Raw genomic sequence first — 57,152 nt, 5'->3', positions numbered from 1 at the left:
TACGGGTCAGTGTTATGCCGACGATGGCGATGTCGGTCGCGGTCGCGATCTCCGTGTCGACTGCCGGCGGATGCGACGACAGGAAGCGTTCCGCTGCGACCTCTCCGGTCTCGCTGGCTGCGATTCGGTTGAGAGCCGTCCGGACGCCGTCGACCTCGTGCCTGGTGGCGAGTCCGGAGATTGCCATGACGGCAAGTACCGCGAGCGTGGAGGCCGCCAGGATGCTCGAATCGACGACACCGAGGACACCGAGCGCGGCGGTGACGACCGCAACCGTGACGGCGATGTAAAGATCGAGATTCCGGCCCTGCCGTAGATCCTGCCCCAGCCGACTTGCCCCGCTGGAGACGGTCGTTGCTTTCGAATGCGAATCGATCCTGGGATCCGGCGAGGTCGGCATGCATCGACTTTGACACATGGCGACCAAGCCGCGACGTGGGACAGCTTGAGGGCTGGGGTCAGTGCCCTCGCACGCAGAACTCGTTGCCGTCGGGATCGGCCAGCATGACGGCGCCGTCCGCACCGTCCTCGAGCCGGGTGGCACCGAGGGAGATCAGCCGGTCGACCTCCGCCTGCTGGTCGCCACCGGCCGCGAGGTCGAAGCGCTGCCGGTTCCGCGCCTCTTTCGGAGCCACCGGCGGGCCTCCCCACGCGACCTTCGTGCCGCCGTGCGGCAACTGGATCGCGGTCTCCTGGTCCTGGTCCCACACCAGCGGCCAGCCCAGCGCCTCGCTCCAGAAGAGGCCGACGTCCCGGGTGCCGTCGCAGGCGAGTTCCCCGAGCAGTCCGCAGCCGGCGAGAAAGGAGTTGCCCGGCTCGATCACACAGAACTCGTTGCCCTCGGGGTCGGCCAGGACGATGTGTTCCTCCTCGGGGCGCTGTCCGACGTCGAGATGGCTGGCGCCGAGCTTCAGCGCCGTCGCCACCGTCTGCTGCTGGTCGGCATCGCTGGCGCTGGTCAGGTGAAGGTGGATGCGGTTCAGCCCCACCTTCTCCGCACGGCTCGGGACGAACCGGAGGCTGACCTGGGTCTCCTCGCCAGGCAGGAGCGCACCACCGGCGTCCTCGACGACCTCCCGGGCGAGCATGCCGGCCCAGAACTGCGCCAGCCGGGTCGCGTCGTGCGCGTCGAAGGTCACCGTCAGCGGTTGCGACAACATCACCGAACAGTAGATCCCGGGTCGGCAAGGCAACAACGCATTAAGCCAGACCCGGACATATCGCGGCGGGTGCAGGACTGCTGCTTACACGACCTCGCCATCCTGGATCACGGAGAGATCGTCAACCAACCCGTCCCGTCCGCTTGGTGAGGTCGATGAACGCCTGCCAGCCCGCAGGCCCGAAGGACAGTGTGCCGCCGTCGCGGTCCTTGGTGTCGCGCACCAGGACGACACCGAGCAGGTTGTCGGCGACCTCCACACACGCGCCGCCGTTGGTGGACGAGCGGGTCGACTTCCGCCACCGTGCGCCAGTCACGTCCATGACTTGGTCACTTCCTTCAAGAGATCGAGACTCTGTGCGCGGGGCAACGCTTCGCCGTGTACGGCATCCCACGACACCCCAAGGTTAGCAACGTCCTCGTTTCGGGTGACGACCTGCGCAGTGAGCTGATTGTCCACATAGCCGACCCGGTTGCAGTCGGGAAGATCCGCGACGATGAACGCACCAGCTAGACCCGAGTACAGGCCAGTGGCGGTCGGTATGAGGTGTAGATCGACATTTGGACGCTCGGCCAGGTCCAGCAGGTGCTCCAACTGGGCGACGACCACCTGTCGGGTGCCGCAGAGCCGACGGATCACCATCTCGTCCAACACGACGAAGAGTTGCGGCGGATCATCGCGGTCAAGAACAGCCTGCCTTTCCATCCGGGACGCAACCTGCTGTTCGATCGCGCCTAACGAGAGTCGGTTAAGCGAGAACAGCGCGCGAGCGTACGCCTCGGTTTGGAAGAGTCCTGGCACGAAAGCCGGCTCGTACCAGCGGAGAGTGCGTGCCTCGCGCTCGTACTCCAGCCACTCGCGGAGCCAGACGGGCGCGGCGTCGTCCTTGACCAGCTCGTTCCAGAGTGTTTCGAAGTAGCCGCCGGTCTCCAGGGCGTTGTCCACGAGTCGCAGGTGCTTCAGCGTGACCGGAGTCGCGCCGGTCTCGATGGCTGATATCTGCGAGTCCGAGCAGTAACACTGCCCGCCCAACATCTCCTGCGTCACGCTGGCTGCCTTGCGTCGCCGCCGCAATTCCCGGAGCAGGTACTCCGAAGGTGAGATACCCACGCGTTCCACGCCTCCCCAAGGTCATTCCGCCGATTTCAGCGCACCCAGAGGATCCGTCCATCGCTCCGGATTGCGGCTAATCCACTATCGACCGTAAGCATGCCACAGCAGAGTGTCACCAGCGGGACCGCTCAGGACCGGCCAGACCGCCAGGGCGGAACCGAGGGGGTCACTCGACTTCCCCCGTAGTGGAGTGACCCCCATCCATGCGTAGGCGACCGAGCAGCAGGAGGGCGTGATGGGAAATACCGATCGGCGCGAGGGACCACCGCTCGTCGTACGGCACCGTCGTTACTGGCGCCGTTGGTGGCTCTACTGCCGGTGCGGGCTGTGGTGGCGCTCCTGTCCCGACCGCGGCCGCTCGGTGCTCACGCACCGTGTACTACCGAGGCCCGACGCCCCGCCCCAACTCGCGAGAACGGGCGGTCCCGCTCCGCGTCCCCAGCCGCGCGCCACCAACCGGAGCACCCGCTTCGGCCGGAACGCCCAGACCCTGGTCGACGCCGAACCCGCGCATACGGTGCGAAGCCAGCGGCTGCGCAGCGGGCGGGCCGAGGTGACGGGCCGGTGAACGCGCCCGCGACGCGATCCGAGCCGCACACACCGCTCCGACCGCTCTGGTTGTGCCGGACCGACGGACAGCCCTGGCCGTGCGGGTCCGCCCGGCTCGCTCTGACTCGCGAGTACGCCGGCCAGCACGCCGCGCTGACCGTCCACCTCGGCGGTTCGTTGGCCGAGGCGTTCCGGGACCTGCACGCGCTCAACCCCGGCACGGCCCCCGAGGCGCGCAGTCTGAGCGAACGCTTCCTCGGCTGGGTCCGCACCTCGCCCTGACCCGACCCGATCACCGGCGGGAGGGCTCCGGCGACGCTGGCGGCAACCGGCCGGATCCTGGAGCCCTCCCGTCACGTTCCGGATTCCGCTGCATATTCCGGCTACGCCCCAAGTGGGTGTTGGCGCTGTGCCGCCACGACTGCCCAGGAACCGACAGCGGCCGGGGCGAACGGGGCCGCACACTCCGGAGCACATCGGACCACGCCAACTGGAGGCCAGATGCGACTCCGTCCCCGCATGCTCGCCATCACTCTCGTCGCCGCGCTGGCGGCCACCGTCCTGGCCCCGCCCGGCCCGAGCCAGGCCGCTGCCGCCGACCGGTACGGCTTCGCGTACGTCGACAACCCGATCATGCCGGTCTGGACCGTCCTCGACCCCACCCGGCAGTGGGGTAGCTGGAAGACCGCCTTCCCCGCCCTGTCCGCCGAGGGGATACGGCTGGCCCCTGGTCGCTACAACATCAGGTTCCCGCAGGTCGGTGCCGGCGCACGCGGCAACGTGCACGTCACCCCGGTCAACCGGACCGGGCACTACTGCGAGATCGTCCGCTGGGGCCAGTCCGGTGCGGACGAGATCGTCGACGTCCAGTGCCACCGGCCGGGTGGCGGGCGGGACGACACGCCGTTCACCGTGCTGTGGACGTACAGCTCAGGGCTGGTCCCGGTGGTGGACGGCAGCCATGCCTGGCTCCAGTGGGGCGGGGCGGCGGTCGTTCAGTCGTACAACTCGACCGGTGGCGGCGTGAGTGTGCTGGCTGGCGGCCTCGGGCTGTACCAGGTCCGGCTCGGTGGGGTCGGCGTGGCCGGCGCGCTCGCCGGCAACCTCCAGGTGACGGCGGTGCAGCCGAACGCCGGTCCGCGCCGGTGCAAGGTGATCCGCTGGGGCAACAGCGGGGTCGACATCATCGCGTACGTCACCTGCTGGGACCAGGCCGGGGCGCCGGTCGCCAGCGAGTTCACCCTGTCCTACCACCGCGAGCGGGCGGTGTTCGGCTCGTTCGGCCCGCCGAAGTACACCGGTTACTTCTTCTCGGCCAGCGCCGGCCAGACGAACTGGAACTACCCGGCCGGCGGGTTCGGGTTCAACTCCTCGACCCCGCTCGTTCCGGCCGGCCGTTACCTGGTCACGTACCCGTTCCTGGGCGAGAAGGAAACGCACGCCCAGGTCACCGCCTACGGCCCGGGGTCGGAGTACTGCCACCTGACTCAGCCGTGGAAGCTCTCCGCCACCGCCGCCGAGGTCGACACGCTCTGCTTCGACAACACCGGCAGCCCGATACCGCACGGCTTCCTCTCCACCTTCACCTCGCGGATCTGAGCCCCTGTCCGTCAGGTGGTGAGCGGGGCCAGCTCGCGCCACTGGGGCAGCGGCATGCCTGGGCCGGCGCCGACGACATGGAGGCAGACATGGTCGGCGCCGGCCTGGTGGTGTGCCTGGACGCGCGCACCGATCGTTTCCAGGTCTCCCCAGGCCACGATGCTGTCGACGAGCCGGTCGCTGCCTCCGTAGGTCAGCTCCTCCTCGGCGAATCCCTGGCGGCGCAGGCTTCGGGCGTAGTGGTCCATGCCGAGGAACGGGCGGAGGAGCCCGAGTGCCGCCAGCAGTCGCTCCCCCGGAGGTACCGGTGCGGGCGCCTGGTCGAGTGTGTCGAGGTAGCTGCCCATTTCTGCCAGGGGCCGGTACGGCTGTCCCGCGTGCTGCGCGGCTGCGGGATCGCTGACGCCGAGGCCCAGCAGGTGCCGGTGGCCGTGAGCGTCCTGGAGGCGCGCGTGCCCGGCCGCGATCTCGGCGGCCTGGTGTCGCCAGATGCTCGCGACTCCGACGGCCACCTTTGCCGTGCGCGTCGCCCGCAACAGCCGCTCCGAGTCACCGAGGATGTCGCCGCCGCCGAGACCCGGTATCCACAGGGTCCCCCAGCCCAGTTCGTCCAGTTCGGCCGCGGCGTCGCCGATCTCGTACGGATCGGCCATCCGCAGCTCGATACTCCAGATGCCTGTCGATCCCAGCTGCATTGCTCAGGTCCTGTCTGTGCGGTGTCGCCGGCATTCGCAGAACGCGGCGCGGTACGCGGACGCTGTCCTGGTTCCTGCCAGGCCGGCAGGCAGGTGCCAGGAACCAGGAACGAGGAAGCAGGACAGCTTGGCGTCGGTGGCCGGAGGTGGCGGTCAGATCTGGTTGCGACCGCCGTCGACGAAGAGCTCGGTACCGGTGATGAAACTGCTCTGGTCCGAGGCGAGGAAGAGAACGGCGCTCGCCACCTCGTCGGGCCGGCCGATACGTCCCATCGGGATCGTGCCGGCCAGGTACGACTTGAGCTGGTCGGCCTGCTCCTGGTCCGGCACGAGACCGTCGATACCCGGAGTGTCGATCGTGCCGGGGCTGATGGCGTTGACCCGGATCGAACGGCCCCTGAGTTCGGCGGCCCAGGTACGGGCGAAGGAGCGTACGGCCGCCTTGGAGGCCGCGTACACGCCGAACGCCTCGTTGCCGAGGGTGCCCGCGTTGGAGGACTGCAGGATGACGGAGGCACCGTCGTTCAGCAGCGGCAGTGCCTTCTGGACCGTGAACAGCAGCCCCTTGGTGTTGCGGCCGAACGTCTCGTCGAAGTGCTTCGCGGTGACCTGCTCAAGAGTGGAGAACTCGCCGCCGCCCGCGTTCGCGAACAGCACGTCGATGCGCCGGTTCTGCTTGGCCACCGTCTCGTAGAGCCGGTCCAGGTCGGCCAGCTCGGTGACGTCGCCGCGTACGCCGGTCGCACTGTGGCCGATCCTGGCCACTGCGGCGTCGAGTGCGTCCTGGCGGCGGCCGGTGACGTAGACGTGTGCGCCCTCCGCCGCGAAGCGCTCTGCGGTGGCCAGGCCGATTCCGCTGGTGCCTCCGGTCACGATGGCTGTTCTGCCGTCGAGCTGTCCCATGGCAATGCTCCCTTTGTCCTGGTGTTTTTTATCGTGTGCTAAAAAACTATCCCCGGCAGGGGCGCATCGCAAATGCTTGGTCGCCGACGTGGCTGTGACGGTGCTTACCACCGGTTGCCGCCCGTGGGCGGCCTGAATCAGGCGGAAAGGAGCGGAGGCGACGTGGCGCCAGAGCCTCGCCCACGGCTACGGCGGTGGTGGTGTTCGCGGGAAGCGCCGGTCCCCGGAGGTGGAGGCATTCCGGCCAGGGCCAGGGGTGGAGATCCCTGATTTCCGATCAGGCGTCCGCCCGCTGCGGCCAGACGGTCATGGCCGTGTCCACGATCCCGTGCAGTTGCTGCCGGCTCGCTCCGCCGGCGGCCTGGACCGCGATGCCCTGGTAGATGGTGGCGAAGTAGCGGGCGAGCCCCTCGGGGTCGGTACCGGCCGGCAGTTCCCCGTCGCTACGGGCCCGCCGCAGCCGCTCGCGCAGCGCCGTCTCGCCGGCCGCCCGGCGTGCCGCCAACTCCTCGCGGACGGCCTCCGTGCCCGGCGAGCACGCCAGGGCACCCTGCACCGTGATGCATCCGCGCGGGCGGTCAGGATCCGTCGTGGCATCGGCGGCGCCGTGCAGGAGGGTTTCCACCGCCGCCCGTGCCGTCGGCTGGTCGAACGCCTCACGGATGTACCGGGCGGGTCCGTCGGCGTAGCGGTCGAGCACCTTGCTGAACAGCTGCTCCTTGTTCCCGAAGGCGTTGTAGAGACTGGGCGCGTTGTTGATGCCCATCGCCTTGGTGAGATCGGAGATTCCCGTGCCCTCGTAGCCCTGGCGCCAGAACACCTCCAGCGCCCGATCCAGAGCCGTGTCGCTGTCGAAGCTGCGCGGTCGTCCTCCTGCCATGATCGCCTCCGAACCCGATACCAAATTGTAGTCACTACTAAAATACAACGCCGTCGACCACCCGACGAGCCCGAACGCCATGCTTCCACCGAGCACACATTGCTGTCTCGCTAGACAATAGTGTGTGTCACACAGTAAAGTACGACGCATGGTTAGCGACGACATCCTGCGGACGCACCTCCAGGAACTGCGACGAGGCACCGTCGTTGTGGCGAGCCTCGTTGCGCTACGACGACCCGACTACGGATACGCGCTGCTCCAACGCCTCGCGAAGCACGGCTTTGCGGTGGATGCCAACACCCTCTACCCGCTGCTGCGTCGGCTCGAGGAACAGGGCCTGTTGACGAGCGAGTGGAACACCGAAGAAAGCCGGCCGCGCAAGTTCTACCGCACCAGCGACGAGGGTGAGTCGATCCTGCGACAACTCCTCGACGACCTCGCCGCCATCCAGATTTCCGTGACCGGGCTGACCGAAGGAATGGACCGATGAACTCCCTGACCGACCGCTACCTCGCCGCCACCCTGCCCTCGGTCCCCTCCGCCCGCCGCGAGGAGATCGCCGTCGAACTCCGGGGCTCGATCGAGGACATGATCGAAGACCGGACGGGGAACGGGCAGGACCCCGGCACCGCCGAACGGGAGGTGCTCACCGAACTCGGCAACCCGGAGCGGCTCGCCGCCCGGTACGCCGACCGCCGGTTGCAGCTCATCGGCCCCACCTACTACCTGGTGTGGCTGCGGCTGCTGCGGCTCCTGCTCTCCTTCGTCCCGGCGATCGTCGGCACCGTGGACGCCGTGTCCAGCGCGGCCACCGGGGAGGTCGGGGTGGGCGGCGCGATCGGATCCGGGATCGGCACCGCGATCGAGGTGGCCGTCCACATAGCCTTCTGGCTCACCCTGACCTTCGCCATTCTCGAACGCACCACACCCGTCCAGGGTCTGGGCGACTGGAACGTCGACCAACTTCCCCGCGTCCCGGTCGACCGTGAGATGTCCCTGGCGAGCACCGCCACGGCGGTCGCCTGGCTCCTCTTCGGCATCGCGTACCTTCCCCTCCAGCACTTCCAGTCGTGGATCGAGAGCGACAGCGGCGCCAACATCCCGATCATCGACCCGGCGCTGTGGTCGTCCTGGCTCCCGGTCCTTCTCGCCGTACTGGTCGGCAGCGTGGTCTTCGAGATCGTGAAGTACCGCGTCGGGCGCTGGACCTGGCCGCTGATCGGAGTCAACGTGGCGCTGCACCTGGCGTTCGCGGTGCCGGTCGCCTGGCTGATCCTCTCCGACCGGCTGCTCAGCCCGGAGTTCGTCCAACGGTTCGAATGGCTCCGCGAGGGCGACAACCTCGGAACGGTCGCCAACGTCACCGCCGTGGTCCTGGCCGTGGTCGTGATCTGGGACGTGCTCGACAGCGTCAGGGCGATCCGCCGCCGCCACGCCTGACCGCGCCCGACAGACCGGCTCCCCGGCCCGGCACGCTTCGCGCGTGCCGGGCCTCGGCGCGCCCGGGATCGCTCAACGCCGGGCGCGCAACTGCGCCACGATCGACTCGTCGGTGATCCGGGCGTCGTCGGCCAGCAGGAACGCCTTGCTGAGGATCAATCCGAGCCGGTCCTCCTCGAAGGGCAGGAAGACCTCACCGGGCGGCTTCCGCCGGGCCGGAACAATGCAGAGGTACGTATCGTCCGGCTCCATCAGAATGTTCGCGCTACCCAGATGGATCTTGTACGTCCGCAGCTCGCCCCGGACCACGAGATACCGATCGGTAAGCGTGCACCGGTCCGCGATCTTCGTACGGGGCAGGATCCGCTCCAGCGCGGTACGCCGTACCTGGGCCGTCGTCCCGAGTTCACGGCGGCTCTCGGCACGCCAGTAGTCGCCGTGCTCCGTCCGTCGATCCGTCCAGTACGGGTCGGCGGCGATCGAGGTCACCGAGACGAAGAGGTCCACGTCCCGCATCGCCTCGCTGAACACCACCGGCGGCACCTCGGTCAACGACCCGGTCCGCCAGGCTCCCTCGGTGGACCGCTCGAACCACACCCGGCCGGTACTCGCACACTCCACGTCCTCCTCGCGGAGGTAGTCGTGGTGAAGACCGATCCGCCACGCCCCCGAGGCCAACACCCGGTACGCCGTCGCAGCGTCACCGCCGTCCCACGGCCCGAGCATCTGCGTCGTCCAGCCACGCGACCGCAGCAGCGGATACAACTGACGGTAGTGCACGATGTGCGCGGCGAACCGGAGCGAGTAGGTCCCGGTCTCCTCCTCGGCCGGCGTCAGCAGGTACACCTCGCGGAACGCCTGGCGTACCGGCTGGCGCAGCCGCCGCTCGGTCAGCAGGTCCCGCCAGGCGCGGACCTCGTCGACCCCGGACCGGATCGGATGCCACAGTCGAAGCGCGGCATCCGGCTCGGGCCGGGCCACCGACCCGCCAAACGCGTCCACGAACCGCTCGTCGGCGGCGTCCCCGTCCGGAAGGACCGCCCGCCACTCCCCTCCGGGGTGCCGGACCTCCCAGATCAGTCGCCGAACAACCTGCCAGCCCAGACCGTTGCCCGCCAACTCGGCACGCCACTGCCCGTACGGCTGCGCCGATGCCGCCGGGTATCCCGCCTCCAGGGTCCGGGCCAGCGCGGTGACCTGGTCCCGAGCCTGCTTGACCCGACCGCGCAACTCCCCCAGTTCGTCGGGCTGGTCCCGCCGCACCACCGCCGGCACTGTCGGCGACAGTGTCCCGTCCGCGCGCCGCCACCGCAGAACGACCTCGTCCGACACGACCAGCACCGCCCGGTGGCCGCCGACCTCGACCACAACCGTCCCGTCGGGTCCGAACCCGAGGTCGGGCAGCCGCAGCACCGTGTCCGTCCGCTCCGCGAGCGCCCGCTCGATCCGCTTGCACATCCTGTCGAGCTGCCTCGGTACCCCCTTGTGCCGCACCACACCCCGGACGGCGAGCAGCGTGGCCAGCGCCTCCGGGGTGGGAAAGTCCCCGGCCGCCCGGGCCGCCTCGTAGAGCAGTGCCTGCGACGGCAGCGTCCTGGCGCTGGTCGGGGCGACCGCGACGCCGAGCAGCAGCGAGCGCAGCAATTCCGGCAGCCATGCCTCGTCGTGTCGCAACGCGACCCGGACGGCCCGGCCCAGCACCTCGACCTCGTCCGGGGCAAACGCCTTGTCGGCGACGTACGGCAGCTCGCCGGCCTGGATCGACGCCACCCGGGCCCGCGCGGCGTCGAGCGCCCGGCGGGCGAAGGCGACATACTCCTCGATCGCCGCCAGCCGCTGCCACGCGTCCGGAAGCTGCGGCATCGACGGGTACGGCCGGTCCCGGCAGACCTCGGCCACCAGCGCCTGGGCCGGCGCCCCGAGCTTCGTCAACAGCTCCAGTTCGTCCCGCGCGATCGGAGCGAGCGACCTGCGGAACATCGCGTTCAGCATCACCCGGGTGGGACCGCCGGCCAGCCCGGCCAACGCCATCATCGCGTACGGCTGCTCCGAGCGCCCCCGCGCGACCATTGCCCGGACGATGGCCACCGCCGACCGCGTCGCAGTCGCCGGCCACTGCCCGTCGCACCGGAGCAGGGCGCCGACGGCCAGCAGAGGATTGCCCTGGGGATGATCCGCCTGGAAGTCCTTCGCCAGCGCCGCCAGCAGTGCGGCGCACGACTCGGGGGGGAAGCGTGGCTGTCGTTCCTGGATCGCGCCGGTCAGCGCCCAACGGAGCTGCCGGCCGGGATGAACGACCGTCAGTTCACGGGCGGGTAGTTCATGCGCGACCGCCAGCAGCACCCCGAGTTCCCGATCGTCGATCCGGGACAGGTCGACGACGTGTCGAACGGCCGGATCGGACTCGTCCGCCGCACCGGTCAACAGGCGCAGCAACTCGGTCGCGTACGGCGACAGCGGAACCGACATCACCGTCGTCGGCCGCGCCTCGGTCACCTCGGCGGTCACGTCCGTCATGGCGCCGGAGTGTAGAGCCGCCGTCCGACACCGCCGTCGCGGCGGCCGCCGCCGTCAACGCCCGGGGTACGCCGTCAATGCCCGAAGCCGCCCTCAACGGCCACGGCCGCCGTCAACGCCCGAGTACGAAGTAGCCCATGCCCAGGACGCCCCGGTAGACACCGACGTACTCGCGGAGCTGGGTATCGAGTGCGTCCCGCAGGTCGTCGGCGCGGGAGTCGTCGGGATGATCCAGCAACCACTCCTGCCGGGCGGCCCGGAAGGTGCTCTCGAAGTCGTCCCACTCCCGCTGGTCGGCGGTGGAGAAGTGCAGGACCCGCCAGCCCGCGAGCCGGATCTGCTCGACCAGTTCCGGCAGGGACATCGTCTGGTCACCGAAGATCTCCACGGCTTCGGCCGACGGGGGCCGCTGCCAGTAGGCGTCACCGAAGAGGAGTCGCCCACCCGGCCGGACGAGGTCGCCGAGGATCTCGAGGGCGGGCACCGTTCCGCCGAGAACGTGCGACGAGCCGAGGCAGAAGACCCGGTCGGCCGGCTCCTGCCAGGCGGTCGCCTCCTCCCGAACGAAGGTGACGTCGGGCAGCGACCGTTCGGCGGCGGCCCGCCGGCCCCGCTCCAGGGCGTCGGTGTCCGTGTCGACCCCGACCGCGGTGGCCCCGTCGCTGCCGGCGACCGCCCGGAGCAGCAACTCGCCCCAGCCACAGCCGAGATCCAGCAGAGACGCCCCGGGCCGGACGTCGAGCCGTCGCAGCAGCAGTTCGGCATGCTCCTCCGACAACGGGGTGTTCCAGCGCATCCGGTCGTACCGGACGGCGGCGGGATCGACTGTTTCTGGCACCGTCCGAGTGTGCCAGTCGGTGATCGTCCGGCACATCCGATTACGTCCGTCCTCACAGCAGGCCGGCCAGCTTGTAGAGGACCAGCGAACCCGCCACCGCGACATTCAGGCTCAGCCCGGTACCGACCATCGGGATCTCCACCGCCGCGTCGAGGGTGTCGAGCGCCTCCGCCGGAATACCGGTGGCCTCGTGCCCGAGCACCACGATGGTCCGGTGCCGGGCCGGTGGCAGGTCGGCGAGTCGGACCGCCTCCTCGGCCAGTTCGACGCCGAGGATCTGCGCGCCGGCCGACCGTTCGGCGGCCAGCCAGCTCAGCGGGTTACCGACCCGGTGCACGCAGCTCGGCCGACGCAACGTGTTGCCGCGTGCCACGGCCTCGTCGACCCAGCGCCACGGTGGTACGGCCAGACACGCGCCGACGGCGTCGCAGGTCCGCAACAGGGTGCCGAGGTTGGCGCCGTGCATCGGCCACAGTGGCGCCGCGACGAGGTGACCCCAGCAGCGGTGGGCCCGTGGACGACGCGCGGCCGTCAACTCGCGGCGGGGGCGGACCCGGATCGCCGGGCTCACCGGAGGACGGCGGCTCCGCCGCTGAAGATGTCAGTCATTCGAGATGTGCTTCGCGGCGCACACGGGCCATCGACGGGAAACCGTTCGGTTCAGTCTACCCGTCCGCCGAACGCTACCGGTCGTGGTCGGCGCGAGGCTTGCCGGTCGCAGCCGGCCCCCGGTAGCGTCCAACGTTCGACGGCGACATCAGGAGGCTGATCGTGAGCATTGCTTCCCTCGGCACGGTGCAGGTCTCCGCTTCGACGCGGAAGTCCACCGCTCGCTGACGTCGCGCCCGGTCCTGGTGACCGGGCATCCGTCCTGGTGACCGACCAGGCCGGCGCTCTCCGTCCACCCCGGGCTTCCGCCTCGGAGCGATCCAACGGCCGCCGATCCCGACGGCCCGACTTCCGGCGCCTACATCCCCGCGCCACCTCATCGCTTCCGAGGAGACTTCCTTGTTCCCGTACGTCGACTCCGCGTGCCCGAGCACGCGGAGAGAGTGTTCCTACCCTGCCGACCGGCGGTGGTACCGATGACCACCGCCGCCACGCCGAACCAGTCCATCCCCGAGGAATCCCCGTCCGACCGCCCGACCCCCGACCGCCCGGTGCCCCGGCTCGGTCGGGAGTTCGGCAGGCTCTGGGCCGCCAGCGCCATCTCGAACATCGGCGACGGAGTCACGGCGGTGGCCGGACCGCTCCTGGTCGCCTCGCTGACCGACGACCCGGCCCTGATCGCCGGGGCCGCGTTCGTGGCACAACTGCCCTGGCTGCTGTTCTCGCTCCCCGGCGGCGCATTGGTGGACCGGCTCGACCGCCGGCGGTTGATGATCGCCGTCGACCTCGGCCGGGCCGTCGTGCTCGGCACCCTCGCCGGCCTCGCACTGGCCGACGTCGTCACCGTACCGACGGTGTACGTGGCGTTCTTCCTGCTCGGCATCGGCGAGACGACAGCCGACCTCGCCGCCGTGTCGGTGCTGCCCAGCATCGTGCCCGAGCAACGCCTGGAGCAGGCGTACGGCTGGTTGCAGGCGACCTTCGTGGTGGGCAACCAGTTCGTCGCGAAACCCTTCGGCGCCTATCTCTTCGTGGTGGCGGTGGCGTCGCCGTTCGGGCTCAACGCGGTCACCTTCGTGGTCGCCGCACTGCTGCTCACCGCGTTGCGCCGGCGGCCCGTACCGACCGGGAGGCCGATCGGCGACCGGCACGCGGGGCGGAGCCTGGCCGGGGAGATCGTCGTCGGCCTCCGGGCCATGTGGGAGTCGGCCGTGCTGCGGATGCTGGCCGTCTGCCTCTGCCTGATGAACCTGGTGTTCTGCGCCGCGTTCGCGGTCTTCGTCCTCTACTGCCGGAAGCGGCTCGGGCTGGACGAGATCGGTTTCGGCGTACTGCTGACCAGTTCCGCCGTCGGCGGACTGCTCGGCGCCTGGCTCAGTCCCCGGCTGCGGAGGAGATTCGGGACCCCGGCACTGCTGCGGGCGGGCCTCGTCGTCGAACTCGGCACCCACGCGGTGCTGGCGGCGACCCATGAGCCGTGGCTGGCCGGCGCGATCATGGCACTGTTCGGCGCGCACACGATGGTCTGGGGCGCGCTGGTGATGTCGTTGCGGGCCCGGCTCGTACCGGACGAGCTGCGCGGCCGGGTGAACAGCGTCTACTCGCTGCTCGACCTCGGCGGTGCCACCATTGGCACGCTGCTCGGCGGAATCCTGGCGGCCGGAACCGGCAGTCTCACGGTGCCGTTCTGGGCGGCGGCGCTGGCGACGACGCTGCTGCTGCTGGTCTTCTGGCGGCGGCTCGGCGCGACCGGCGGCTTCGATGGTGTTGGGGCGGCGTGGGCTACATCGCGACCGGCCCCGGCGTCGTGAACGACTCCGCCGGCATCGGGATCTGCAGGAAGGTCGAACCGCGCAGGTCCAGCCAGGCGCTGTCCGGGGTACGGACCAGCCGGAGCATGACCTCGGTACAGGACGGACAGCGGGCGACCACCCCGGGTGCGTTCGAGTAGACCCGCAACGCGGCCACCGGCCCGGTCTGTCCACACGAGGCACACCGGCCGGTGGCCGTGGTCAGGTCCACGGCGAACACCTCCTGCAACGGACCGGCCAGCATGTTGCCGTCCACGTAATCCATCCTCGGCTGCTCCGGATGCAACTGCTCGGTCACGTCGTCTCCTCGCTGCGCTCGTCGTCGCCGTCAGGCCCCGGTCGGACCGAACCGCTCGGTCTTGATCCGGCGGGGCTCGTGACCGAGCGCGACCAGGATGTCGGACACGGCCTCCACGAACCCGGTCGGTCCGCAGACGAAGTTCGTCGGTTCGAGCTGCGGCGGCCAGCCGTGGCTGTTGACGTCGGCGACGCCGATCCGGTGTGCCTGGGCGGGCGAGATCTCCGGCACCTCCCGGGTGTAGACGTAGGCGACGTCGAGCCCCTGGTCCTCCCGGACCCGGCGGCGCAACTCGTCGGCGAAGTAGATGTCGCGCTCGGTCCGGACCGAGTAGATCAGCCGGAACGGCACCCGGCTCCCGGCCGCCCGCCGAGCCCGGATCATCGCCATCAGCGGCGCGATCCCCGAGCCGCCGCCGACCAGCAGCACCGGTGCGGGGTCGGTCATCCGCCAGACGAAATAGCCGCCGAGCGGACCTTTGACCTCGATCTGGTCGCCGATCGACAGGCCCTCGATCAGGTACGGCGAGACCTCTCCGTCGGGCACCCGCTGGACGGTCACCTCGATCCGCTCGCCGTCGGCGGGAGCGGACACCGAGTAGCTGCGGGCCGCCTGGTAGCCGTCCTCGGCGGTCAGCCGCAGGTCGACGTGCTGGCCGGGCAGGTGGCCCGGCCAGTCGGGAACCTCCAGCACCAACGTGCAGGCGGTGGCGGTCTCCTCCCGGCGGTCGACCAGGCGGGCGACCCACCAGCCGGCCCGCTTGGTCAGTCGCCCTGGTATCGCTGTTCGCGCCATGGGTCACCGTAGTCGTGATAGCCGGCGGTTTCCCAGAAACCGGGCTCGTCGGTCAGGCCGAGACGGATGCCGCGAACCCACTTGGCGGACTTCCAGAAGTAGAGGTGCGGCACCAGCAGCCGGGCCGGCCCGCCGTGCTCGGCGGGCAGGTCGGCGCCGTCGTACTGGTGGACGATCCAGGCCTGCCCGTCCCGCAGGTCGTCCAGCGGCAGGTTCGTGGTGTAGCCGCCGTAGGAGTGCACGAGGGCGTAGTCGGCGGCCGTGTCGACGCCGTCCAACAGGGTGTCCACCGAGACGCCCCGCCAGTTCGTGCCCAGCTTCGACCAGTGGGTCACGCAGTGGATGTCCACCGTCGGAGTCTCCGTGGGCAGCGCCCACATCTCGTCCCAGGACCAGCGGGACTCGGCACCCGTCTCGGTGCTGAGCACGAACTCCCAGTCCGTCAGTGACACCCGTGGGGTGGGACCGGCGGACAGCACCGGAAAGTCCTCGGTGAGGTACTGCCCGGGTGGCAGGTTCGGCTCAGCCGGTCGACGCCGACCCTGGAAGCCTGGAGACACGATGCCCACCCGCTAGTCCTACCACCTCATCAGGGCTGGCAGCGCGACAACCTCGAATCCTACGGAGCGATGTCGCCCAGGATCTCGGCCGGCAGACCGGTCCAGCGGGCGTACGCGCTGTCGAGGAAGTACGGCTGGCCGGGATCCCAGGTGTGGCCGGCCGCCCGCCGGTGGTAGACGTAGCCGAGCGGATGGGTCCGGTAGATCATCCCGCCGTCCCGCCGTACCCGGTCGAGCAGTCCGAAGTCGACCGATCTGGGTACCGGACGCCAGCCGCCGGCCGACTCGAGGTCCCCCTTGGCGATCAGCATCGTGCCGCCGGCCACCACCTCACCGTCGGTCTCGGCCGCGCCCGACGGCCGCCGGATGGTGATGCCCAGCGTCTCCAGGTACACGAACTCGGAGCCCTTGCCCACCAGGGTCGCACCCGAGTAGTGCCGGGCCAGCACCAGGTCCCAGACGTGTTCCGTGGCGTAGCTGTCGTCGTCGTCGAACTTGGTGACCAGGCTCCCCCGGGCCCGCCCGGTCGCGGCACCCAGCGCCTCACCGAAACTGGCGGCGCCCGGCACCTGGACGATCTCGTACGGCCGGCCGCACCGGGCCAGCGTGGCGCGTACCGGCTCGGGCAGTTCGACCCCGTGCAGGCAGAGGACGATCTCCAGCTCGGGGTACGTCTGTTCGGTGATCATCCGTAGTGCCGCAGGCAGCCGCTCGGGGCGCCGGGTGGTCAGCAGCACGCTCACCGACGGGAAGACGGGGAGCTGGGGAAAGACGCCCGAGGTGAGCCCGGGCAGCGCGAACGCGGTGGCGTGCCCGCGCAGCGCCGCCCGTCGCTGTCGTACGCTGCGCGCCTCCCGGGCCAGCGGCTCGGTCTCGGTCACCGCGCTGGCCAGCAGCGTCCGCAGCTCCGGAACGATCAGGTCGGCCACCCGGTCCGGCAGGCTCGGGGCGGACACCAGCGCCCCGGTCATCGCCAGCTGGACCAGCAGCGCCGCCACCTCCACCGGCCCGGTGTCGGGAACGTCCGGGCAGTCGACCACGCCGACCTGGCGCAGCATGGCGAGGACTCCAGCGGTCACCCCGGGCCCGTCGAGCGGCTGCTGTCCCGTCCGGGCACCACCCCGGCGCCACCCCGGCGCCGGACCGAACTCCAGCCGTACCCGGGGGGCGTCCGGCCGGTAGCAGCCGGCCCGGCGGCCACGCGGATTGATCCGGCACGCGTCCACCAGCACGGCCGGGCCATCCGCCAGGCACGGCCCGTGCCGGCCCGTCTCCCAACCCACCGCGTACGCCGCCGCACCGGACGCCGATCCCGACGTGCCCACCGCCCGGAGTACCACGTCGTGGGCCCGGATCTCCGGGCTGTCCCGGAGCACACCCCGCGCCACCGAGGCGGCCGGCTGGGTCGGCAGGTATGCCGGAAGAATGTCCTGGCCGGTCAGGTTCGGACCGGCGGGCACCGGAAGCGGCCGGCTCGGCCCCAACACGCGCAGCACCGCGGCGAGGACGTCACGGAGCTGCGCCGGCCGGGAGAGCCGGACGGTGACCGTGGCGACGCCCCGCCCCCGACCTGGCAACGCCACCCGGTGCCCCCGAAGATGCGCCAGCGGCCCGATGCCGCCGGACCAGCCCAGCCGGGGCGCCCGCCAGTACGCCAGCACGATGCTCGCCGAACTCGTCGGTGCCAGCGACACGGGCAGGGTCGACAGGTCCCGCAGCCGGTCCATCGACCCGGCGACGACCAGTATCCGCCGTGTCCCAGGGATCCGGAGCACCCGCAGTCCGACCAGTCGGCCGAGCCGCTCGGCGCGGGTCGGCGGTGGGGCGCCGACCAGTCGCCAGTACCCGGGCCGCGCCGGCCGCCCGTCCGGAGCGGCACGAAGACCGGCACCGGCACCGGCAGGGTCGACGGCATCACGACCGGTGCCGCTGTGGCCCACCTCGCCCGTACGCATAGCGGTCGACCCGTTCTCTCCCGCCACGACCAGCGGCGTCTCCGCTGACGATAAGCCCTGCCGGCCGCCCTGGTCGGCAAGCGCGCGGACGACGCGCGCCAACCCCGCCGGCACCGGAGATCACCGGCTCGACCGGCGGACGGTGCTGTCCTATCGTGCACGGATGACCGCTCCCCGACCGGCGGCCCCGGGCGGCCCGCTGCACGGCGTCCGGATCGTCGAGCTCGCCGGCATCGGACCGGGCCCGTTCGCGGCGATGGTCCTCGCCGACCTGGGCGCCGACGTCGTCCGGGTCGACCGGGTCGCCGAGGTCCGGCCGGAACGGTTCGGCACCCCCCATCCTGATCTGCTGAACCGGGGACGACGATCGCTGGCCGTCGACCTCAAGACACCCGCCGGCCGGGAGGTGGTGCGCGACCTCGTCCGCGACGCCGACGTACTCGTCGAGGGATTCCGGCCCGGTGTCACGGAGCGCCTCGGCCTGGGACCGGCGGACTGCCTGGCGGTGAACCCCCGGCTGGTGTACGGCCGGATGACCGGCTGGGGCCAGGACGGCCCGAACGCCCCGTACGCCGGGCACGACATCGACTACCTGGCGCTGACCGGCGTACTGCACGGCATCGGTCGGGCCGGCGAACCACCGGTGCCGCCGATGAACCTGGTCGGTGACTTCGGCGGTGGCGGAATGCTGCTGGCACTCGGTGTGGTCTGCGCGCTGTTCGACGTCCGGGGCGGCGGGACCGGGCAGGTGGTGGACGCCGCCATGGTGGACGGGGTCGCGCTGCTCTCCACAATGATCCACTCCCTGCGTGGGATGGGGATGTGGCAGGACGCCCGAGGGGTCAACATGTTCGACGGCGGTGCCCCGTTCTACGACGCCTACGAGTGTGCGGACGGGAGGTACCTGGCGGTGGGCGCCATCGAACCGCAGTTCTACGCCGAACTGGTCCGCCGGACCGGATTTCCGCTGGCCCCCGACGAGGCGCTGGACCGGACCGACCCGGCGAACTGGCCCGCGCTGCGGCAGGCGTGGGCGCGGCTGTTCCGGACCCGGAGTCGGGACGACTGGGCCGACCTGTTGGAGCACACCGACGCCTGCGCGGTTCCGGTGCTCGACTGGCGGGAGGCACCCCGGCACCCGCACCTCTCCGCCCGGGGTGTGTTCGTCGCACCCGCCGGGGTCGAGCAGCCGGCGCCGGCGCCCCGGTTCAGCCGTACCCCCGGGGCGATCAGCCGACCGCCGCCGCATCCCGGCGAGCACACCGACGAACTGCTGGCCGAACTCGGCCTCGACGCCGACCGGATCAGGCGACTCCGTACCGAGGGTGTCGTCGCCTGACCCGGATCAGGCGACTCCGTACCGAGGGTGCCGTCGCCTGACCCGGGTCCGCGCCGTCAGACCTGGTTCGACCCCGTGTTTCAGGCTGGACTGTGGGCGTCGGTCGTAGGTGTTGCTGGTGTCGGAGCCGTCGGTTCGGTGAACCAACCGGCGTAGGTCAGCAGCAGGCCGATCACCGCCAGGGCGCCGAAGAAGATCCGGGCCACGGTCGTCGCGGTGGGCGAGAGCATGGTGGAGTCGACACCCGACTTGACCGCCCCGGGGTCGACGATGAGAAGGAACCCGCGTACGGCGACGAACCAGCCGAACAGGGACACGGTGACCGCGAGTGGGCCGCGCCAACTGCGGTGTCCGCCGACGATGACCAGTCCCCCGCCGAGCATCAGTGCGCCGAGCAGCCAGACCAGGACGGGTTGAGCGAACAGGTCGTTGATGTATCCGACCAGGTCGGGCAGGCGGATCGCGTAGACGATCGTGAAGGTGGCGACGTAGGGCCCGATGACGCGGGCGAACGCCCGGGTGCGCAACTGCGCCTCGACGCTGGCGGTGGACATGTTGGCTACTCCTTGTCTCCCGGTCTGGCGGGCTGCTGGCCCTGCGGGACCAACTGTTGTCGGTAGCCGTCGGGCCGGTACCCGGCCTGGTGGAGCACGGCACGTAGGAACCTCTCGGTGTCCTCGACCGTGCAGTTGTCCGGCTGGATGGCCAGGTGCTGCCACCCCGCGCCGGTGAGCAGGTCCAGCAGCACGTCCGAGTCGGTGTCCGGGGGAAACTGCCCGCGGTCGCGGGCCCGTTCGAACACGTTGCGGCGGGCCTGGTCCCGCTGCTGGCCGAGCATTCTCTGGTAAGCACGAGCGATTTCGGGAAAGTCCTCGATCGCGCCGTAGAGGCGGCGCAGGAGGCGCCGCAGACGCGGGCTGGCAAGGATGGATGCCCAACCGGTCAGCAAGTGCTCGACGTCGCGGATCTCCTGCGTTGGCGGGGGATCACCGTAGGCGGCCTCGATCGTGGCGATCAGCAGCTGGGCCTTATCCGGAAAACGCCGGTACACGGTGGCCCGAGTGACTCCGGCACGCCGGGCCACCTGTTCGATGCTGGTCGCCACCGCGCCACGCTCGATCAGCAGTTCCAGTGCGGCGTCCAGGATGGCGGCGTCGGCTTCCCTGCTCCGCGGCCGGCCAGGAGCGCGATCATCGATGCCCACAGCAATTACAATACAGCAGTGTTCTGTATTGTATAGCTCGGGACGCTTCCACGTTCCGTCGGCCCAGGCTAGGACGAGGAACGATGGGCGAGCCGCGCCGGAGCATCGTCGGCGTGCAGCCAGCGCAGCAGGTCCGGCGGTCCCAGCCCGGCCACCCGGCGTCGGTAGTGTGCGACCTCGTCCGCGCTGAGCGCCTCCCGGCCCGCACCCGAACTGCCCCGTCGGAAGAACGCCGACCGGTCCTTGAGTACGCCGGACCGGTCCGGCACCAACCGGGTCACCCTGGCCCGCATCCGCGCGAACGTGGCCGCCTCGACCAGGTCGGGCCAGCGCCGCTCCGGCACCTCGATCCCGAGCCGCTCCGCGATCCGGCGCATCTCGCCCGGCAGATCGGTCGCCAGGTCGCCGTAGTGCACGAGCAGCACGTTCGGCTCGGCGCGTCGGGCCCAGGCGTCGGAGAGGTGCCACAGGACCCCCGGCAGCGAGTCGAGTGCGTCGGCCGGTTCGACGTCCCGGTCGATCCAGGACAGCAGCCAGTCGCGCAGTGGGGGTCGGGGCCGTACGGGGCCGTCGGGCGTGGTTCGGCCGGTCAGGTGCCGGATCAGTTCCCGGTCGAGGTTGTCGACCTGGTGGTAGAGCGACACCGCCATGTCCAGCGGGTCCCGGGCGACCACGATGTAGTCGACCCGTGTGTCGAGCGGGACTCCGTCGAGCGGGGTGTGCGTCTTGATGAACCGGCGGTGCGGCTGCGCGGCCAGCCGGGCGAACAGTTCGTCCCGGGGTTCGACGAGCCAGTCGAGCCACGGCGACAGTTCGGCCAGCGGTGCCGGCAGGTCCGGGTCCTGGAAGACCAGCAGGGCGCAGATCATCTGCATCCAGGTGGTGCCGCTCTTGGACCGGGTGCTGATCACCATGTCCCCCGGGCGGTAGGGGAACCCGGTCCAGCGGCCGCTGTCCTCGTCGTCTGACCGGTAACGGACGGGAACCTCAGGCATCCGGACGAGGCTAGTCCCGCCGTCGCGGAACGGCGACGCGATATTCCGCGACGCGATATTCCGCGAGCCGGGCCGGAGCCGTCCACGACGAGGGGGCCCGCCGAGCCAGGGTCGGCGGATCCAGGACCTGACGGATCCAGGACCTGACGGATCCGGGGCCCGGCGCAGGCGTGGGTGTCCGCACAACGGGTATCCGGCCGGCCGGTGAATCAGACAACCGGCGAGGAGCGGGATCTCATGGTGACCAACGCGGACGTACTGCGGTACCTGGAGTCGATGGACTTCCCGGCGCCCAAGGAGGACATCGTCCGGGAGGCCGAACGTGCTGGAGCGCCGCGCGAGGTGCTACAGGCGCTGCGTGGAATGCCGCCGGTGGACTATCACAACACCGAGGAGGTGGCCCGGTCGGCCGCGACCGACCTGGCCCCGGACGCCAGTCCCGCCGAACTCGCCGCGAAGGCGCGCGACCGTACCCACCAGCGGGTCGCCCGGCACATGCGTCAACTCTGATCGCAACCGCGCAGATGCGGCTCGGCAGACCGGCGCACTCCCAGGACGGGGAGCCGCCCAGGGCCCGGCGCGAGCCGGCCAGAGCCTCGGTCCAGGCGGCGGTCTTCACGGCCGTCGGGCTGTGCGTCGGCATTCCGACGACGCTGCTGCACTCCTGGGTCATGGGACCGCTGATCGGCTGGGACGCCGCGGCGGTCACCTACCTGGTCTGGGCCTGGTCGGTGCTGTGGCCCCGGACCTGGCAGGAAACCGCGACGCTGGCCGTCCGGGAGGACCCGAGCCGGGCCGTCCGGGACGCGGTGCTGCTGACCGCCGGCCTGGCCAGCCTGCTGGCCATCGGCGTCCTACTCGCCACCGACGGGTCGGTACGGGGTCTCGAGCGGGACGCACACATCGGACTGGGCATCGTCAGCGTGCTGCTGTCCTGGACGGTGGTGCACACGGTCTTCACCGCCCGGTACGCCGTGCTGTACTACACCGGCGAGGACGGTGGTGCGGTGTTCCACGAGTCGGAGCCGCCCAGGTACACCGACTTCGCGTACCTGTCGTTCACGGTCGGGATGACCTTCCAGGTCTCCGACACCTCGCTCACCTCGAAACCGATGCGGGCGGCGGTGCTGCGGCACGCGCTGCTGTCGTACCTCTTCGGCACGGTCATCATCGCGGCGACCATCAACCTGTTGGCAGGGCTGGCCAAGTAACCCCACTGCCGGACGGGACCGAGGCACCGGACGAGGCGCCCCATTCGCGGTTGGACGCGAACCGGGCGCCACGTCCGACATTGCCCCGACGACGTCGACGTGTCCGAACCGGACACGGACCTCGCCGGGCAGCGGCTGCCAGCCCGAACCGGGCGAGCAGGTGCCGCTGACCTATCTTACGATCTGGGATCGTCCAACCGGCCAGGATCCGGGAAACTGTGCGGGAAAACACGCTGTTTCGCCCCTCAACGAGCGATTTCGTCGTATGTGTTCTCCAGCTCGACCCTGGCCAGGGCGCCCACCAACCAGGCCAGTTTCTCGGATCCGCCACCGCCGGCGAGTACCGCCAGGTCGGCCGCCGTCCGTCCGAGACTGAGCTTCCGCGCGGCGATCAGGGCACCCCGGTCGGCGACCGGCGGGGTCTCCGACCACAACGCCTGGACCTCACGCAGAAACAGCTCGACCACCTCGACGTCCACTCCGGGCAGTTCGCGGAGCAGGGTCCGCTCACGGGCGGGCGCATACCGCGCCGCGGCCCGCAGCCGTCGCAGATCTCCCTGGTAGCGCTCGACGAGCACGCCGGCAAGACTCCCCAACGTGGCGGCGAGCCGGTCCGCGTCGCCGCGCCGGCCGTGGTCGCGGAGCACTCCGGCCCGCGCCTGGAGTCGGGACCGGGCCATCCGGGCCGGGCTTCCCCAACCCTGGTTCCGCAGCGCCAGCACCGGCTGCACCGCCCCGCGGACGTCCGGGCTCCGGCGCAACAGGATCGACAGGCAGAGCACCTGGAAGAGGCTCGCAGGATTGTTGGTCACCTGGAGTCCGTACTCCTCGGCGAAGCCCCGGCTCCGCCCCACCAGAGCGCGGACGAGCCGCTTACGGTCCTCGACGCTCGTCGTCGCAGTGGTCGCCATGACCGCGACTACCCGCGACGGTTCGGACCAAAGCTGCGGGGCTCCGGAGGTTTCACCTGACCGGCACTCATCCGACGGTGCGACCGTGCCGATCGCGACTCTTCAGCCGGGTCGTCGGCATCTCCGGCGCCGGCAGCGGATCCGCGTCGTCGCCCCGCACCCGCCCGAACCGGGGGCCGCCGGCCATCCAGTCCGCGCGGGCCTCGGCGATCTCCTCGTGCGACCTTCCGACGAAGTTCCACCACATCACCAGCGCGGAGTCGAACGGCTCGCCGCCGAGCAGCATCAGCCGGGTCGGACCGGCGGCCCGGACCGTCAGTTCCCGACGGCCGGGCCCGAGGTAGAGCAGCGAGCCCGGGGTCAGCGCGACGTCGGCGACCTCGGCCGCGCCGGACATCACCAGCACGCCGTGTTCGAACGCGCCGGTCAGGGGCAGCCGGGCCGTTCCGCCGTCCGGCAGCCAGAGCTGCGCGCCGAGCAGCGGGGAGTGCACCACCGCCGGAGACCGGACGCCGCCGAACTCCCCGACCAGCACGGTCACCGACAGATTCGACTCGCTCAACACCGGCAGGTCCGGGTGGTGGGCGAATCCGGGCGGGTCCGCGCGGGCGGCGTCGGGCAACGCCACCCACAACTGCAGCCCGTGCAGGGTCGGCGGATGGTCGACGGGCGAGTATTCGGAGTGCGCGATGCCGTGCCCGGACGTCATCACGTTCAGCTGACCGGGCCGGATGAGCTGGTCGTTACCCAGGCTGTCCAGGTGCCGGATCTCGCCGTGCACCAACCAGGTGACGGTCTGCAGCCCGGTGTGCGGATGAGGCCCGATGCCCATCCCGGGGCGGTTGGCGACGTCGTCCGGACCGAAATGGTCGACGAAACACCAGGCGCCCACGGTACGGAGCTGTCGCTGCGGCAGCAGGCGGCGCACGGTGGTGTAGCGGCCCAGCGGTACGTCATGGCCCGGCAGCAGCACGTTGGTCGGCTCGGCGACCGCCGCCGCCGTACCCGGTCGCAGGGTCTCCCCCGGCATCGACTCCGCAGTACTCACTCCGCCGAGCCTACGCCGCCGACCCGGTCGCCTGGCCAGACCCGGTGAGGGCACCACCGATCCGTCCGGAGCAGGTGCCGGCCGTCCGGCGGGGCTCGGCCGATCGGCCCCGGCAGTTGACCTCGACCGCAGTTCAGGTTGTTGACTTGCCCCCGGGGTGCCACCGAGTGGAAGGGACCGAGATGCGCGCGGTGTGGTTGACGGAGTTCGGCGGGCCGGAGGTGCTCCTCGCGACCGATCGGCCCGATCCGGTGGCCGGGCCGGGGCAGGTCGTGGTCGCCGTCGAGTTCGCCAACATCACGTTCGTGGAAACCCAGCTCCGCGCCGGCAAGGGCCCCGGAGGTTTCAGACCGGAGCTGCCGGTGATCCCGGGCAACGGCGTGGGCGGCCTCGTCGCCTCGGTCGGCCCCGGCGTGGATCCGGCGCTGCTGGGGCGGCGGGTGGTCAGCGGCACCGGGGGTTCGGGAGGCTATGCCGAGCGCGCGGTGGTGAAGACCGAGGATCTGATCGAGGTACCGGACGGGCTGCCGCTGGACAGCGCGGTCGCGTTGCTGGCCGACGGCCGTACCGCGACCCTGTTGATTCGGACGGCTCGGATCCGCGCCGGAGAACGGATCCTGGTCGAGGCGGCGGCGGGTGGCGTGGGAAGTCTGCTGGTCCAGCTCGGTGCGGCGGCCGGCGCCACGGTCGTCGCGGCGACGGGTGGCGGACGGAAGAGCGAGCTGGCCCGTGAACTGGGTGCCGACCTGGCGGTCGACTACGGGGACCCGGACTGGACGGACCGGGTACGCGACGCCGTCGGCGCGGTCGACGTCGTCTTCGACGGTGTCGGCGGCACGGTGGGGCGGGCGGCGTTCGAGTTGCTCGACCGGAACGGCCGGATGGTCAGTTTCGGTCTGGCCAGTGGCACGTGGACGGACATCCCGGACGAGGTCGCGAGGCAACGGGGGGCGACCCTCGTCCGGGTTCCCCGGTCCGATCCGGACGAACTGCGGACGTTGACCCGGACGGCGCTGGCCGAGGCCCGGGCCGGGCGGTTGCGCCCGGTGATCGGGCAGCGGTTTCCGCTGGAGCGGGCGGCCGAGGCGCACGCGGCGATCGAATCGCGGGCCACGGTGGGCAAGACACTGCTGACGATCTGACCTTCCTCTGACGACACCTGACGCGCCTGCCGGACGGGTGAACCGTCCGGCAGGCGCGTTGTCCAGGGACCCGGTCGGCGGCGACATCGCCGGCCGGTCCGGAGGTGAAGGTCAGCCGACCGGGGTCAACCGCCGCGTCCGCCCGGTACGACGGCTTCGGCTCCGCCACACCACGGCCACCAGTACGAGCAGCGCACCGGCGATCAGCAGCATGGTGCCGACCGCGATCTGTGACCCGGTCTCGCTACCGGTGACCGGTAGCGGTGGCTGTGCCCGGACGATGGTCACGGTGGTGCTCGCCACCCGGCCGGTGGTGAGGCCGGTTCCGGTGATGTCCAGCGTGCCGGTCCGGGTGAACCGGACCCGGACCGAGAACTCGCCGGTCACGTTGGCCCGTACGGTGAGAGTGGTCGGATTGGTGTGCACCAGTGGCGCCTGGCGCGCGACCGGCAGCATCGCGCCGACCCCGCCGGTGTCCGCCGCCGGCTGGGCACCCAGGGCCAGCGGCCCGAGCACGAAGTCGAGCCGGACGAGTTCGTTGCCGCCGTAGCCCGAGCCGAACACGGTGAACGTCTCTCCCACCTCCACCGTGGGGTCGCTGACGGTCAGCGCCGGCGGTACCGGCGGGTAGGGCGGTTGGGGCAGTGGTTGGGCCGCCGCGGGCATCCCCGCGATGGCGAACGCGCCCACCGTGGCGAGCGTCGCCACGGCCGAGCCGATGATGCGGGATAGCCGCATGATGGTTCCTCTCTACTGTTCGCATGCCGTTCACTTCGGATCGGATGACGTTCTTCTGTTGCGGCGATCTACTGATCGCACGCGGGTGCGGGACTGATCCGGGTGGTCCAGGGCGTCGGGCCGGGGGTCAGCCACAACTCCGCCGCGCCGCTGGCTTTCTCCTGGGTGAGCAGGCTGACCTCCAGCACGCGGGTACGTCCGGGCTTGATGTCGACGGCGAGTACGCCGACTCGGCGCCCCCGCTCCATACCGCCGCCCACCGGTGCCGGTTTGCCGTCCAGCCGGGCACCGAGCGGTGATCCGCGCAGCGGGCTGAACACGTAGACCAGGACCCTCATCGTGTAGGGATCGCCGGACATCGCCAGGCCCCGGACCGACTCACTGAGCCCGGAGGAGGGCGTGGTCGAACGCAGGGTGAGGCGCAGATGCAGTTCGCGCCGGCCATCGGACCGGCAGTCGCCAACGGTCAGGTCGGCGGCGCCGTTCAGGTAGTAGCCGAGTTTCGCGCCGCTGCCGTCGTTGAGAAAGACGCCGACGTTGTTCACCGTCTCCCGGTCCGGCAGCACGCCGGCAAGCCGGGTGTCGACGAGTTCCCGCTGCTCGGCCGGGTGGGCGCTCCAGAACAGGATCCGGCGCTCGGCGACGGCCGTGCCGAGGGCCTCCGCCACGGCCCGCGGATTGACCGAGCGGTTCAGCAGCGCGTCGAAGACCGCCTTGGCCGACGCGGCGAAGTAGTCGTCCTGCGCGGCCGGCGCGTCGATTCGGCGGTAGGTGTCCGACAGCAGGGTCCGGACCACCGTGGGTGCGGTGAGGGTCGGATGCCCCGGCACCGGTACCGGACCGACGGCCCGGAGCAGGTAGGACAGTGCGACCGGATCGGTGGCGAGCACGCCGTCGACGGTGCCGCCGCCGGCCCGCCGGTACATCTCCCGGAACAGCCTGGCCGCGGTCGGGAAGTGCGGGGTGAGGTTCACGTCCGCGGGGTAGATCCCGAGCAGGTCGGTGTAGAGCGCCCGCTGTTCCCGGGTCAGCGGCAGCACCGGCCGCGCGAAGCTCCTCAGTTCGCTGGCCGCCCCCTGCTTGACGATCTTCACCTGGCCGCGGTTGGCCTGGATGACGGCGTAGGCGCCGAAGATTCCACCGGTCGCCCGGGGCTCGGCGAGGTTCTGGAAGACCGCCAGGTAGGTCCTGGTGCCGCTGCCGCCGAGCAGCACCGGAAGCAGGGCGCCGCTGCGCCGGACGGCGGAGGTGAGTGTGACCAGCCGATCCAGTTCGGTACGCAGCAGCCGTACCGCCTCCTGGACCGAGGGTTGGAGCCCGTCGGTCGGTACGGTGCCGATCTGCTCCCGGACCTGCTGCGCGGCGGTGTCCGCCTTTGTGACGGCGGGCATCGCGGCCCGCAGCGCGGCCAGGTCGAGCCGGCCGGTGCTGGGCAGCAGCGTGCCCAGGTCGAGTTCCACCAGCGGTGGGAACGCCCGGCGGGCAAGTTCGTCGACGCCGACCGCCAGGGCCCGGACGGCGGACAGGGTCGAGCCGCCGTACGGTGTGTTTCCGGCCGCCCGCCAGCCGAGATCGCCGGTACGGGACCGGGCGGCGGCCGTCTGCTGTTGCAGGGCGGCGAGGGTCCGGCGGGCCTGGACGGTCTCGCCGTCGAGCACCTGCTGGCTCAGCTCGCGGGCCAGGCTCGCGGCGTTGTCCAGGTTTCCCCTCGCCTGCCAACCGCGCAGCCCGAGCCAGCCGCCCACCAGGCCGAGCAGGCAGACGACCACGAGTGTGGTGAGCAGTGCCCGACGCAGGTTGCGTCGGAACGCTCGACGGCGGGCAGTCCGCCCTCGCGCCGGGGAAACATCCCCCACTTCCACCACCGCTCTCGACTAATTAGAGTGAATCAGACAGAATGTCGTTTGTGTCCCATATCTCTATAGCACGCCTAACACCGTCCTGTAGGCATTTCAACGCCTCTTATAGCTCTTTCACTTATTTCTAGTGAGAAACACTCATAAAACGGCCGAACGGCGCCCGACGGCCGGAATGGCCGCCGGGCATCCGATTACCGCCGGCGCCGGGTCGCCGCCGCCTCGGCCAACATCTGCTCGATCTGGTCGACCCCGGTCCGCAGGGACATCTGGGTCAGGTAGCTGTCCCTCGCCCGCTGCGCCATCTCCGCCCGCGCCGTATTGGGAATCACCGCGGCCAGGGCGAACCGGTCCGCCAGGGCCTGCCAGTCCTCGGCCGGGCAGGAGAGGCCGGCACGGGCCCGTTCCACCAGGTCTACCGTGTCGCCTCCGGCTGATGCGACGACCGGCGCTCCGGCCGACAACGCGGCCTGCAACTTGGCCGGCACGGCCCCGTGCAATGCCGGCAGATCCCGCAACAGCACTAGCTGGTACTCGGCGGCGGCGTACAGGTCGGCCATCTCGGCGGGCGGATGCCAGCCGAGGAACCGGATGTTGGTCGCGCCGAGTTCCTCGGCCAGCTGCCGACTCTGCCGCTCCTCCGGCCCGGACCCGACCAGCACCAGGTCCAGGTCCACCTTTCCGTTGACCGCCGCCGCGGCCCGGACGGCCGTGTCGACCCGCTGGAACGGGCCCATCGTGCCGGCGTGCATGACGGTGGTGTGACCACGGTGGCCGATCGCCCGACGGGCCGCCGGAGTGGTCCCGATCGGCCGGAACAGCCGCTCGTCGGTCCAGTTGAGCACCACCCGCACCCTGTCCGGATCGGCCCCCCGCTCGACCACCACGTCGCGCATCGACGGCGCGATCACCGCGATTCCGGCCGCCGACCGGTAGATGCCGCGCATGGTGCGGCTGAGCAGCCCGTGCATCATCCCGCCGGGCTCTGCCCGGCCCTGCGTGGCAGGCTCCGTCACCGCCTCCGGCCAGATGTCCTGGACGTGCACCACGGCGGGGATCCTGCGCAGCAGCCGGAGCAGCGCCGCAGCCGCGTAGGCGCCGGCCGGCGGGAAGTAGACGTAGAGTGCGTCGACCCCGGCCAGGTAGCCGGGCGCGGCCAGGGCACTGGTCATCGCGTACGAGAGCTGTCGGGCGGCTCGCCGCGCCGAACTGCCGTCATGGCTGGCGTACATCGGCACCCGCCGAATGGTGACCCCGCCCTCCTCGGTCTGGTCCCGCCAGCGTTGCCGGTAGCCCGGATAGATCCGCCCGGTCGGATAGTTCGGAAATCCGGTGAGTACCCGGACCTCGTGCCCACGGGCCGCCAACTCCTCAGCCAGACAGCCCGGTATGAAGGCCGGCTCCGGCGGAAACCAGTACGAGATAACCCCGATCTTCATGTCCCATCCCCCGATCACCCGACAGCCGGCACCGCGTCATCGCGACACCCGACTGAGTTCCGCGGTGTCCTCCGGTATCCGGACACCGTCGCTGTGCGGGGGGAGCCGCGTGGGGTCGGTGATCTCGACCTGCTCGTCGTGCACCGTCGGAGGCCTCTTGACCGGCACACCCTTCCGGTACGCCCGGTACTGCTCGACGTCGATCTTGTTTTCCTTCGACATGTTCAGCACACAGCCCAGCACCCGGGCCGCCACCGCGTGCAACGCCTGGGCGGCGGCGGCGGTCTGCGCGCTCGGAGTCTTGCCCTGCCGGGTGACCAACAGGGCGCCGTCGGCCTGCACCGCGACCACCACTCCGTCGGTGAACGCCAGCAGCGGCGGGGTGTCGATGATGACGATGTCGGTCAGTTCACGCAGCGAGAGCAGCAGGTCGGCCATGGCCTTCGAACCGAGCAGTTCACTCGGATTCGGCGGGACCGAGCCGCCGGGGAGCACCAGCAGCGACCGGTCGCCCCAGGGTTGCAGCACGTCCTCCACCGCGACCTCGCCGATCAGCACGTCGGTCAGGCCGGCTCCGGTGCCGAGGCCGAGGTAGGTCGCCACCCGTGGGTGCCGCAGGTCGGCGTCGACGAGCAGCACCTGCCAGCCCGCCTCCGCCAGCGTGATCGCCAGGTTGCAGGCCAGGGTGGACTTGCCCTCCGCCTGGACGGCACTGGTGACCGCGATGACCCGGGCCGGCTCCTGGGCGTCCACGAACCTGAGATTCGTCCGCAGTTTGCGCATCGCCTCGGCCCGGGCCGTCTGCCCGGCGGCGCCGACGATCAACGGGGTCGACCGGGCCTGGCTGTCGTAGGGAATGGTGCCGAGCAGCGGCGCCGAGGTCGCCTCCTGGAGCGCCTTGCCGTCCCGGAACGTGGTGTCGGTCAGCCCGCGCAGCACGGACAGCCCGACCCCGACGAGAAGCCCGAACACTCCGGCGAGAACGAGATTGCGGACCGGCCGGGGCGAGACCGGTTCGGCGTCGACCCGTGGACCGCCGACCACCTCGATCTTGATCGGGGCGTCCTTGGCGCCCGGCGGCGTCTCGATGGTGTGCACAAGCTTGACGAAGTGCGCGGCGACCGCCTCGGTGAGCCGCAGCGCCCGGGCCTGGTCGGAGTCCGTGACGGTGGCGGAGAGCAGGATGGTGTCCGCCTCCACCCGCGCGGTGATCCGGGACCGCACCTCGTCCGCGGTCAGCCCCACCTGCTCCTCCCCCGCGATCGTCTGCGCCAACCGGTCGCTGGTCAGCAGGTCGACGTACGACTTGACCCGCTGCTGGAGGAACAGACCGCCCTGGTACGCGTCGGACATTCCCTGGCCGGGTGAGGTGACGAAGAAGGTCACCGAGGAGGCGTACTGGGGTGTCGCCCGGACGGTGACGAATCCGGTGATCCCCAGCGCGACCATGATGGTCGCGAGTACCACCCACCAGCGTTGGCGCAGCGCGCGCAGGTAGTTGTGCAGATCCATCAGGCCAGGCCTCCCGTCTCAGCACCAAACCGCTCCGGAGGTGCCAAAGACCTCTAGTGATCACAAAAAATGCAACAGTATGAAAAGTTCACACTTGTCGCTCGACAGTTCCTACCGAATGTAGATGATTGAGCGCCCTCAGTAGTCGCAGTCCGCGCAACACGGCGCGTCAAGTACCGAAGGTGGTGACCGGGTCGATAACTCCACGCCCGGCAACCCGTCGTGGACCCGGGTAGGGTGATCAGCAGGTGCGCCGGGAAGTCTGGTCGGCAGGTCGATTCACACTGCCCAGATCGAGGTGACCTCCCGGATGACCGATCGCCAGCGCCCGGTCCACCCACCCGGTGCCGTACGCCGGTTCTTCCAGCGCGGCTCCTGGCCGGAGGCCAGCTTCGTCGCCGACGTGCTGCGTACCGAGACGGTCGGGGGCGTGCTGCTGCTGCTCGGCGCGGTGATCGCACTCGGCTGGGCCAACTCGCCGTGGTCCGACAGCTATCTCGCCCTGGGCCGGTACGTCCCGTGGAGCGGCGGCGACGTCGTGCACCTCGACCTCAGCCTCGGTGGATGGGCGGGGGACGGGCTACTGGCGATCTTCTTCTTCGTCGTCGGCCTGGAACTCAAGCGTGAATTCGTCGTCGGGGACCTGCGTGATCCGCGCCGAGCCGTCGTACCCGTACTGGCCGCTCTGGGCGGCATGGCGCTGCCCGCGCTGATCTACGTCGCGGTGATCGCGGCCACCGGAAGCGGGGCGTACGCCGGCTGGGCGATCCCGATGGCCACCGACATCGCGTTCGCGCTCGCCGTGCTCGCCGTCATCGGCTCACACCTGCCGCACGGGTTGCGGGCCTTCCTGCTCACCCTGGCGGTGGTCGACGATCTGATCGCGATCCTGGTGATCGCACTCTTCTACACCGACCACCTCAGCCCGGCGCCACTGCTCGGCGCGCTGGCCACGATCGGTGTCTTCGGGGTGCTGGTGCAGCGACGCTGGACCAGGTGGTGGATTCTCCTGCCGCTCGGCGTGCTGAGCTGGATCCTGATGCACGCCTCCGGGGTGCACGCGACCGTCGCCGGAGTGCTGCTCGGCTTCACCGTTCCGGTGCTGACCCGTCCGGGCGAGCGCCGACGGCTGGCCGAGCACTTCGAGCACCGCTGGCGCCCGGTGTCGGCCGGGGCGGCGGTGCCGATCTTCGCGTTCTTCGCCGCCGGGGTCGCGCTACGCGACGCCGACCCCGGTGGTCTGATCCGCGAACCGATCGTGCTCGGCGTGGCGGCCGGATTGATCGTCGGCAAGACGCTCGGCATCTTCGGCGCCACCTACCTGCTGTCCCGATTCACCCGGGCCGAGTTGGACGAGGGCATCGGCTGGTCCGACCTGTTCGGCGTCGCGCTACTCGCCGGAATCGGATTCACCGTCTCACTGCTGATCGGCGAACTCGCCTTCGGCAGCGAGGGCGAGGAGCACGTGCTCGTCAAGGCCGCCGTACTGGCCGGATCGCTGATCTCGGCCGTACTGGCGTCGCTCGTGCTGACCCTGCGGAACGCGAAGCACCGGCGGCTGCACGAGGCGGAGAGCCGGGACGAGGACGCGGACGGGGTGCCGGACGTCTACCAGCGGCCGGAACCCGACGGCCGGCACCCCGGGGAGGCCGACTGAACCGTCCGGGGCGCCGGTCCCACCCCGCCTACGTCGGTCGGCCCGGCGCCGGGTCGTCGTCCGCGTTCTCGTAGTGGTCCGAGTCGGCGAGCGCCTCCTGGAACTCGCGGGACAGGTCCGAACCCGGCACCGCGGTCTCCTCCGCCTCCTCCGCGACCACGTCCCGCTTGTGCGGCGGCTCCGGCTCGGGGGCGGTCCCCTCGCCGGCGAATCCGTACTCGTTCGGCTCATCGTGCCTGGTCATGCAGTGATCCTCCGTTCCAGCCACGAGCCAGGTCCGCCGACCCGTCGGCCACCGAAACGGCTACCCACGATCCGCCGTGCCACACCGGATCGGGTCAGGTCAGTTGCCGGATCCCGTCCAGCAGCAGCCACAGGCCGCAGATCGCGAACAGCACGCTCGCGCCGTACCGGATGGCCCTGTCCGGCAGTCGGCGACCGAGCGCCCGGCCGACACCGATGGCCAGCGCGTCGGCGGCGACCATGCCGAGGGTGGAGCCCAGCCAGGTGCCGAACCAGTCGTGCTGGGTGGCCAGGGTGACCGTCGCGAGCATCGTCTTGTCGCCGAGTTCGGCCAGGAAGAAGGCGATCGAGACGGCGATGATCGCGGACCGGGTGGTCCGCTCCGCCTTGCGTCGTTCCTCGTCGGTGAGCTTGTCCCCGCGCAGGGTCCAGGCCCCGAAGCCCAGGAACGCCAGCCCGGCGACCAGGGCGATCCAGCCGGTGGGCAGCGCCGCACCCAGTCCCACCCCGAGGGCCACCGAGGCCAGGTGCACCACCGCGGTGGCCACGGTGATGCCGATGATCACCGGTAACGCCCTGAACCGGGTGGCGAAGGTCAACGCCATCAACTGCGACTTGTCACCCAGTTCCGCGACGAAGATGACGCCGAAGCTGATCGCCAAGGCAGTGTTGTTGAGATCCTCCATGACACCCTTTCCCGGTCGTACCGGGCCTGGGGCATGGCAACCTCGACCCGGCATTTCTGCCTGAGTCGAAGGTCTCGCCCGCCTCACCTGAGGTGAGGCCACGTGGCCGGGCGCGGAACGCGCCAGTGTGTCGACCACGACGTTGGGAGCTACTCCCCTTCGCTGAAGACGACCCTACCTGATCAAGGATCGGCAGGCCGGAACATCCCCCGGCCTGCGAGGGAGATCACGGGCGGCGCCGCAGGGCCCGACCGCCCGACCGGAAATCCCGGAGCGGGGGCGTCCTCAGACGGCCTGGGCGAGAGTCACCGCGAAGAGGCCGTCGTCGTCGGTCCACCGGCCCTGGACGGCGAAACCCGCGTCGGTCAGCTCGCGGTCGACGTCCGCCGGCCGGAACTTCGCCGATATCTCGGTCCGCAACTCCTCCCCCTCGGCGAAGACGAGATCGAGATCGAGCACCCGTACCCGCATCGGCCGTCCGGCCCGCAGCCGCATCTCGATCCACCGCTGGTCGGCGTCCCACGTCGCCACGTGATCGAACGCCGCAACGTCGAAGTTCGCGTCCAGTTCCCGGTTGAGCACCCGCAACACGTTCCGGTTGAACTCGGCGGTCACCCCGGCTGCGTCGTCGTAGGCCGGGATCAGCACCGTGGGATCCTTCACCAGGTCGGTGCCGAGCAGCAGCCAGTCGCCCCGCTCCAGCGCCGCCCGCATCGCCGCCAGGAAATTGGACCGCTCCGCCGGCAGGAGGTTGCCGATCGTGCCACCGAGGAACGCCACCAGCCGTCGACCACCGGTGGGAAGCCGGTCCAGGTGCCGGGTGAAGTCGCCGACGATGCCCCGTACCCGCAGGCCCGGATAGCCGGCGGCGATCTCGGCGGTCGACTGGCGCAGCGCGCTGACCGAGACGTCCAACGGGACGAAGGTACCCAGGGTGCCGTGCGCGGTCAGCGCGTCGAGCAGCAGACGGGTCTTCTCCGACGAGCCGGAACCCAGCTCGATCAGGGTCTTCGCGTCGGTGAGCCGGGCGATCTCGGCGGCGCGCTCCGCCAGCACGGCCCGCTCGGCCCGGGTCGGGTAGTACTCGGGCAGTCGGGTGATCTGTTCGAACAGCTCACTGCCCCGGGCGTCGTAGAACCACTTCGGCGGCAGCCATCTGGGTACGGCGGTGAGCCCGGCCCGGACGTCCGCCCGCAACGCCCGAGCCAGGTCTGATTCCTCCAGATAGATCTCCAACGGATCCGCGGTCACGCGTACTCTCCCTCCGGTCGACACCCGCCGCCGCTGCGGCCCCTGATCAGTACTGGACGCGGTGCGCTCAGGGCGCCGGTCCCGCCGTCGGTCCGGCGCCCCGGTCTCCCGTCCCCGGCGCGGCGGCACCGTCGATCGGGCGCAACTCGAGGAGGCCGACGCTGCCCAGTACGAGAGTTCCGTCCGGAACGGGCTGCCAGCCGGGCTCCTCGTCCAGCGGTTCGGAGCAGACCAGCACCGACCTCTCGGTGGCCCGCGCCGACAGCGCATGCCCGACCGTCGTGGCCACCAGCAACTGCCCGTTGGTGAGCAGCAGGTTCAGTCGCGACCCGGGCGCGGCGGCGGTGACCTCCCGGACGGTCTCGGCGACCGCCTCCGGCGCAGCGGCCCCGGCCCGCAGCCGGTGCCGCACCAGCGCCCAGAGCAGTCCCGCGTCGGTCGACGCGTCCAGCGTGAGCAGGTCCCGGGTGGGCAGCCGGCCAGCCAGTTCCACGACCGAGTCCGGCCAGCCGCGGATCACGCCGTTCAGGCTGAACAGCCAGGGCCCCTCGGCAAACGGTGCCGATGCCGTCTCGACCACCGGCATGCCGACGGTCGCCGAGCGCACCGCCGCCAGGACCGCGCCGGAGACCGTCGACGCGGCCAGCGCCGGCAGGGTGAGATCGGTCCAGATCGGACCCGCCCGGCGGTAGCGCACCGGTTCGGCGGTGGTGCCGACGTACCAGCCGACACCGAAACCGTCGGCGTTGACCGTGCCCCCGCCGCGCATGTCGCGGGGCGCCCAGGACTGCCGGGCCAGTGAGTGCGGCGGGTCGAAGAGCAGCGCGCCGAGTGGTACGGGTGGGCCGAGGTAGGCCAGATGACGACACATCAGTCCTCCGGCGCCCTCTCGCGGTCGCCGTCCGCAGGCGCAGACGCGCGGTGGGCGGGCCGGCTCACCCGACCTCGTCCGGCCGGGCGTACCGCGCGCAGCGGAAGCCGCTGAAGATCTGCCGACGGATCGGCAGGTCCCAGTTCCGGAAGGTGCCTCGGCAGGCCACCGGGTCGGTACCGAAGGACCCGCCGCGCAGCACCCGGTGGTCCGGGCCGAAGAAGACCTCGGAGTACTCCCGGTACGGGAACGCCGCGAACCCGGGATAGCCCTGGAACGGGCTCGACGTCCACTCCCAGACGTCGCCGATCAACTGGTGCACGCCGAGCGGCGAGGCACCCGCCGGATATGCCCCGACCGGTGCCGGCGCCAGGTGCCGTTGGCCGAGGTTGGCGTGCTCCGGCGTCGGTTCCTGGTCACCCCAGGGGTACCGGCGGGACCGGCCACTTACCGGGTCCCAACGAGCCGCCTTCTCCCACTCGGCCTCGGTGGGCAGCCGCTTCCCGGCCCACGCCGCGTACGCCTCCGCCTCGTGGTAGCCGACGTGCACCACCGGCTCGTCCGGCACCAGCGGGGTGAACCGACCGAACCGCCGGTAGCCCCAGTCGGCGCCGTCCCGCAGCCAGTGCATCGGTGCCGAGAGCCGGGCGGAGGACCGGTGCCGCCACCCCGGCCCGCTCCACCAGCGCGGCTGCGCATAGCCGCCGTCGACGACGAAGGCCAGGTACTCGGCGTTGGTCACCGGCGCCGCGTCCAGCACATATGCCGGCAGGTCCACCAGATGTCCAGGTCGCTCGTTGTCCAGGGACCACGGATCGGTCGAGGTGCCCATCACGAACGGCCCCGCCGGGACCAGCACCTCACCGTTCACCGGTACGACGGCGGCCGGCGGCGGGGGCGCGGAGAGCACCGGCGGCCCGGCCCGGAGCTGGTGGGTGGCGAGCATCGTCTCGTCGTGCTGCTGCTCGTGCTGGGCGATCATGCCGAACGCGAACCCGTCGGCGACCAGCCGGGGCCCGTCGAACCGGATGCCGTCGAGCAGGTCGAACACCTTGTCCCGGACCGTCGCCACGTACGACCGGGCCTCCCCGGGGGCCAGCAGCGGCAGGGCCGGCCGGTCCTTGCGGGGGTGCTTGAACGCGTCGTACAGGTCGTCGATGTCGCGCCGTACGGGATCCCGGCCGCCGACGTCCCGGACCAGCCACAACTCCTCCTGGTTGCCGACGTGGGCGAGGTCCCAGACCAGTGGGGACATGATCGGCGAGTGCTGTCGTACCAGATCGTCGTCGTCGACGGCCTCGGTGAGCAGGATGCTGCGGTCGCGGGCCCGGCCGAGCACCGCGGCGATCCGGTCCCGCAACACCTCCGTCGGCTGGCTTCCCTGGCTCAGGTGGGTCATGACGGTCCTCCCCGCGCGGCGGCGAGCCGCCGCGCCACTATCCGGGTGATGTCCTCGCGGGTCGACGGCGGCAGTTCGGTGTGGTCCAGAGCCCGGAGCGCCAGGTCCAGCACGGTCTCGGCGGCCCGGGCCAGCATCGGGTCACGCAGGCCGTGCCGGGCCGCCTCGGCCCACCGTCCGACGACCGGTTCGCACGCCTGGAGGGCCGCCGACCGGGTCCGTTCGTTGCCGAGCAGGGCACTGAGGACCCCGGCGGGGGCGATCCACTCCCCCGCCGGTTGGGCGTCGAGGTAGCGGATCTCCAGATAGCCCCGGGGACGTACCGGCGGAAACAGGGTGCTCAGGTGGTAGTCGAGATCGTCGGTGCTCGGGCGTTGGGGCAGTGCTCCGGCGATCCAGTCCCGGAAGGTGATCCCCGGTGGGACGCTCCAGTCGGCGCCGTCCCGGCGTACGCAGAGCAGTGGTGCCGCCAGTGCGTAGCCGACCCAGGAGGCGACCGGGTCGACCGGGTCCGGGTCCGGCCCCCAGACCGGGCGGGTCCGGGCCGGATCGATCCGCTGCCAGGCGGCCATCCGGGCGGACGCCCGGCCGGTGTCCCGACCCGCGTGCCACCGGGCGGTGGCGAAGACGGCGAGCAGCGCGGGCCCGACCGCGTGTGCGGTGGCCCAGCGCTCCGGGTAGTCGTCGGCGGTGCCGGCGTCCAGGCAGACCTGGAGCCCGGCCGTGCTGTACATCATCGTCCGGCCGGCCGGCCCGAGCCGGTCGAAGGCGCAGCGCATCGCGCGGTATCTGGGGGTGTCCACCACCGGGGCCGGCGCGCGGTACGGATCGATGCCGGTCTCGCCGAGCACGAGGCCGGCGGTGCCGAGCAGGCTGTCGAGGTGGGCGATGTCCGAAGTGGTACTGGAGTGCAGTTCGCCGAGCGAGCGACGCGGGGCGGTGGAGATCTCCACCTGACCACCGGGCTCGACGCTGACCGTGCCGAAACTGGGCAACGGTGCGGCGGGACTGTCCGGGTCGATACTGGGAGGGGCGTGGGGTCCGAGGGCGTTCCGGAGCCGCTCCGGCTCGATCGGCCGGCTCGGCGAGGCTGCGTCGTGAACGGTCCATTCCAGTTCTACGCCGTACAGCGCGGGTGGTCCGGTCTTGAAGCAGATCTTCGCGATGTATCCCTCGGCGTCATCCACGGCGGTCAGAATTGTGCCGCTGTCCAGGTTTGACGACATCACCTGGGATGCCTCCCTCCGTCACGATCGTCGTTCCTTACCCCGTTTCCCGGTGCACAATCTTCACCAGCCTCCGGAGAACCATCGGTTACATAACTTGCCTGACATATTACTGACTTGGTATGTTCGGCGCCGTGGCCACCCCGTTCGAGGTACTCGCCGAGCCGACCCGACGCCGGATCCTGGACCTGCTCCGAGAGCGCCCACGCTCGGTCGGCGAACTGACCGACGAGTTGGGGCTGACCCAACCGGGCACCTCGAAGCACCTGCGGGTACTGCGCGACGCCGGACTCGTCCGGGTCCGCCCGGACGCGCAACGTCGCTGGTACGAACTCTGTCCCGAACCACTCGCCGAACTCGACGCCTGGCTCGCACCGTATCGGTGGATGTGGGCCGGCCGGCTCGACCTGCTTGAACAACATCTGAACACCATGCCAAACGGGTCCGACAGTTCCGCCGCGCGCGACAACCCGTCCGACCACCCGGAACCGGGGCAACCCGACGGCAGGAAAACGGAGGACCGATGACGAACGAGAGCCTGGACAGTGTGGACGGGCGCCAGCGGCTGCGCATCGAGCGGCGACTGGCACATCCGCCGGAGAAGGTCTGGCCGGCCGTCACGGAGCCCGAGCACCTGAGCCGATGGTTCCCGGCCGAGGTACGCCTGGAGCCACGCCCGGGCGGACAGATCACCTTCAGTTTCGGTCCGGACGGCGCCGAGACCACCGGCTCGATCAGCGCGTACGACCCGCCCCGGCTGTTCGCCTTCGACTGGGACGGTGACCTGTTCCGGATCGAGTTGCGCGCCGACGGCCCGGGATGCCTGCTGGTGTTCAGCCACACCTTCGACGACCGGCCCGCGGCGGCGAGCTACGCCTCCGGCTGGCGCAACTGCCTCGACGAACTCGACCGGCTGGTGGACGGTCGACCGGCCGGGGTGCCGGAGCGCCCCTCGGGCCGGCTGCACGAGTCGTACGTCGAGGCGTTCGGACTGGCCGACGGCGTCGCCGAAGCCACTCCGGACGGCTGGCAGGTGCGCTTCGAGCGGCAGCTGACCCAGCCGGTCGAGGCCGTCTGGGCCGCGCTCACCGACGCGGCTCACCATCCGGCGGCCACGATCGGCGCGACGCCACCGCCCGGCTTCACCACGGCCGAGTTCCCGGCCGGCGTGATCACCGAACTCGACGCACCGTCCCTGCTGGAGTACGCCTGGCAGCCCAGCGGACAACCGGCCGGACGGATCCGCTGGGAACTGTCCGCCGGGACCGGACACGGCGCCCGCCTCCGCCTCGTCCAGACCGGACCGACCGGTACGGCGCAAGCGCAGGCGAAGGCGCTCACCGCCTGGCGGGACCGGATCGAGCCACTCGCCCGGCGACTCGCCGAGGAGGCGGACCGGAACGCCGACTGAGCATCTCCTCGACTTGACACAACGCCTGCGAATATGTGCACTTGTGACACTCCGCACAAGCCGGCGATGGTGCCCGCAGCAGGCGACCGGGCCGGCCCGCCACCACACGGGGAGGCACGATGGCACCACACGCAGACCCAGGCAGCCCAGATCTCCGGCTCGACCGTCGCCGACTCCTCGGCCTCGGCCTCGCCGCCGGGGCCGCTCCGTTCCTCGCCGCCTGCGGCGGGGCCTCGACCACCGGGTCGGACACCGAAGGTGCGATCACCTTCATCTCCACCCAGTTCACTCCGGTGGAGGAGCGGCAACGGTTCGAGCAGATCCTCCGCGACCGGGTGAAGTCCGGCGCGGTCGCCTACAACACGGTCGAGCCGAACGTCTTCTCCTCCACCATCACCTCCCAGGTGGCGGCGGGCCGGGTCCAGGTGAGCCTCGCCGGTGGTCTGCACGGGGACTTCGCCCCGCACGCCGACAAGTTCGAGAACCTCGACGACCTGGCCACGAAGCTCGCCGACCGCCAGTTTCCGCCGGAGATCGCGAACCTCGGCAAGCTGGCCGGCGGCGCCACGACGTACCTGCCGTGGATGCAGGCGTCGTACGTGCTCGCGGTCAACAAGCGGGCCCTGGAGTGGCTGCCCAGCGGGGCCGACGTGCAGAGCCTCACCTACGACCAACTGTTGGCCTGGATCACCGCCGCCCGGCGGGGCAACGGCAACAAGCCGGTCTTCGGCCTGCCCTGCGGCCCGAAGGGCCTCTACCACCGGTTCTTCCAGGGCTACCTGCTGCCGAGCTTCACCGGCGGTCAGATGACGACGTTCCGGGGCCCGGAGGCGGCCACCGCCTGGCAGTACATGAAGGAGCTGTGGGCACAGACCGCCCCGGCGTCGACCAACTTCGACAACATGCAGGAGCCGCTGCAACGCGGTGAGGTGCTGATCGCCTGGGACCACGTCGCCCGGCTGGTCAACGCCCCGGCCGACAAGCCGGACGACTGGGTGATGGCGCCTGCGCCGCGCGGCCCGAAGGGTCTGGGCTACATGCTGGTCGTCGCCGGCCTGGCGATCCCGCGCGGCGCGCCGGAGGTGGACCGGGCGCGTGCGGTGATCGAGGCGCTGACCACCCCGGACGTGCAGCTCGAGGTGCTGCGCCGGAACGCGTTCTTCCCGGTCGTCAACGCCCAGCTTCCGGCCGACCTGCCGCCCGCCGTCGCACTGGAGGCCGAGGCGGTACGCCGGCAGCAGAGCGCCGAGGGTGCCGTCCTCGCGCTGCCGCCGGTCGGGTTGGGCGCCAAGGACGGCGAGGTGTCGCAGATCTTCAAGAACTGCTTCAAGGAGATCTGCCTGGACGGCCGACCCGTGCAGCAGGTCCTGGACCGCCAGGCCCAGCAGTTGAACGCCATCCTGGACGAGGCGAAGGTGCCGTGCTGGCGCCCGGACCCGGTCGCGGCGGGGCAGACGTGTCGGGTGCAGTGACGACGGCGCCCGACCCGGCCCCGTCGGAACCCTCGTCGTCGGCGGCCGTCCCGCCCCGGGCGACCCGCCGGCGACGGCGGTCCCGGGTGCCGACCGCCGCCCTGCTGGTCGCACCCTCGGTCGTGTTCCTGGCCGCACTGTTCCTCTGGCCGATCGCGGTCGGCGTCGGGCAGGCGTTCACCGGCGCCGACGGGCCCACGCTGGCCCACCTGCGCCGGATGGTCGACGATCCGTACTTCTGGACCGCCACCCGGAACACCGCCCTGCTGATCGTCGTGCTCATCCCGCTCCAGTTCGCGTTCGCGCTGACCATGGCGCTGCTGCTGCGGGAGCGTCCCCGGCTGTCGTCGTTCTACTTCTACGTCTGGTGCGTACCGCTGGCGATCAGTGACCTCGCGGCCGGCCTGGTCTGGCTGTCGATCTTCGCCGACCGGGGGTACCTCAACTCGGCGCTGTCCCGGTTCGGGCTCGGAGACGGCTTCGCCTGGCTGTCGTACGACAACCAGACCAGCATGTTCGTCGCGGTGCTACTGGCCGAGCTGTGGCGGGCGACCTCGCTGGTCCTGGTGATCGTGGTCGCGGGACTGCAGAACATCCCGCGCGACTACGACGAGGCGGCGGCGGTCTTCGGCGCGACGTACTGGCAGCGGCTGCGGCACGTCATCCTGCCCCAGTTGCGGCCGAGCCTGCAGGTCGCGCTCATCCTCCGGACGATCCTCGGACTCCAGACCTTCGCCGTCGCCCAGGCGCTCACCGGCCGGAGCTTCCCGCTGCTGGTCGGCGAGACCTACCAGTGGTACGTCACGCTCCAGAACGAACACGTCTCGGCGGCGATCGCACTGGTCATTCTCCTGATGTCGCTCGGCACCGCCGTCGTCTACCTGCGGGTGCTACGCGATCCGGCCACCGGCGGGATCCGGTGAGCCGCCGGAGCGCCGCCCGGCGCCGCACCGTCGGAATCCATCTCGCCTGCGTCGCCGTCACCCTCTTCATGGGCGTACCGATCTACCTGATCGCGCTGGCCGCGCTCTCCAGCCGCGAATCACTGAACCGCTTCCCGCTCTCCCTGCTGCCCGTTGACCTGTCGACCGAGACGATGCGGGTCTTCCTGGACAGCACGGGAGTGATCGGCGGTTTCCAGAACTCCGTCGAGGTCGGCCTGCTCAGCCTGATCCTGTCGCTGGCCCTCGGCGTACCGGCCGGATACGCCGTCGCCCGGTACGCGTTCCGGGGGCGGGAACCGTACCAACTCTTCCTGCTGCTCACCCGGGCCCTGCCGATCGTCGTGCTCTCGGTGCCACTGGCCCGGGTCTTCCTGGCCAGCGGGCTCTACGACACGACGTACGCGGTGGCGCTGCTGCACACCGCGCTGGCCCTGCCCACCACCGTGCTGATCACGTCGGCGATCTTCGTCGCGGTGCCGGTCGAGCACGAGGAGGCGGCGATGATCTTCGGGGCCAGCGCGCCGCAGGCCTTCGCCCGGGTCGTACTGCCGCAGGCACTGCCCGGGATCGCCGCTGCCGCCATCTTCACCTTCGTCACCTCCTGGAACGAGGTGCTGGGTGCGGCGGTGCTCACCCTCAACCGCCGTACCCTGCCGGCCCAGGTGCTCTCGACCCTCGCCGACTCACCACTGGCCTTCCGGTTCGCCGGCGGCTTCGCGCTCGTCGTACCGGCCCTGGTCTTCATCGCGTTCATGCGCCGGTACCTGTTGAACATGTGGGGAACCACGATCCGCTGACCTCGCCGGACCGACCGGCGGACCGGCGAGGACCGCGGCGCTCACCGGCAGGGAATCGGCGGCACCGAGGAAGTGGCACCGAGGAAAGGGACGGACGTTGGCCGAGATCGTGCTGCGAAATCTGGCGAAGACCTATCCGGGGACCAGGACGCCCGCCACCGACGACATCAGCCTGGACGTACGCGACGGCGAGTTCCTGGTGCTCGTCGGCCCCAGTGGCTGCGGCAAGACGACCCTGCTCCGGATGATCGCCGGGTTGGAGTCGCCGGACGAGGGCACCGTGCACATCGGTGGCCGGGACGTGACCGACCTGCCGGCGCGGCAGCGCGGGCTCTCCATGGTCTTCCAGTCGTACGCCATCTTTCCGCACCTGCGGGTCCGGCAGAACATCGCGTTCGGGCTGACCATGCGGAAGACCCCGAAGGCGGAGGTCGACCGGCGGGTCGGCGAGGCGGCCGAGTTGCTGCACCTGACCGAGTACCTCGACCGGTATCCGGCCCAGCTCTCCGGGGGCCAGCGCCAGCGGGTCGCGGTGGCCCGGGCCATCGTGGTGGACGCCGACGTGCTGCTGATGGACGAGCCGCTGTCCAACCTGGACGCGCTGCTCCGGATGGAGTTCCGTACCGAGCTGAAGCGGATCGTCGGCAAGCTCGGCACCACCACCGTCTACGTGACGCACGACCAGGCCGAGGCGCTCTCCCTCGGCGACCGGGTCGCGGTGCTCCGGGAGGGCCGGATCGCCCAGGTCGGGCCGCCGCTGGAGGTGTACGACGCTCCCGCCGACGAGTTCGTGGGCGGGTTCCTCGGCGCTCCGCCGATGAACTTCCTGCCGGCGCGGCTGGACCGCTCGGCGGACCGGCCCGGGTTGCGGTTCGGCGACCAGCGGATCACCGCCCCGGTGGCGCTGGCCGACCATCCGTCCGAGGAACTGACCGTCGGCGTCCGGGCCGAGAACATCGAGGTCTTCGACGCCGACGGTCCGGATCGGCTCGCCGCCCGGGTGGAGGTGGTCGAGCCGACCGGAGCCGCCATCCTGCTCACGGTGGATCTGGAAGGTCGGCAGCTCAAGGTGCAGACCCCGCCGAGCTTCCGGATCGGCCCCGGCAGCCCGGTCTGGCTCGCCGTCGACCCGGGCCGGATGCGCTTCTACCGGTCCGGCGACTCGACCGCGATCCAACTGACGGAGTAGCCGCACCGCACCGTCGGGGCCCGCCCGCGATCCGGCCGCCGGCCGGGCGGGCGAGACCCCGTTCGGTACGCGGGCGACGCCGGTCGGTAAGGTCGCGCGCGTACCTGTCGGGAAGTCTCGCGGAAGACACCGCCGCGATTGGGTACGAGATCCACCCGCTGGGTACGGTGAGCACGTGCTGGAATCCGGAGTCGTGCTGGGCGGGCGGTACCGTCTCGATGACCGTGTCGCCACCGGTGGAATGGGTGACGTGTGGCGCGGCACCGACGTGGTGCTCGGTCGCCGCGTCGCGGTGAAGGTGCTGTTGCCGGCTCTGCTGGCCGACCCCGATTTCATCGCCAGATTCCGCGCCGAGGCCCGGATGCTGGCCACCCTGCACCATCCCGGCATCGTCCAGGTCTACGACTTCGGTGAGGACGAACTGCCGTCCGGCCGGACCGACTACCTGGTCATGGAGTACGCCGACGGCGAGCCGCTGTCGGCGCGGATCCGCGAGGCGGGCCGACTCGGCGTCGCGGAGACCCTCCGGGTGGTGGCGCAGGTCGCGCACGCCCTGCACGCCGCGCACCGGGGCGGGATCGTGCACCGGGACGTCAAGCCGAGCAACCTGCTGATCCAGACCGACGGCCGGGTGCGGCTGCTCGACTTCGGAGTTGCCCGCTCGGTCAACATCACCAGCATCACCAGCGCCAACGCGGTGCCGGGAACGGCCCTCTACATGGCTCCCGAGCAGGCCGCCGGCCGACCCGTCTCGGCGGCCACCGACATCTACGCGCTGGGTACGGTCGCGTACCAGTGCATCGTGGGGGAGCCGCCGTTCACCGGGGACAACCCGTTGCAGGTGGCGGTGAAGCACCTGCACGAGGAGGCGCCACCGCTGCCCGACGACGTACCCGCGTCGGTCGCGGCGCTGATCGAGCGGACGCTGTCCAAGGATCCGGCCGACCGTTACCCGGATGCCGCCGCGCTGGCGGCGGCGGCCCGGGCGGCCGCGCGCGATCCGGAGGTCGCCGCCGCGGACGCGGCGGACGACGCCGGAGAGGGCGGCCCCCGGAACGCGGCGGTCGTGGGCGTCCCCCGGGTGCGTTCGGCCCGCCGGGGATCGGGGGCCGGCACCCTCGCCGACAATCCCGTCGTGCCGTCGGACGAACGGTCCCGCGAGCCCGGCATCGGCGTCCTGACCCTGGCCGGGATCGCCGCCGTCATCGGGCTGGGCGCGGCCGCCGTGACTCTGCTGATCGCCTTCCGGGCGGACGACCGGTCACCGGCGACGGGCGCGACGCCGTCGCCGACGGTCAGCGTGAGCGCGACCGTCGAATCGACCGCGCCGGAGGTGACGGCGACCGTCCCGAGTGGTGGCGGAGACGCTCCGCCGACCCGGCCGAGGGGTACTCCCCGACCGACGCCGTCCGTGACGGCGAGTCCGGAGCCGGAGCCGGACGCCGAGCCGTCGGCCGAGCCCACCCGCACGGTGGAGCCCACCAACCCGGCACCGACGACTCCCGCGGGCGGACCCGACGACCCGCCGAGCGGCGGACCCGCCGATCCGGACGGGCGCTGACCAGCCCGGCACTTCCCGCTTCGACATTCACCCTTGGTAGTGTTTCCAGCACGCACAGTTCTTCCTGATGGAAGGACCACGAAATACTTGCCTTTATCCTTGTTTTCAAGGTGATCAACGATAAATCGCCCTAAGGTGTGCACCACGTCGATTCTGTACGTTGGGAGCCCGCATGAGCAGGGAAAAGCTGGTTGTCGTTGGTCAGGGGTACGTCGGTCTCCCGCTCGCGGTCTCGGCGGTGGAGGCTGGCCTCGATGTCGTCGGGCTCGACCTCGACACGACCCGGATCAAGCGACTCGGCATCGGGGAGTCCTTTGTCGAGGACATCTCCGACCTGCGGCTCGGTCAGGCACTGGCGACCGGGCGGTACCTGCCGACCAGCGACTACGCCGACGCCAGCGACTTCGACGTCTGTGTGATCAGCGTGCCGACCCCGCTGCGGGACGGCGTGCCGGACCTCAGCTACGTCGAGCAGGCCGGCACCGCACTGGCGCCGCACCTGCGGCCCGGCGCCACGGTGATCCTGGAGTCGACGACCTATCCCGGCACCACCGAGGAACTGCTGCTGCCGCTGCTGGAGCAGGGCAGCGGGCTGCGCAGCCCGGGCGACTTCCACCTCGGCTACAGCCCCGAACGGATCGACCCCGGCAATCCCACCTGGCGCCTGGACAACACTCCGAAGGTGGTTTCCGGAATGGACCCGGCGGCGCTGGCCCGGGTCGACGCCTTCTACCGCCAGATCGTGCAGCGGACCGTGCCGGTCGACTCGACCCGGGTCGCCGAACTCACCAAGCTGATCGAGAACACCTTCCGCCAGGTCAACATCGCGCTGGTCAACGAGCTGGCGGTGTTCAGCCACCAACTGGGCATCGACATCTGGCAGGCCATCGACGCGGCGGCCACCAAGCCGTTCGGCTTCATGTCGTTCACACCCGGACCGGGGACCGGTGGGCACTGCCTGCCGATCGACCCCTGCTACCTCTCCTGGCAGGTCAAGCGGCGGCTGGGCCGACAGTTCCGGTTCATCGAGCTGGCCAGCGACATCAACCACACCATGCCCGAGTACGTGGCCCAGCGGGTGATGGCCGGTCTCAACACCCGAGGTCGGCCGTTGAACGGCGCCACCGTGCTGATGATCGGCCTGGCGTACAAGAAGAACACCGGGGACCTCCGGGACTCGCCCGCGGTCGACCTGGCCAATCGTCTGCACGCCCTCGGCGCGCGGGTCAGGGCGGTCGAGCCACACGCCGACCCGCAGCAGATCCCGGCCTGGGTGGCGGTCGTGGAGCCGACCGAGGCCGAGGTCCGGACGGCCGACGCGGTCGTCGTGGTCACCGACCACGACGGCGTCGACTACGAGTCGGTCACCCGCACCGCCTCCTACGTCTTCGACAGCCGCAACCGGTGCACCGGCCCGAACGTCGAACAACTCTGAGCCGGCGGCCCCGAACCCCGGACGGCGGCGTCGAGTCAACGGGCCCGGGCGAACGCGGCCACCGGATCGACGTGCTCGGTCGGCCAGCAGCCCCGGGCCATGGCCAGCCGGTGGTAGAGGTCGCGGGTGGCCGCCACCAGCCGGGGCGTACCGAACGCCTCCCGGGTTTCGGCCAGCGCCGCCCGACCCATCGTGGTACGCAGGTAGTCGTCGCCGAGCAGCCGTAGCACCGCCCGGGACAGTCCCTCCGCGTCCCGGCGATCGCACAGCAGTCCGGTCCGACCGTGCCGGACCACCTCGGCGGTGCCGCCGACGTCGGTGGCGACGACGGGCCGACCGGCCTGCCCGGCCTCGATCAGTGCCAGTGGAATTCCCTCCTGGTCCGAGGTCAGCAGGACCAGGTCCGCCGCCGCGTAGACCGTCTCCACGTCCAGCCGCCAGGGCAGGAACATGATGCCGAGCCCCTCGGCCAGTGCCTGGGCCGTCGTCTCGGCCAGCCGGTCACCGTCACCGCAGACCACGAACCGGACATCGGGCATGCTGCGCCGGACCGTCCGGGCCACCGCCAGGATCCGGTCGAGCCGCTTGACCGCGGTGACCGGGCCGACGTACGCCACCACCGGGCCGGCTCCGGTCAGCCCGAGCGCCCGCCGGGCCCGCTCCCGGTCCGGTACGGGCGACAGGCTCGCCCCCGGCGGCATCACGGTGTACTGGTGCGGTCGTCCGATCCGGGCGGCGAGCAGGTCGTCCCGGACCTGGGCGCCCACCGCGATCAGGGCATGGCTGGTCCACGCCAGGGTCGCCTCGGCGCCCCCGACGAGCCGGGCGAGCCCTCGCGACGGCAGCGGGCCGGGCAGCGGATGACCGTGGAAACTGTGCACCCGGATCGGCACCCGGCAGGTCGCGGCCGCCAGCCGGCCCAGCACACCGCCGCGCAGGTCGTGCGTGTGCACGAGGTCCGGCTGGAACTGGCGGATCGCCGCGACCAGGGCGGTCAGGGCCCGGAGGTTTTCCACCGGCCGGGCCGAGCGCCGGAGTGCCGGCAGCACCCGGACCGGCACGTCGGCGGCACCCAGCCGCCGGTAGTCCAGCTCACCCGCCTCGACCGGCCCGGCGTAGAGACGCTGCTCGAACCGGTCCGGGTCCAGGCCGCGCATCAACGCGCTGACCTGTGGCGCAGCCTCACCGATGGTCATCCGGGAGATGATCCGCAGGACCCGAAGCGGTCGCATGGTCGAGCCTTTCGCGAGTCGCGGCACGCCGAGGACCGGCCGTGCCGGAAATTCACTGTTAGTCCCGTTATACCGCCATTTGAGGCGATGCGGCGAAACTCCGGAGAATCGGCAGGGTGAGACCGTCCAAAGATGAAACCGTCTAGCGGCCAGACCGTCTAGAAGGGTGCGTCGGCCGGCAGCCGGCGGACCTGGGTGAGGTAGGCGTCGAGCTCACCGGTCTCGAACCGACAGGTGCCGATCGCGTGCCAGAACTGGCCGGCGGCGTCACCTTCCAACTTGTACCGCCCGTCCGGGCTCAGCGCCGCCCAGCCGTCCGGCAGCCCGAGCAGGGTCAGCCGGGGCTGCGCGTGCTCCGGATCGGCCACGTCCCACAGCCGTACGCTGCCGTCGTCCGCGGCGCTGGCCAGGAGCGTACTGTCCGGACTGAACGCCACCGACCAGACCCGCCGGCTGTGCCCACCCAGCGACCCGTGCCGGCGCCCGGTACGGGGATCCCACAACCGGATCGCCAGATCGTCACCGGCGGTTGCCAGCAGCTTGCCGTCCGGGCTGAACGCCGCCGTCCAGAGCCGACCCGTGTGCTCGGTGAACACCCGCACCCGGGCACCGGTCACCGTGTCCCAGAGCACGGCGGTGCCGTCGTTGCTCGCACTGACCAGCAGCCCACCGTCCGGGCTGAACACCACCGCGTAGACCCGGTCGGTGTGCTGCTCCAGGCTGTGCCGGCAGGTACCGGACGCGGCGTCCCAGAGCCGTACCAGCCGATCGTCGCAACCGGTCGCGATCGTCAGACCGTCCGGACTGAACGCGACCGAGCGGACCCGCCCCCGGTGCGGGCTCAGCGTGCCGATCTGCCGACCGGTCGTGCGGTACCACAGTCGCACCGTGTCGTCGTCGTTGGCGGTCGCCATCACGTCCCCGTCCGGGCTGAACGCCTCCGCCCAGACGTGGTCGGTGTCCACGTCGAGCTCCCGCTCGTCCACACCGGTCTCCACATTCCACAGGTGCACGCCACCGTCACCGCTGGCCGCGGCGAGAACCGGCGTACCGGGGCAGAAGACGGCCGAGATCAACCGGTCCGACGTACCCGCGATCTGCCGTACGCAGCGCCCGCCCCGCGGGTCCCACAACCGGACCACGCCGTCGTTGCCGCAACTGGCCAGCATCGACCCGTCCTCCCGAAACGCCACCGAGGTGACCCGCCGGCCGTGCCCGCGCAACGTGTGCTGGCACTGACCGGAGCGTACGTCCCACAGCCGGGTGGTGCCGTCGTTGCTGCTGGTCACCAACTGGTCCTCGGTGGGGTGGAACGCGATCGGCCACACCGAACCCCGGTGCCGGCTCAACTCGTGCCGAAGTTGCCCGGTCGGCACGTCCCACAGCCGGACCCCGCCGTCGCTGGAGGCAGCGGCCAGCGTCTCCCCGGCGCCGTTGAACCGGACACTGTAGATGGCCCCGGTCTGCCGGTCGAGGGTCCGGACGGCCCGGCCGGTCGTCGGCTCCCAGAGCCGCACCGAACCCTGGATGTCCCCGGAGGCCAGCAGCGTCCCGGTCGGATCGAAGTCCAGCGCGTAGACGTCCGCCTCGTGGCCGCGCAGCACCACCCGGTCCTCGCCGGTACGGATGTCGCTGATCCGGATCCGGCCGCCCTGCCCGGCTACGGCCAGCAGGGTGCCGTCCGTGCTGATCTGGAGCCGGTAACCGACCTCCGGGTCGCGCTTTTCGTAGCGCAGGGTGCCGGTGCCCAGGTCCCAACCCCGGACCACCCCGGCGCTGTCCCCCACCAGCAGCAGCGTCCCGTCGGGACTGAACGAGGCGGTCCAGATCGGCGGGGCGTGCCCGGTCAACTCGTGGCGGGGCTCGGCGGTGCCGGTGTCGAAGACCCGGACCGTACCGGCGGCGTCGCCGACCGCCAGCATGCCCCGGGACCGGTCCACCGTCACCGGCCAGACCCAGTCCCGGAAGCCCTCCAGCACGTGCCGCAGGTCACCGTGGTCCGCGTCCCAGAGCCGGACGGTCAGGTCGGCCGACGCGGTCACCAACTGGTGCCCGGCGATGTCGTAGTCCACCAGGTACACCCGGCCACGGTGGCCCTGGAGGGTCCGGACCGGCAGCCCGGACGCGGTGTCACAGATCAGCACCCCGCCGTCGTCGCTGCCCACCGCGAGCGTCGTGCCGTCCGGGCCGTACGCCACCGGGTCCGGGATGCGTCCGACCTCGAAGCCGTACGCGACGCCGACGGCCGGTGGCGCCAACCCGGGCACCACCGGCCGACCGGGTGCCAGTACCGCGCCGCGCAGTTCCGGAGCGATCAGCAGCGCCCGGTCGGCCTGCACGTCGATCAGCGAGGCCCGATGCCAACTGCTACCCAGCACCGCGACCCCGCGCAGGTCGGCCCGGAGGAACCGGGCACCGGTCAGGTCCGCACCGCGCAGGTCGGCGTCGACCAGGTTGGTCTGGTCCAGCCGGGCGCCGGCCAGCCGGGCACCACGCAGGTTCGCGCCGCGCAGGTTGGTGGCTACCAGCCGGGCGTCGCTGAGGTCCGCCTCGCTCAGGTCCGCGCCGGCCAGCTCCCGATGCGAGAGATCCTCGCCGCGCAGCGAGGCGCCCCGCAGGTCGGCCCGGGACGGCAGCCGCAACCGGGCGCTGAGCCGGAGCGCGTTCGCCCGCGCCGTCTCGTTGGCGGTCTCGTCGCCGAGGATCCGGCCGGCCCACTCCTCGCAGCGCGCGGCGTTCGCCAGATCGGAGAGGAAGTCGACGGTGAGCTGGGACAACGGCCGGCGGGTCAGGGCCAGCGGCGCCTCGCCCCGGTTCAGCCGCTCCGCCAGGTCGTTCGCGACGAGCCACTCGACCACCGAGGCGTGGATGAAGCCGAACAACCCCTCGTCGGTACGGACCAGCAGGCTGCCCGCGCCCACCGCGTGCGTCGCCTGCTGCCGGGACAGCCGGTACTCGGCGAGGTCGGTCAGCGTCTCGGCGACCTCGGCGATCTCCGCCAGTCGCAGGTAGGACTCACCGCTCTCCCAGAGCCGCAGTGCGAGCCGGGTCACCGCGACCAGGAGTTCCGCCTGGCCGAGGCTGACCGGCGCACCCGGCACCCCCTGGGTCCGCCGCTCCTCGAAGTCGAGCCAGGACTGGAGGATCTCCCGGTACAGCGCCGCCGCGCTGAACGTGGCGCTCGTCCCGGCCACCGCCGCGAGCCGGCGGTCGTCCAGGTTGGCGATGAAGCCGAGCATCCGCGGATTGCGGGAGAGCCCGAGCAGGTCCTGTACGCCGCGCAGCAGGTCCATCCGGTCCTGGGCGGCCTGCTCGTCGCCGCCGTAGCGGTGTCGAAGATAGGTGCGGATCTGCCCCGGCGTGAAGTCCTCGATGTTGAGCACCCGGCGGTGCGGCAACAGCCCGACCCGTTCGCCGAGGGCGGTGAGCACCTGCGAGTTGGTCTTGAAGTGCTGGGTACGGCTGCTGACCACGACCTTGGCGTTGCCGTCGGCGGCCTGGAGCAGCGCCTCCAGATGGTCCGCCGCGCGGTCGTAGGTGACCCGGGCGACCAGCTCGTCGAAGCCGTCGAAGAGCAGCACGATCCGCCCCTGCCGGAGCATGAACCGGAACGCCTTGAGGTCGATCACCTGCTCGCCGTGGTTGGCCAGGTGGGCCGCGACCAGCCCGTCGACCGAGTGCGCCTTGTCCAGTGCGCGCAGCTCCACCAGGATCGGGATCAGGTCCGGCGCGGCCGTCGGCAGCCGTCGGGCCAGCTCCCGCAACGCGAAGGTCTTGCCCCGGCCGAAGTCGCCGAGCACCAGGGCGAACCGGCCGTCCGGGGCGTTCATCATCCGCAGCAGTTCCTCGACCACGTCCTCCTGGACGCCCTGCTCCCCGCCGACGAGATGGCGGTAGCGCTGCGGCACGTACAGGCCGGGTGGGTAGAGCTGGTCGGCCTGCAACCGGGCGGTCTGCGCCGCGACGTAGTCGCGCAGGTCCAGCAGGCCCTGGAACTCGGTCAGGTTGAGCACCCGGACACCCCGGCGCAGCGCGTCGTCGTACTGGGCGCGGGGGAACCGGGGGCCGTCGTAGACCAGCTCCGAGCTGATCTCCGGATTCGCGGCGTGCACCCGCCGGGCGAAGGCGTCGACCTGCGCCGGGGTCGGCTGGCCGAGGCTCACCCCGACCCGCTGCTGCCGGACCACGCCGTCCTCGCGGTAGGTGAGGAACAGGTGCGGCAGGTCACCGGCCCGCTCGCCGACCGGCTGTGCCCCGGCCCGCTGCCCGCCGACCCGCCGGATCAACACCCGGTCGTGCCGCGCCTCGCAGACCTCGGCCAGCCGGTCGAGCAGTTCCTCGGCCGGGTCGGGCCGCTGGTCCGGGCCGTCCGCCCCGAACTCCGCCCGGTCGTCGACGCCCTGCCCCGGACCGGCCGGCCCGGAACTCTGGGCCGGGCCCTCGTCGTGCCCGGACACCCGCTGGCCGGGCACCTGGGCCGGGCCGGCGGTGCCGAAGGTCGCCTCGACCCGGGACCAGCGGCGGGGGATCTCCTCGCCGGCGTCGTACCGGTCGTGCCGGCCGAGCACCCAGCGGGTCAGGCCGGTCGGGCCGAGCCGGAGCACCTGGGCGCGTCCGTCCGTGACCGGCGGTGCGACCGGTACCGCCGTCTCGGCCGCCCCGCCGGACGGCGCGGCCCCGGACATCAGCAGGTTCAGCATCGGCGCGACCAGCCGGCCGAAGTTGGCGCCGTCGCGCAGCGGCGACTCCGGGCCGGTGAGCAGGCCTCCGGCGTACGGGCCGGCGTCGCCGGGATCGTGCGCCATCACCCCGAGCCGCAGCCAGCCGGTCTGCTGGTACGGGCGCAGCCACTGGGCGAACCAGCTTGCCTGGGCCTCGCCGAGGTGCCCGTAGTGGTCCTCGTCACGGTGACTGTCCGCGATGGTGGAGTTGAGCCCCGCCACCACCACCTGGAGGTCCGGTACGGCGTACAGGGTCCAGGGCTGTTCACTGTCGAAGATCGGTTCTTCCAGCCCCTGGTAGACCTCGTCGAACAGCCGGGCATAGTGCCGCCACTTCGGCCAGTAGGGCGGCTGCGGGTCGACGTCGTCGGCCTCGCAGGTGGCGAAGTAGGCCCGACTCGCGGCCCGGGTGATGTCCCGGGCGCCGGGGACCACCACCAGCCGGTGCGGCTCCACCCCGACCAGTACCCGCAGGCCGGTGAGGAAGCTCAGCGCGTCCTCGAACTCCCGGGCGCTACCCGACTCGGTGAGGTTGCCGGCCACCACGATCAGGTCGGGTCGGGGCACACCGTCGTTCATCAGCAGGGTCAGCTCGCCCATGATGTTCTCTTGCAGCTCGCCGGGGGTGACCGGGGCGCCGGGCTCGATCACTCCGCGACCGAACCGGGGACCGGCCACCTGGAGCACGGTCAGCGCGGTGCGGGTACCCGGCGCGGCACCGGCAGCCGGCGGAAACTGCGGCGGGTTGATCGGCGTACGCCGGGATCGTGGCCGGCGTCCGAGCCCGGCCGCGACCGGCTCCGGTAGCTGGCCGGCTCCGGTCGTCGCCGACCGGGGCTGCGGAAAGAGCGGCTGCTGGTCGGGCTTGGCCCGACCGTCGAGCGCCTGCCGGATCCGGTCCAGCACCCGACCCCGGGCCTGCGCGGGGTCCGCGACGCCGACCAGGTCCACGTAGGTGATGGTGGCCAGCAGACCGTCCAGTGGACAGTCCTCGATCCGGACGGTCACCAGCTTGTTGCCGGTGCCGGTCGGGTCGGCCCGCAGCGCGGCCTGCCACTCCAGTTTGCCGTAGGTGGAGCGCAGGTACCGTTCGGAGAGGACGGCGACCACCACGGCCGCCTCCCGGATGCCCCGGTCCATGAAGTCGATGAAGTTGGTGCCGGGCACGAAGTCCCAGGCCTGCAGCATCGTCCGGTATCCGGCGGCCTCGAACTCCCAGGCGAGCCAGGTCGCCCAGCGCTCGTCCGCCGGGGAGTAGCTGATGAAAAAGTCGATGGGCCGCTCGGCCCGGCCTGGCTGCACGCGACCTACCACTTGGACAGTATGCAGGGCGGGCGGTCGGGTGGCCGTCCCTGCGGAGCCGGCACGCTGCGCTCCGCCGTCGGAATCCCGCCCGGCGGCATGTGCGAAGATCCTGCTTCGTGGGCATCGACCCGGACGGCCCGTCCCCTGCCGCCAGCCACTCCCCGCCGACCTCGTCCGGCGGCCCGCCCGGTTCCCGGCCGGGCTGGCTGGGCCGGCTCGGCGTGCTCGACTGGATCTCGATCGGCCTGCTGGCCGTCGGGCTGATCTGTCTCCTGACCGGTCTCCTGCCGGTGCCCGAGGCGGACGACACGATGACCCGGATCATGCCGATCCTGCTCTTCCTCGGCACGATCGTGATCGTGGCCGAGCTGACCGCCACCGCCGGGGTGTTCGACGTGATCGCCGGCCGGCTGGCCAGCGTCGCCCGGGGCAGCTACCTGGCACTGTTCCTGCTCTGCGTGCTCTTCGCGTCGGTCACCACGATCGCGCTGAACCTCGACACCACGGCGGTGCTGCTCACCCCGGTGATGCTGGCGCTGGCCGTCCGGCTGGGCATCCCGGCGGTGCCGCTGGCGATGACCACGGTCTGGCTGGCCAACACGGCGAGCCTGCTGCTGCCGGTGTCGAACCTGACGAACATTCTCGCCGCCAACCGGGTCCGACTGGAGCCGGTACCGTTCGCCGGCCGGATGTGGCTGCCCCAACTCGTCGCGATCGCGGTCACCATGGCGGCGCTGTGGTTCTGGTACTGGCGGCGGGGACAGCGCGGAGCCGACCGGTTCGAGCCGCCAGCGCCGCAGGCCCCGGCCGACCTGGTGCTCTACCGTACGGCCTTCGCTGCCTGCCTCCTCTTCGTCGCCGGCATCCTGCTCGGGGTGGAGATCGGGCTCGCCTCGGCGATCGCCGCCGGCATCGTCATCGTCGGCTTCGCGGTACGCGCCCGCGAGCGGCTGACCCTGGCCCTGGTCCCGTGGCGGCTGCTGATCTTCGTCACCGGCCTGTTCCTGGTCCTCCGGACCGTCGGCCGGTACGGGCTGAACGACCTCGTCGGCGCGCTGATCGGCACGGACCCCGGTACGACCGGCGCGTTCCGGGCCGGTGCCACCGGCGCCGTCCTGTCCAACGTGGTCAACAACCTCCCCGCGTACGTCGCCGGTGAGGCCGTGGTGCCGTTCGCCAACCACACCCAACTGCTCGCCCTGCTGATCGGCACCAACGTCGGTCCACTGGCCACCCCGTGGGCCTCCCTCGCGACCCTGATCTGGTACGAACGCTGCGCGGCCTACGGCGTACGGGTGCCGCTGGGCAAGTTCATGGCGACCGGACTGGTGCTGGCGATCTGCTGCACCGCCGCCACCGTCGGCACCCTGCTGCTGGTCTCCTGACCGACCACGGCAGGTCAGCGCGTCGGGCGGTAGGGTGGTCGGCGATGACCTCGCTTCGTCCGGCCGAGCAGGCTCCGAGCGCCGTACACGCCGGTCGGCCGCGATGACCGTCCTGCGGGTACGCGGCCACGCCCTGCCCGACGGCGAGTGGGTCGACCTGTACGCCGACGGGGACCGCTGGACCACCGACCCGGTCCGGGGTGCCGAACTGGTCGCCGAGGGCTGGCTGCTTCCCGGCCTGGTCGACGCGCACACCCATCCGGGAGCCGAACTGCCCGGCGATCCGCTGGACGAGGAGCTGCTGCGCGAGGACCTGCGCCGGCACGCCCAGTCCGGCGTGGCACTGATCCGCTCGCCCGGCCTGGCCGGAGAGCCACCGGACTGGTTCGGTGTCGATCCGGAGCTGCCGCGTGCCGTACACGCCGGACCGTGGATCGCCCAGCACGGTCAGTTCTTCGACGGCTGGGGTCACCGGGTCGACCACGCGGAGCTGCCCCGGGTCGCCGCGGCACAGGCCGCCCGGACCGGATGGGCGAAGATCATCGCCGACTGGGATCTGGACGACGAACCCGTACCGGTGCCGGTGCTGCGTGCCGTGGTGGACGCGGTCCACGCCGTGGCAGGTCGCGTCGCCGTGCACTCTCAGCAGGCAGCGGGCGGTACGGCGGCGGTGGCGGCCGGGGTGGACTCGCTGGAACACGGCATGTGTCTGGACCCGGCCCTGCTGGCCAGGATGGCCGAACAGGGCACCGCGTTGACCCCGACGCTGTCGGTGATCACCGCATCGCTCGAGCGGCGGCGCGCGACTCCGGACAGACCGCACCGACGCTGGTACGTCGGCGGCGCCACCGCCCACGGACCGCTGGTGGCCGCCGCCGCCGAGGCCGGAGTCACCCTGTTGGCCGGTACCGACACCCGGCCGCACGGACGGGTCGCCGACGAGGTCCGCGCGATGGTCGCCGCCGGCGTACGCCCGCACGACGCGCTCGGATCGGCCTCCTGGACCGCCCGCGCCTACCTCGGCCTGCCCGGCCTCACCCCTGGCGCCCCCGCCGACGTCACCGTCTACGCCGAAGATCCCCGAACCGACCTCCGCCAGCTCGACACTCCCCGCGCCGTCGTCCTGCGCGGCAGAGCGGTAAGGAAGGGCCCCTTCTTATCGCTTTCTGTATAGGAAGGGCCCCTTCCTAACCTCCCTCAACGCGAAGCGAGCGAGCGGCGAGGGGTGCGGGGGTTACTTTTCGTCGGGG

51 protein-coding genes (1 of these 51 running past the window's edge) are annotated in these 57,152 nt (G+C 71.2%); 20 read left to right on the top strand and 31 right to left on the bottom strand.

Annotated elements, in window-relative coordinates; translation table 11 throughout:
• The 4 genes from I0C86_RS23795 to I0C86_RS23780 all read right to left on the bottom strand — a co-directional run.
• Positions 1–400, bottom strand: the 5' portion of a protein-coding gene (locus tag I0C86_RS23795; RefSeq protein ID WP_196203497.1) for a hypothetical protein. It extends 464 nt beyond the left edge of the window; 400 of the gene's 864 nt are visible here — the first part of the coding sequence; the start codon lies at positions 398–400; its stop codon lies beyond the left edge, outside the window.
• A 58-nt stretch (positions 401–458) separates the two neighbouring features.
• Entirely contained in the window at positions 459–1,160 is a 702-nt protein-coding gene (locus I0C86_RS23790) for a VOC family protein (RefSeq protein WP_196203496.1), read from the bottom strand.
• A 121-nt stretch (positions 1,161–1,281) separates the two neighbouring features.
• Complete coding sequence (locus I0C86_RS23785; protein WP_196203495.1) at positions 1,282–1,482, bottom strand: DUF397 domain-containing protein; 201 nt, start codon at positions 1,480–1,482, stop codon at positions 1,282–1,284.
• Positions 1,473–2,270: a DUF5753 domain-containing protein gene (locus I0C86_RS23780; protein ID WP_323373816.1), complete on the bottom strand. Its 798-nt coding sequence runs from the start codon at positions 2,268–2,270 to the stop codon at positions 1,473–1,475. The genes I0C86_RS23785 and I0C86_RS23780 overlap by 10 nt, the downstream gene beginning before the upstream one ends.
• Positions 2,271–2,837: 567 nt before the next feature.
• Here I0C86_RS23780 and I0C86_RS23775 point away from each other — a divergent pair.
• Both I0C86_RS23775 and I0C86_RS23770 read left to right on the top strand, forming a co-directional pair.
• Positions 2,838–3,104: a hypothetical protein gene (locus I0C86_RS23775; protein WP_196203493.1), complete on the top strand. Its 267-nt coding sequence runs from the start codon at positions 2,838–2,840 to the stop codon at positions 3,102–3,104.
• 219 nt (positions 3,105–3,323) lie between these two features.
• On the top strand, positions 3,324–4,421 hold the full coding sequence (locus I0C86_RS23770; protein WP_196203492.1) for a hypothetical protein: 1,098 nt from the start codon (positions 3,324–3,326) through the stop codon (positions 4,419–4,421).
• An 11-nt stretch (positions 4,422–4,432) separates the two neighbouring features.
• Here the strand turns inward: I0C86_RS23770 and I0C86_RS23765 are convergent, their stop codons facing one another.
• The 3 genes from I0C86_RS23765 to I0C86_RS23755 all read right to left on the bottom strand — a co-directional run bounded on the left by I0C86_RS23765 (position 4,433) and on the right by I0C86_RS23755 (position 6,899).
• The gene (locus I0C86_RS23765) at positions 4,433–5,116 is read right to left on the bottom strand and encodes an LLM class oxidoreductase (protein WP_196203491.1); all 684 of its coding nucleotides are present in this window, start codon (positions 5,114–5,116) and stop codon (positions 4,433–4,435) included.
• Positions 5,117–5,269: 153 nt separating this feature from the next.
• On the bottom strand, positions 5,270–6,019 hold the full coding sequence (locus I0C86_RS23760; RefSeq protein ID WP_196203490.1) for an SDR family NAD(P)-dependent oxidoreductase: 750 nt from the start codon (positions 6,017–6,019) through the stop codon (positions 5,270–5,272).
• Between the two features lie 277 nt (positions 6,020–6,296).
• Entirely contained in the window at positions 6,297–6,899 is a 603-nt protein-coding gene (locus I0C86_RS23755; protein ID WP_196203489.1) for a TetR/AcrR family transcriptional regulator, read from the bottom strand.
• 148 nt (positions 6,900–7,047) lie between these two features.
• Between I0C86_RS23755 and I0C86_RS23750 the strand changes: the two genes are divergently transcribed.
• Both I0C86_RS23750 and I0C86_RS23745 read left to right on the top strand, forming a co-directional pair.
• Complete coding sequence (locus tag I0C86_RS23750; RefSeq protein ID WP_196203488.1) at positions 7,048–7,389, top strand: PadR family transcriptional regulator; 342 nt, start codon at positions 7,048–7,050, stop codon at positions 7,387–7,389.
• Positions 7,386–8,339: a permease prefix domain 1-containing protein gene (locus I0C86_RS23745; RefSeq protein WP_196203487.1), complete on the top strand. Its 954-nt coding sequence runs from the start codon at positions 7,386–7,388 to the stop codon at positions 8,337–8,339. Before I0C86_RS23750 ends, I0C86_RS23745 begins: the two co-directional genes overlap by 4 nt.
• A gap of 72 nt (positions 8,340–8,411) precedes the next feature.
• On the opposite strand, the gene I0C86_RS23740 is transcribed toward I0C86_RS23745, so the two are convergent.
• The 3 genes from I0C86_RS23740 to I0C86_RS23730 all read right to left on the bottom strand — a co-directional run bounded on the left by I0C86_RS23740 (position 8,412) and on the right by I0C86_RS23730 (position 12,265).
• Complete coding sequence (locus I0C86_RS23740; RefSeq protein WP_196203486.1) at positions 8,412–10,856, bottom strand: DUF4132 domain-containing protein; 2,445 nt, start codon at positions 10,854–10,856, stop codon at positions 8,412–8,414.
• A 112-nt stretch (positions 10,857–10,968) separates the two neighbouring features.
• The gene (locus tag I0C86_RS23735; protein ID WP_323373811.1) at positions 10,969–11,694 is read right to left on the bottom strand and encodes an SAM-dependent methyltransferase; all 726 of its coding nucleotides are present in this window, start codon (positions 11,692–11,694) and stop codon (positions 10,969–10,971) included.
• A gap of 52 nt (positions 11,695–11,746) precedes the next feature.
• Complete coding sequence (locus tag I0C86_RS23730) at positions 11,747–12,265, bottom strand: TrmH family RNA methyltransferase (protein ID WP_196203485.1); 519 nt, start codon at positions 12,263–12,265, stop codon at positions 11,747–11,749.
• 514 nt (positions 12,266–12,779) lie between these two features.
• On the opposite strand from I0C86_RS23730, the gene I0C86_RS23725 reads away from it, so the two are divergent.
• Positions 12,780–14,114, top strand: coding sequence for an MFS transporter (locus tag I0C86_RS23725; protein ID WP_196203484.1), 1,335 nt, complete (start codon positions 12,780–12,782; stop codon positions 14,112–14,114).
• Here the strand turns inward: I0C86_RS23725 and I0C86_RS23720 are convergent.
• The 4 genes from I0C86_RS23720 to I0C86_RS23705 form a co-directional block, all read right to left on the bottom strand.
• Positions 14,086–14,379 (bottom strand): DUF6510 family protein, encoded by a 294-nt coding sequence (locus I0C86_RS23720; RefSeq protein ID WP_196203541.1) that lies wholly within the window; start codon positions 14,377–14,379, stop codon positions 14,086–14,088. The genes I0C86_RS23725 and I0C86_RS23720 overlap by 29 nt on opposite strands.
• Before the next feature lie 63 nt (positions 14,380–14,442).
• Positions 14,443–15,207 (bottom strand): ferredoxin reductase, encoded by a 765-nt coding sequence (locus I0C86_RS23715; protein ID WP_196203483.1) that lies wholly within the window; start codon positions 15,205–15,207, stop codon positions 14,443–14,445.
• Positions 15,177–15,767: a molybdopterin-dependent oxidoreductase gene (locus I0C86_RS23710; protein WP_323373815.1), complete on the bottom strand. Its 591-nt coding sequence runs from the start codon at positions 15,765–15,767 to the stop codon at positions 15,177–15,179. The genes I0C86_RS23715 and I0C86_RS23710 overlap by 31 nt, the downstream gene beginning before the upstream one ends.
• 59 nt (positions 15,768–15,826) lie before the next feature.
• The gene (locus I0C86_RS23705) at positions 15,827–17,722 is read right to left on the bottom strand and encodes a glycosyltransferase family 2 protein (RefSeq protein ID WP_230394655.1); all 1,896 of its coding nucleotides are present in this window, start codon (positions 17,720–17,722) and stop codon (positions 15,827–15,829) included.
• Positions 17,723–17,885: 163 nt separating this feature from the next.
• Here I0C86_RS23705 and I0C86_RS23700 point away from each other — a divergent pair, with 163 nt between their 5' ends.
• Complete coding sequence (locus I0C86_RS23700) at positions 17,886–19,061, top strand: CaiB/BaiF CoA transferase family protein (RefSeq protein WP_196203480.1); 1,176 nt, start codon at positions 17,886–17,888, stop codon at positions 19,059–19,061.
• 80 nt (positions 19,062–19,141) lie between these two features.
• Here I0C86_RS23700 and I0C86_RS23695 read toward each other — a convergent pair whose 3' ends face one another.
• From I0C86_RS23695 to I0C86_RS23685, 3 genes are all read right to left on the bottom strand, one after another.
• Positions 19,142–19,615, bottom strand: coding sequence for a hypothetical protein (locus I0C86_RS23695; protein WP_196203479.1), 474 nt, complete (start codon positions 19,613–19,615; stop codon positions 19,142–19,144).
• Between the two features lie 5 nt (positions 19,616–19,620).
• The gene (locus tag I0C86_RS23690; RefSeq protein ID WP_196203478.1) at positions 19,621–20,265 is read right to left on the bottom strand and encodes a TetR/AcrR family transcriptional regulator; all 645 of its coding nucleotides are present in this window, start codon (positions 20,263–20,265) and stop codon (positions 19,621–19,623) included.
• Positions 20,266–20,333: 68 nt separating this feature from the next.
• A complete protein-coding gene (locus tag I0C86_RS23685) occupies positions 20,334–21,260 on the bottom strand; it encodes a sulfotransferase domain-containing protein (RefSeq protein WP_196203477.1) in 927 nt (308 codons plus the stop codon).
• A gap of 204 nt (positions 21,261–21,464) precedes the next feature.
• Here I0C86_RS23685 and I0C86_RS23680 point away from each other — a divergent pair, with 204 nt between their 5' ends.
• Together I0C86_RS23680 and I0C86_RS23675 are read left to right on the top strand one after the other, a co-directional pair.
• Positions 21,465–21,770 (top strand): DUF2795 domain-containing protein, encoded by a 306-nt coding sequence (locus I0C86_RS23680; protein WP_323373810.1) that lies wholly within the window; start codon positions 21,465–21,467, stop codon positions 21,768–21,770.
• Between the two features lie 14 nt (positions 21,771–21,784).
• Positions 21,785–22,471: a DUF1345 domain-containing protein gene (locus tag I0C86_RS23675; protein ID WP_196203476.1), complete on the top strand. Its 687-nt coding sequence runs from the start codon at positions 21,785–21,787 to the stop codon at positions 22,469–22,471.
• 245 nt (positions 22,472–22,716) lie between these two features.
• Here the strand turns inward: I0C86_RS23675 and I0C86_RS23670 are convergent, their stop codons facing one another.
• Complete coding sequence (locus I0C86_RS23670; RefSeq protein ID WP_196203475.1) at positions 22,717–23,382, bottom strand: hypothetical protein; 666 nt, start codon at positions 23,380–23,382, stop codon at positions 22,717–22,719.
• Positions 23,383–23,449: 67 nt separating this feature from the next.
• Complete coding sequence (locus I0C86_RS23665; protein ID WP_196203474.1) at positions 23,450–24,430, bottom strand: pirin family protein; 981 nt, start codon at positions 24,428–24,430, stop codon at positions 23,450–23,452.
• 167 nt (positions 24,431–24,597) lie between these two features.
• Between I0C86_RS23665 and I0C86_RS23660 the strand changes: the two genes are divergently transcribed.
• Positions 24,598–25,572: a zinc-binding dehydrogenase gene (locus tag I0C86_RS23660; protein ID WP_323373809.1), complete on the top strand. Its 975-nt coding sequence runs from the start codon at positions 24,598–24,600 to the stop codon at positions 25,570–25,572.
• Positions 25,573–25,683: 111 nt separating this feature from the next.
• Here the strand turns inward: I0C86_RS23660 and I0C86_RS23655 are convergent, their stop codons facing one another.
• The 4 genes from I0C86_RS23655 to I0C86_RS23640 form a co-directional block, all read right to left on the bottom strand.
• A complete protein-coding gene (locus tag I0C86_RS23655) occupies positions 25,684–26,310 on the bottom strand; it encodes a hypothetical protein (protein WP_196203473.1) in 627 nt (208 codons plus the stop codon).
• Positions 26,311–26,378: 68 nt separating this feature from the next.
• Positions 26,379–28,166 (bottom strand): DUF4012 domain-containing protein, encoded by a 1,788-nt coding sequence (locus tag I0C86_RS23650; RefSeq protein ID WP_323373808.1) that lies wholly within the window; start codon positions 28,164–28,166, stop codon positions 26,379–26,381.
• A gap of 194 nt (positions 28,167–28,360) precedes the next feature.
• Positions 28,361–29,605, bottom strand: coding sequence for a glycosyltransferase family 4 protein (locus tag I0C86_RS23645; RefSeq protein WP_196203472.1), 1,245 nt, complete (start codon positions 29,603–29,605; stop codon positions 28,361–28,363).
• A gap of 36 nt (positions 29,606–29,641) precedes the next feature.
• Positions 29,642–31,117, bottom strand: coding sequence for a polysaccharide biosynthesis tyrosine autokinase (locus I0C86_RS23640; protein ID WP_196203471.1), 1,476 nt, complete (start codon positions 31,115–31,117; stop codon positions 29,642–29,644).
• Between the two features lie 310 nt (positions 31,118–31,427).
• Here I0C86_RS23640 and nhaA point away from each other — a divergent pair, with 310 nt between their 5' ends.
• Positions 31,428–32,774 carry a Na+/H+ antiporter NhaA gene (nhaA, locus tag I0C86_RS23635; protein ID WP_196203470.1) on the top strand — a complete coding sequence of 449 codons (1,347 nt, stop codon included), beginning with the start codon at positions 31,428–31,430 and terminating at the stop codon, positions 32,772–32,774.
• Positions 32,775–32,802: 28 nt separating this feature from the next.
• Here the strand turns inward: nhaA and I0C86_RS23630 are convergent, their stop codons facing one another.
• The 6 genes from I0C86_RS23630 to I0C86_RS23605 form a co-directional block, all read right to left on the bottom strand.
• Positions 32,803–33,018, bottom strand: coding sequence for a hypothetical protein (locus I0C86_RS23630; protein ID WP_196203469.1), 216 nt, complete (start codon positions 33,016–33,018; stop codon positions 32,803–32,805).
• 94 nt (positions 33,019–33,112) lie between these two features.
• A complete protein-coding gene (locus tag I0C86_RS23625) occupies positions 33,113–33,703 on the bottom strand; it encodes a TMEM165/GDT1 family protein (RefSeq protein WP_196203468.1) in 591 nt (196 codons plus the stop codon).
• Positions 33,704–33,988: 285 nt separating this feature from the next.
• Complete coding sequence (egtD, locus tag I0C86_RS23620; RefSeq protein WP_196203467.1) at positions 33,989–34,954, bottom strand: L-histidine N(alpha)-methyltransferase; 966 nt, start codon at positions 34,952–34,954, stop codon at positions 33,989–33,991.
• A gap of 67 nt (positions 34,955–35,021) precedes the next feature.
• Positions 35,022–35,825 carry an ergothioneine biosynthesis protein EgtC gene (gene egtC, locus I0C86_RS23615; protein ID WP_196203466.1) on the bottom strand — a complete coding sequence of 268 codons (804 nt, stop codon included), beginning with the start codon at positions 35,823–35,825 and terminating at the stop codon, positions 35,022–35,024.
• Positions 35,826–35,889: 64 nt separating this feature from the next.
• Entirely contained in the window at positions 35,890–37,224 is a 1,335-nt protein-coding gene (gene egtB / locus I0C86_RS23610) for an ergothioneine biosynthesis protein EgtB (protein WP_196203465.1), read from the bottom strand.
• Complete coding sequence (locus I0C86_RS23605) at positions 37,221–38,450, bottom strand: glutamate-cysteine ligase family protein (RefSeq protein WP_196203537.1); 1,230 nt, start codon at positions 38,448–38,450, stop codon at positions 37,221–37,223. Before I0C86_RS23605 ends, egtB begins: the two co-directional genes overlap by 4 nt.
• A gap of 134 nt (positions 38,451–38,584) precedes the next feature.
• Between I0C86_RS23605 and I0C86_RS23600 the strand changes: the two genes are divergently transcribed.
• The 8 genes from I0C86_RS23600 (at position 38,585) to I0C86_RS23565 (ending at position 47,259) form a co-directional block, all read left to right on the top strand.
• Positions 38,585–38,977 carry an ArsR/SmtB family transcription factor gene (locus I0C86_RS23600; protein ID WP_196203464.1) on the top strand — a complete coding sequence of 131 codons (393 nt, stop codon included), beginning with the start codon at positions 38,585–38,587 and terminating at the stop codon, positions 38,975–38,977.
• The gene (locus I0C86_RS23595; protein ID WP_196203463.1) at positions 38,974–39,861 is read left to right on the top strand and encodes an SRPBCC family protein; all 888 of its coding nucleotides are present in this window, start codon (positions 38,974–38,976) and stop codon (positions 39,859–39,861) included. The genes I0C86_RS23600 and I0C86_RS23595 overlap by 4 nt, the downstream gene beginning before the upstream one ends.
• A gap of 119 nt (positions 39,862–39,980) precedes the next feature.
• A complete protein-coding gene (locus I0C86_RS23590) occupies positions 39,981–41,333 on the top strand; it encodes an ABC transporter substrate-binding protein (protein ID WP_196203462.1) in 1,353 nt (450 codons plus the stop codon).
• Positions 41,330–42,256: a carbohydrate ABC transporter permease gene (locus I0C86_RS23585; RefSeq protein WP_323373807.1), complete on the top strand. Its 927-nt coding sequence runs from the start codon at positions 41,330–41,332 to the stop codon at positions 42,254–42,256. The genes I0C86_RS23590 and I0C86_RS23585 overlap by 4 nt, the downstream gene beginning before the upstream one ends.
• The gene (locus I0C86_RS23580; RefSeq protein WP_323373806.1) at positions 42,253–43,074 is read left to right on the top strand and encodes a carbohydrate ABC transporter permease; all 822 of its coding nucleotides are present in this window, start codon (positions 42,253–42,255) and stop codon (positions 43,072–43,074) included. The genes I0C86_RS23585 and I0C86_RS23580 overlap by 4 nt, the downstream gene beginning before the upstream one ends.
• Before the next feature lie 97 nt (positions 43,075–43,171).
• Entirely contained in the window at positions 43,172–44,263 is a 1,092-nt protein-coding gene (locus I0C86_RS23575) for an ABC transporter ATP-binding protein (RefSeq protein ID WP_196203461.1), read from the top strand.
• Positions 44,264–44,438: 175 nt separating this feature from the next.
• The gene (locus I0C86_RS23570; protein ID WP_196203460.1) at positions 44,439–45,824 is read left to right on the top strand and encodes a serine/threonine-protein kinase; all 1,386 of its coding nucleotides are present in this window, start codon (positions 44,439–44,441) and stop codon (positions 45,822–45,824) included.
• A gap of 172 nt (positions 45,825–45,996) precedes the next feature.
• On the top strand, positions 45,997–47,259 hold the full coding sequence (locus I0C86_RS23565) for a nucleotide sugar dehydrogenase (RefSeq protein WP_196203459.1): 1,263 nt from the start codon (positions 45,997–45,999) through the stop codon (positions 47,257–47,259).
• Positions 47,260–47,294: 35 nt separating this feature from the next.
• Here I0C86_RS23565 and I0C86_RS23560 read toward each other — a convergent pair whose 3' ends face one another.
• Positions 47,295–48,455: a glycosyltransferase gene (locus tag I0C86_RS23560; RefSeq protein ID WP_230394653.1), complete on the bottom strand. Its 1,161-nt coding sequence runs from the start codon at positions 48,453–48,455 to the stop codon at positions 47,295–47,297.
• A 194-nt stretch (positions 48,456–48,649) separates the two neighbouring features.
• Positions 48,650–54,514 carry a WD40 domain-containing protein gene (locus tag I0C86_RS23555; protein ID WP_323373805.1) on the bottom strand — a complete coding sequence of 1,955 codons (5,865 nt, stop codon included), beginning with the start codon at positions 54,512–54,514 and terminating at the stop codon, positions 48,650–48,652.
• A 119-nt stretch (positions 54,515–54,633) separates the two neighbouring features.
• Here I0C86_RS23555 and I0C86_RS23550 point away from each other — a divergent pair, with 119 nt between their 5' ends.
• Both I0C86_RS23550 and I0C86_RS23545 read left to right on the top strand, forming a co-directional pair.
• On the top strand, positions 54,634–55,902 hold the full coding sequence (locus I0C86_RS23550) for an ArsB/NhaD family transporter (RefSeq protein WP_323373804.1): 1,269 nt from the start codon (positions 54,634–54,636) through the stop codon (positions 55,900–55,902).
• Positions 55,903–56,005: 103 nt separating this feature from the next.
• Entirely contained in the window at positions 56,006–57,076 is a 1,071-nt protein-coding gene (locus I0C86_RS23545) for an amidohydrolase family protein (RefSeq protein WP_196203457.1), read from the top strand.
• Positions 57,077–57,152: the final 76 nt, after the last annotated feature.

Origin of the sequence: Plantactinospora alkalitolerans (assembly GCF_015690345.1) — a bacterium.
Lineage (GTDB): Bacteria > Actinomycetota > Actinomycetes > Mycobacteriales > Micromonosporaceae > Plantactinospora > Plantactinospora alkalitolerans.
Note: the sequence above shows the minus strand (reverse complement) of the source record. Positions and strands in the feature narration are given on the sequence as shown.

Bases quoted from the DNA above. Each gene is read 5' to 3' on its own strand.
- I0C86_RS23790 (WP_196203496.1), bottom strand. From the start codon at position 1,160: ATGTTGTCGCAACCGCTGACGGTGACCTTCGACGCGCACGACGCGACC.
- I0C86_RS23785 (WP_196203495.1), bottom strand. From the start codon at position 1,482: ATGGACGTGACTGGCGCACGGTGGCGGAAGTCGACCCGCTCGTCCACC.
- I0C86_RS23770 (WP_196203492.1), top strand. From the start codon at position 3,324: ATGCGACTCCGTCCCCGCATGCTCGCCATCACTCTCGTCGCCGCGCTG.
- I0C86_RS23765 (WP_196203491.1), bottom strand. From the start codon at position 5,116: ATGCAGCTGGGATCGACAGGCATCTGGAGTATCGAGCTGCGGATGGCC.
- I0C86_RS23760 (WP_196203490.1), bottom strand. From the start codon at position 6,019: ATGGGACAGCTCGACGGCAGAACAGCCATCGTGACCGGAGGCACCAGC.
- I0C86_RS23755 (WP_196203489.1), bottom strand. From the start codon at position 6,899: ATGGCAGGAGGACGACCGCGCAGCTTCGACAGCGACACGGCTCTGGAT.
- I0C86_RS23750 (WP_196203488.1), top strand. From the start codon at position 7,048: ATGGTTAGCGACGACATCCTGCGGACGCACCTCCAGGAACTGCGACGA.
- I0C86_RS23745 (WP_196203487.1), top strand. From the start codon at position 7,386: ATGAACTCCCTGACCGACCGCTACCTCGCCGCCACCCTGCCCTCGGTC.
- I0C86_RS23740 (WP_196203486.1), bottom strand. From the start codon at position 10,856: ATGACGGACGTGACCGCCGAGGTGACCGAGGCGCGGCCGACGACGGTG.
- I0C86_RS23725 (WP_196203484.1), top strand. From the start codon at position 12,780: ATGACCACCGCCGCCACGCCGAACCAGTCCATCCCCGAGGAATCCCCG.
- I0C86_RS23720 (WP_196203541.1), bottom strand. From the start codon at position 14,379: ATGGATTACGTGGACGGCAACATGCTGGCCGGTCCGTTGCAGGAGGTG.
- I0C86_RS23715 (WP_196203483.1), bottom strand. From the start codon at position 15,207: ATGGCGCGAACAGCGATACCAGGGCGACTGACCAAGCGGGCCGGCTGG.
- I0C86_RS23705 (WP_230394655.1), bottom strand. From the start codon at position 17,722: ATGCGTACGGGCGAGGTGGGCCACAGCGGCACCGGTCGTGATGCCGTC.
- I0C86_RS23700 (WP_196203480.1), top strand. From the start codon at position 17,886: ATGACCGCTCCCCGACCGGCGGCCCCGGGCGGCCCGCTGCACGGCGTC.
- I0C86_RS23695 (WP_196203479.1), bottom strand. From the start codon at position 19,615: ATGTCCACCGCCAGCGTCGAGGCGCAGTTGCGCACCCGGGCGTTCGCC.
- I0C86_RS23685 (WP_196203477.1), bottom strand. From the start codon at position 21,260: ATGCCTGAGGTTCCCGTCCGTTACCGGTCAGACGACGAGGACAGCGGC.
- I0C86_RS23675 (WP_196203476.1), top strand. From the start codon at position 21,785: ATGCGGCTCGGCAGACCGGCGCACTCCCAGGACGGGGAGCCGCCCAGG.
- I0C86_RS23670 (WP_196203475.1), bottom strand. From the start codon at position 23,382: ATGGCGACCACTGCGACGACGAGCGTCGAGGACCGTAAGCGGCTCGTC.
- I0C86_RS23655 (WP_196203473.1), bottom strand. From the start codon at position 26,310: ATGCGGCTATCCCGCATCATCGGCTCGGCCGTGGCGACGCTCGCCACG.
- I0C86_RS23645 (WP_196203472.1), bottom strand. From the start codon at position 29,605: ATGAAGATCGGGGTTATCTCGTACTGGTTTCCGCCGGAGCCGGCCTTC.
- I0C86_RS23640 (WP_196203471.1), bottom strand. From the start codon at position 31,117: ATGGATCTGCACAACTACCTGCGCGCGCTGCGCCAACGCTGGTGGGTG.
- nhaA (WP_196203470.1), top strand. From the start codon at position 31,428: ATGACCGATCGCCAGCGCCCGGTCCACCCACCCGGTGCCGTACGCCGG.
- I0C86_RS23630 (WP_196203469.1), bottom strand. From the start codon at position 33,018: ATGACCAGGCACGATGAGCCGAACGAGTACGGATTCGCCGGCGAGGGG.
- I0C86_RS23625 (WP_196203468.1), bottom strand. From the start codon at position 33,703: ATGGAGGATCTCAACAACACTGCCTTGGCGATCAGCTTCGGCGTCATC.
- egtC (WP_196203466.1), bottom strand. From the start codon at position 35,825: ATGTGTCGTCATCTGGCCTACCTCGGCCCACCCGTACCACTCGGCGCG.
- egtB (WP_196203465.1), bottom strand. From the start codon at position 37,224: ATGACCCACCTGAGCCAGGGAAGCCAGCCGACGGAGGTGTTGCGGGAC.
- I0C86_RS23605 (WP_196203537.1), bottom strand. From the start codon at position 38,450: ATGTCGTCAAACCTGGACAGCGGCACAATTCTGACCGCCGTGGATGAC.
- I0C86_RS23595 (WP_196203463.1), top strand. From the start codon at position 38,974: ATGACGAACGAGAGCCTGGACAGTGTGGACGGGCGCCAGCGGCTGCGC.
- I0C86_RS23590 (WP_196203462.1), top strand. From the start codon at position 39,981: ATGGCACCACACGCAGACCCAGGCAGCCCAGATCTCCGGCTCGACCGT.
- I0C86_RS23565 (WP_196203459.1), top strand. From the start codon at position 45,997: ATGAGCAGGGAAAAGCTGGTTGTCGTTGGTCAGGGGTACGTCGGTCTC.
- I0C86_RS23560 (WP_230394653.1), bottom strand. From the start codon at position 48,455: ATGACCATCGGTGAGGCTGCGCCACAGGTCAGCGCGTTGATGCGCGGC.
- I0C86_RS23545 (WP_196203457.1), top strand. From the start codon at position 56,006: ATGACCGTCCTGCGGGTACGCGGCCACGCCCTGCCCGACGGCGAGTGG.